General features: G+C 71.2%; 56 protein-coding genes, 1 pseudogene and 1 riboswitch (1 of these 58 running past the window's edge). Of the genes and pseudogenes, 22 read left to right on the top strand and 35 right to left on the bottom strand.

Annotation, left to right across the window (positions count from 1 at the left end):
• From ABZ823_RS25795 to ABZ823_RS25740, 12 genes are all read right to left on the bottom strand, one after another.
• Positions 1–487, bottom strand: the 5' end (the start) of a protein-coding gene (locus tag ABZ823_RS25795; RefSeq protein WP_361664930.1) for a tyrosine-type recombinase/integrase. The gene continues 647 nt to the left of window position 1, outside the view; 487 of the gene's 1,134 nt are visible here — the first part of the coding sequence; its start codon is at positions 485–487; its stop codon lies off the left edge, out of view.
• On the bottom strand, positions 487–699 hold the full coding sequence (locus ABZ823_RS25790; RefSeq protein WP_361664927.1) for a helix-turn-helix domain-containing protein: 213 nt from the start codon (positions 697–699) through the stop codon (positions 487–489). The genes ABZ823_RS25795 and ABZ823_RS25790 overlap by 1 nt, the downstream gene beginning before the upstream one ends.
• Entirely contained in the window at positions 696–2,075 is a 1,380-nt protein-coding gene (gene repSA / locus ABZ823_RS25785) for a replication initiator protein RepSA (protein ID WP_361664924.1), read from the bottom strand. The genes ABZ823_RS25790 and repSA overlap by 4 nt, the downstream gene beginning before the upstream one ends.
• Positions 2,068–2,253 carry a hypothetical protein gene (locus tag ABZ823_RS25780; RefSeq protein WP_361664921.1) on the bottom strand — a complete coding sequence of 62 codons (186 nt, stop codon included), beginning with the start codon at positions 2,251–2,253 and terminating at the stop codon, positions 2,068–2,070. The genes repSA and ABZ823_RS25780 overlap by 8 nt, the downstream gene beginning before the upstream one ends.
• An 89-nt stretch (positions 2,254–2,342) precedes the next feature.
• Positions 2,343–2,660, bottom strand: a complete 318-nt coding sequence (locus ABZ823_RS25775; RefSeq protein ID WP_361664919.1) for a SpdD-like protein — start codon at positions 2,658–2,660, stop codon at positions 2,343–2,345.
• 23 nt (positions 2,661–2,683) lie between these two features.
• On the bottom strand, positions 2,684–2,839 hold the full coding sequence (locus tag ABZ823_RS25770) for a hypothetical protein (RefSeq protein WP_361664916.1): 156 nt from the start codon (positions 2,837–2,839) through the stop codon (positions 2,684–2,686).
• Between the two features lie 12 nt (positions 2,840–2,851).
• Positions 2,852–3,043 (bottom strand): mobile element transfer protein, encoded by a 192-nt coding sequence (locus ABZ823_RS25765; RefSeq protein WP_355903453.1) that lies wholly within the window; start codon positions 3,041–3,043, stop codon positions 2,852–2,854.
• 5 nt (positions 3,044–3,048) lie between these two features.
• Positions 3,049–3,225, bottom strand: coding sequence for a hypothetical protein (locus ABZ823_RS25760; protein ID WP_361664913.1), 177 nt, complete (start codon positions 3,223–3,225; stop codon positions 3,049–3,051).
• Positions 3,226–3,243: 18 nt separating this feature from the next.
• Positions 3,244–3,927 (bottom strand): DUF2637 domain-containing protein, encoded by a 684-nt coding sequence (locus tag ABZ823_RS25755; protein WP_361664910.1) that lies wholly within the window; start codon positions 3,925–3,927, stop codon positions 3,244–3,246.
• Positions 3,927–4,133, bottom strand: coding sequence for a hypothetical protein (locus ABZ823_RS25750; RefSeq protein ID WP_311698314.1), 207 nt, complete (start codon positions 4,131–4,133; stop codon positions 3,927–3,929). The genes ABZ823_RS25755 and ABZ823_RS25750 overlap by 1 nt, the downstream gene beginning before the upstream one ends.
• Positions 4,134–4,216: 83 nt before the next feature.
• Positions 4,217–5,572 carry an FtsK/SpoIIIE domain-containing protein gene (locus ABZ823_RS25745; RefSeq protein WP_361664906.1) on the bottom strand — a complete coding sequence of 452 codons (1,356 nt, stop codon included), beginning with the start codon at positions 5,570–5,572 and terminating at the stop codon, positions 4,217–4,219.
• A 2-nt stretch (positions 5,573–5,574) separates the two neighbouring features.
• Positions 5,575–5,931 carry a hypothetical protein gene (locus ABZ823_RS25740; protein ID WP_361664904.1) on the bottom strand — a complete coding sequence of 119 codons (357 nt, stop codon included), beginning with the start codon at positions 5,929–5,931 and terminating at the stop codon, positions 5,575–5,577.
• Between the two features lie 150 nt (positions 5,932–6,081).
• Here ABZ823_RS25740 and ABZ823_RS25735 point away from each other — a divergent pair, with 150 nt between their 5' ends.
• The 4 genes from ABZ823_RS25735 (at position 6,082) to ABZ823_RS25720 (ending at position 8,627) form a co-directional block, all read left to right on the top strand.
• A complete protein-coding gene (locus ABZ823_RS25735; protein WP_361664901.1) occupies positions 6,082–6,450 on the top strand; it encodes a winged helix-turn-helix domain-containing protein in 369 nt (122 codons plus the stop codon).
• 233 nt (positions 6,451–6,683) lie between these two features.
• The gene (locus tag ABZ823_RS25730) at positions 6,684–7,898 is read left to right on the top strand and encodes a helix-turn-helix transcriptional regulator (protein ID WP_361664898.1); all 1,215 of its coding nucleotides are present in this window, start codon (positions 6,684–6,686) and stop codon (positions 7,896–7,898) included.
• Between the two features lie 19 nt (positions 7,899–7,917).
• On the top strand, positions 7,918–8,403 hold the full coding sequence (locus tag ABZ823_RS25725; RefSeq protein ID WP_361664895.1) for an NUDIX hydrolase: 486 nt from the start codon (positions 7,918–7,920) through the stop codon (positions 8,401–8,403).
• On the top strand, positions 8,400–8,627 hold the full coding sequence (locus ABZ823_RS25720) for an e9imm peptide (protein ID WP_361664892.1): 228 nt from the start codon (positions 8,400–8,402) through the stop codon (positions 8,625–8,627). Before ABZ823_RS25725 ends, ABZ823_RS25720 begins: the two co-directional genes overlap by 4 nt.
• A gap of 374 nt (positions 8,628–9,001) precedes the next feature.
• Here ABZ823_RS25720 and ABZ823_RS25715 read toward each other — a convergent pair whose 3' ends face one another.
• The gene (locus ABZ823_RS25715; RefSeq protein WP_361664889.1) at positions 9,002–10,270 is read right to left on the bottom strand and encodes a hypothetical protein; all 1,269 of its coding nucleotides are present in this window, start codon (positions 10,268–10,270) and stop codon (positions 9,002–9,004) included.
• A 611-nt stretch (positions 10,271–10,881) separates the two neighbouring features.
• Between ABZ823_RS25715 and ABZ823_RS25710 the strand changes: the two genes are divergently transcribed.
• Both ABZ823_RS25710 and ABZ823_RS25705 read left to right on the top strand, forming a co-directional pair.
• Positions 10,882–11,208: a hypothetical protein gene (locus ABZ823_RS25710; protein WP_361664886.1), complete on the top strand. Its 327-nt coding sequence runs from the start codon at positions 10,882–10,884 to the stop codon at positions 11,206–11,208.
• Positions 11,209–11,764: 556 nt separating this feature from the next.
• Positions 11,765–12,349: a hypothetical protein gene (locus ABZ823_RS25705; protein ID WP_361664883.1), complete on the top strand. Its 585-nt coding sequence runs from the start codon at positions 11,765–11,767 to the stop codon at positions 12,347–12,349.
• 390 nt (positions 12,350–12,739) lie between these two features.
• On the opposite strand, the gene ABZ823_RS25700 is transcribed toward ABZ823_RS25705, so the two are convergent.
• From ABZ823_RS25700 to ABZ823_RS25690, 3 genes are all read right to left on the bottom strand, one after another.
• Complete coding sequence (locus ABZ823_RS25700; RefSeq protein WP_361664880.1) at positions 12,740–13,036, bottom strand: GYD domain-containing protein; 297 nt, start codon at positions 13,034–13,036, stop codon at positions 12,740–12,742.
• Positions 13,037–13,326: 290 nt separating this feature from the next.
• Positions 13,327–13,629 (bottom strand): STAS domain-containing protein, encoded by a 303-nt coding sequence (locus ABZ823_RS25695; RefSeq protein WP_361664878.1) that lies wholly within the window; start codon positions 13,627–13,629, stop codon positions 13,327–13,329.
• 273 nt (positions 13,630–13,902) lie between these two features.
• Positions 13,903–14,235 carry a hypothetical protein gene (locus tag ABZ823_RS25690; RefSeq protein WP_361664875.1) on the bottom strand — a complete coding sequence of 111 codons (333 nt, stop codon included), beginning with the start codon at positions 14,233–14,235 and terminating at the stop codon, positions 13,903–13,905.
• Between the two features lie 155 nt (positions 14,236–14,390).
• Between ABZ823_RS25690 and ABZ823_RS25685 the strand changes: the two genes are divergently transcribed.
• The 3 genes from ABZ823_RS25685 to ABZ823_RS25675 all read left to right on the top strand — a co-directional run bounded on the left by ABZ823_RS25685 (position 14,391) and on the right by ABZ823_RS25675 (position 15,997).
• The gene (locus ABZ823_RS25685; protein ID WP_361664872.1) at positions 14,391–14,840 is read left to right on the top strand and encodes a MarR family transcriptional regulator; all 450 of its coding nucleotides are present in this window, start codon (positions 14,391–14,393) and stop codon (positions 14,838–14,840) included.
• A 257-nt stretch (positions 14,841–15,097) separates the two neighbouring features.
• Positions 15,098–15,685, top strand: a complete 588-nt coding sequence (locus ABZ823_RS25680; RefSeq protein WP_361664869.1) for a hydrolase — start codon at positions 15,098–15,100, stop codon at positions 15,683–15,685.
• Between the two features lie 63 nt (positions 15,686–15,748).
• Positions 15,749–15,997, top strand: a complete 249-nt coding sequence (locus ABZ823_RS25675) for a DUF2277 domain-containing protein (RefSeq protein WP_361664866.1) — start codon at positions 15,749–15,751, stop codon at positions 15,995–15,997.
• 31 nt (positions 15,998–16,028) lie between these two features.
• On the opposite strand, the gene ABZ823_RS25670 is transcribed toward ABZ823_RS25675, so the two are convergent.
• From ABZ823_RS25670 to ABZ823_RS25650, 5 genes are all read right to left on the bottom strand, one after another.
• The gene (locus ABZ823_RS25670; protein WP_361664864.1) at positions 16,029–16,628 is read right to left on the bottom strand and encodes a VTT domain-containing protein; all 600 of its coding nucleotides are present in this window, start codon (positions 16,626–16,628) and stop codon (positions 16,029–16,031) included.
• A 219-nt stretch (positions 16,629–16,847) separates the two neighbouring features.
• Positions 16,848–17,300 carry a DoxX family protein gene (locus ABZ823_RS25665; RefSeq protein WP_361664861.1) on the bottom strand — a complete coding sequence of 151 codons (453 nt, stop codon included), beginning with the start codon at positions 17,298–17,300 and terminating at the stop codon, positions 16,848–16,850.
• Between the two features lie 110 nt (positions 17,301–17,410).
• Positions 17,411–19,504 carry an FAD/NAD(P)-binding protein gene (locus ABZ823_RS25660; protein WP_361664859.1) on the bottom strand — a complete coding sequence of 698 codons (2,094 nt, stop codon included), beginning with the start codon at positions 19,502–19,504 and terminating at the stop codon, positions 17,411–17,413.
• Between the two features lie 155 nt (positions 19,505–19,659).
• Entirely contained in the window at positions 19,660–21,297 is a 1,638-nt protein-coding gene (locus ABZ823_RS25655; protein ID WP_361664856.1) for an alkaline phosphatase D family protein, read from the bottom strand.
• A 67-nt stretch (positions 21,298–21,364) separates the two neighbouring features.
• Positions 21,365–22,009, bottom strand: a complete 645-nt coding sequence (locus ABZ823_RS25650; protein WP_361664853.1) for an HNH endonuclease family protein — start codon at positions 22,007–22,009, stop codon at positions 21,365–21,367.
• A 398-nt stretch (positions 22,010–22,407) separates the two neighbouring features.
• Here ABZ823_RS25650 and ABZ823_RS25645 point away from each other — a divergent pair, with 398 nt between their 5' ends.
• Together ABZ823_RS25645 and ABZ823_RS25640 are read left to right on the top strand one after the other, a co-directional pair.
• The gene (locus ABZ823_RS25645) at positions 22,408–22,989 is read left to right on the top strand and encodes a TMEM165/GDT1 family protein (protein WP_361664850.1); all 582 of its coding nucleotides are present in this window, start codon (positions 22,408–22,410) and stop codon (positions 22,987–22,989) included.
• A 220-nt stretch (positions 22,990–23,209) separates the two neighbouring features.
• Positions 23,210–23,872: an HAD-IA family hydrolase gene (locus ABZ823_RS25640; RefSeq protein ID WP_361664846.1), complete on the top strand. Its 663-nt coding sequence runs from the start codon at positions 23,210–23,212 to the stop codon at positions 23,870–23,872.
• 24 nt (positions 23,873–23,896) lie between these two features.
• On the opposite strand, the gene ABZ823_RS25635 is transcribed toward ABZ823_RS25640, so the two are convergent.
• Positions 23,897–25,114 (bottom strand): peptidoglycan-binding protein, encoded by a 1,218-nt coding sequence (locus ABZ823_RS25635; RefSeq protein ID WP_361664844.1) that lies wholly within the window; start codon positions 25,112–25,114, stop codon positions 23,897–23,899.
• 185 nt (positions 25,115–25,299) lie between these two features.
• Here ABZ823_RS25635 and ABZ823_RS25630 point away from each other — a divergent pair, with 185 nt between their 5' ends.
• Positions 25,300–27,486 (top strand): MDR family MFS transporter, encoded by a 2,187-nt coding sequence (locus ABZ823_RS25630; protein ID WP_361664841.1) that lies wholly within the window; start codon positions 25,300–25,302, stop codon positions 27,484–27,486.
• Positions 27,487–27,499: 13 nt separating this feature from the next.
• Here the strand turns inward: ABZ823_RS25630 and ABZ823_RS25625 are convergent, their stop codons facing one another.
• Entirely contained in the window at positions 27,500–27,997 is a 498-nt protein-coding gene (locus tag ABZ823_RS25625) for a GNAT family N-acetyltransferase (protein ID WP_361664838.1), read from the bottom strand.
• A 196-nt stretch (positions 27,998–28,193) separates the two neighbouring features.
• Between ABZ823_RS25625 and ABZ823_RS25620 the strand changes: the two genes are divergently transcribed.
• Complete coding sequence (locus ABZ823_RS25620; protein WP_361664836.1) at positions 28,194–28,871, top strand: hypothetical protein; 678 nt, start codon at positions 28,194–28,196, stop codon at positions 28,869–28,871.
• 5 nt (positions 28,872–28,876) lie between these two features.
• Entirely contained in the window at positions 28,877–29,596 is a 720-nt protein-coding gene (locus tag ABZ823_RS25615; RefSeq protein ID WP_361664834.1) for a hypothetical protein, read from the top strand.
• 106 nt (positions 29,597–29,702) lie between these two features.
• On the opposite strand, the gene ABZ823_RS25610 is transcribed toward ABZ823_RS25615, so the two are convergent.
• The gene (locus ABZ823_RS25610) at positions 29,703–30,161 is read right to left on the bottom strand and encodes a DUF1992 domain-containing protein (RefSeq protein WP_361664832.1); all 459 of its coding nucleotides are present in this window, start codon (positions 30,159–30,161) and stop codon (positions 29,703–29,705) included.
• A 119-nt stretch (positions 30,162–30,280) separates the two neighbouring features.
• On the opposite strand from ABZ823_RS25610, the gene ABZ823_RS25605 reads away from it, so the two are divergent.
• On the top strand, positions 30,281–30,676 hold the full coding sequence (locus ABZ823_RS25605; RefSeq protein WP_361664829.1) for a hypothetical protein: 396 nt from the start codon (positions 30,281–30,283) through the stop codon (positions 30,674–30,676).
• A 6-nt stretch (positions 30,677–30,682) separates the two neighbouring features.
• On the opposite strand, the gene ABZ823_RS25600 is transcribed toward ABZ823_RS25605, so the two are convergent.
• Positions 30,683–31,357, bottom strand: a complete 675-nt coding sequence (locus ABZ823_RS25600; RefSeq protein ID WP_361664826.1) for an O-methyltransferase — start codon at positions 31,355–31,357, stop codon at positions 30,683–30,685.
• A 180-nt stretch (positions 31,358–31,537) separates the two neighbouring features.
• The gene (proP, locus tag ABZ823_RS25595; protein WP_361664823.1) at positions 31,538–32,914 is read right to left on the bottom strand and encodes a glycine betaine/L-proline transporter ProP; all 1,377 of its coding nucleotides are present in this window, start codon (positions 32,912–32,914) and stop codon (positions 31,538–31,540) included.
• A 435-nt stretch (positions 32,915–33,349) separates the two neighbouring features.
• On the opposite strand from proP, the gene ABZ823_RS25590 reads away from it, so the two are divergent.
• From ABZ823_RS25590 to ABZ823_RS25575, 4 genes are all read left to right on the top strand, one after another.
• Complete coding sequence (locus ABZ823_RS25590; RefSeq protein WP_361664820.1) at positions 33,350–35,443, top strand: bifunctional glycosyltransferase 87/phosphatase PAP2 family protein; 2,094 nt, start codon at positions 33,350–33,352, stop codon at positions 35,441–35,443.
• 495 nt (positions 35,444–35,938) lie between these two features.
• A complete protein-coding gene (locus ABZ823_RS25585; protein WP_361664817.1) occupies positions 35,939–37,402 on the top strand; it encodes a glycerophosphodiester phosphodiesterase family protein in 1,464 nt (487 codons plus the stop codon).
• 209 nt (positions 37,403–37,611) lie between these two features.
• Entirely contained in the window at positions 37,612–41,505 is a 3,894-nt protein-coding gene (locus tag ABZ823_RS25580; RefSeq protein ID WP_361664814.1) for a polymorphic toxin-type HINT domain-containing protein, read from the top strand.
• Positions 41,506–41,652: 147 nt separating this feature from the next.
• Positions 41,653–42,408 (top strand): barstar family protein, encoded by a 756-nt coding sequence (locus ABZ823_RS25575; RefSeq protein WP_361664811.1) that lies wholly within the window; start codon positions 41,653–41,655, stop codon positions 42,406–42,408.
• A 24-nt stretch (positions 42,409–42,432) separates the two neighbouring features.
• On the opposite strand, the gene ABZ823_RS25570 is transcribed toward ABZ823_RS25575, so the two are convergent.
• The 9 genes and pseudogenes from ABZ823_RS25570 to ABZ823_RS25530 form a co-directional block, all read right to left on the bottom strand.
• Positions 42,433–43,944, bottom strand: a complete 1,512-nt coding sequence (locus tag ABZ823_RS25570) for a hypothetical protein (protein ID WP_361664808.1) — start codon at positions 43,942–43,944, stop codon at positions 42,433–42,435.
• Positions 43,945–44,359: 415 nt separating this feature from the next.
• Positions 44,360–44,776 (bottom strand): transglycosylase SLT domain-containing protein, encoded by a 417-nt coding sequence (locus ABZ823_RS25565; RefSeq protein ID WP_361664805.1) that lies wholly within the window; start codon positions 44,774–44,776, stop codon positions 44,360–44,362.
• A gap of 420 nt (positions 44,777–45,196) precedes the next feature.
• Positions 45,197–45,715, bottom strand: coding sequence for a DoxX family membrane protein (locus ABZ823_RS25560; RefSeq protein WP_361664803.1), 519 nt, complete (start codon positions 45,713–45,715; stop codon positions 45,197–45,199).
• A 137-nt stretch (positions 45,716–45,852) separates the two neighbouring features.
• Positions 45,853–46,605: pseudogene (locus ABZ823_RS25555) on the bottom strand (ECF transporter S component); the annotation flags it as partial.
• Between the two features lie 146 nt (positions 46,606–46,751).
• On the bottom strand, positions 46,752–48,467 hold the full coding sequence (locus ABZ823_RS25550; protein ID WP_361664800.1) for an ATP-binding cassette domain-containing protein: 1,716 nt from the start codon (positions 48,465–48,467) through the stop codon (positions 46,752–46,754).
• On the bottom strand, positions 48,464–49,546 hold the full coding sequence (locus ABZ823_RS25545; RefSeq protein ID WP_361664797.1) for a CbiQ family ECF transporter T component: 1,083 nt from the start codon (positions 49,544–49,546) through the stop codon (positions 48,464–48,466). The genes ABZ823_RS25550 and ABZ823_RS25545 overlap by 4 nt, the downstream gene beginning before the upstream one ends.
• Positions 49,547–49,548: 2 nt before the next feature.
• Entirely contained in the window at positions 49,549–50,226 is a 678-nt protein-coding gene (locus ABZ823_RS25540) for an SCO2322 family protein (RefSeq protein WP_361664794.1), read from the bottom strand.
• Positions 50,223–51,449 (bottom strand): prenyltransferase/squalene oxidase repeat-containing protein, encoded by a 1,227-nt coding sequence (locus ABZ823_RS25535; protein ID WP_361664791.1) that lies wholly within the window; start codon positions 51,447–51,449, stop codon positions 50,223–50,225. Before ABZ823_RS25535 ends, ABZ823_RS25540 begins: the two co-directional genes overlap by 4 nt.
• A 139-nt stretch (positions 51,450–51,588) precedes the next feature.
• Positions 51,589–51,657, bottom strand: a riboswitch (cobalamin riboswitch).
• A gap of 349 nt (positions 51,658–52,006) precedes the next feature.
• Positions 52,007–52,636: a TetR family transcriptional regulator gene (locus tag ABZ823_RS25530; RefSeq protein WP_361664788.1), complete on the bottom strand. Its 630-nt coding sequence runs from the start codon at positions 52,634–52,636 to the stop codon at positions 52,007–52,009.
• A 215-nt stretch (positions 52,637–52,851) separates the two neighbouring features.
• Here ABZ823_RS25530 and ABZ823_RS25525 point away from each other — a divergent pair, with 215 nt between their 5' ends.
• From ABZ823_RS25525 to ABZ823_RS25515, 3 genes are read left to right on the top strand one after another with little or no spacing between them, the layout of a single operon-like run.
• Positions 52,852–54,282 carry a glycosyltransferase family 4 protein gene (locus tag ABZ823_RS25525; protein ID WP_361664785.1) on the top strand — a complete coding sequence of 477 codons (1,431 nt, stop codon included), beginning with the start codon at positions 52,852–52,854 and terminating at the stop codon, positions 54,280–54,282.
• Positions 54,276–55,016, top strand: a complete 741-nt coding sequence (locus ABZ823_RS25520; protein WP_361664782.1) for a class I SAM-dependent methyltransferase — start codon at positions 54,276–54,278, stop codon at positions 55,014–55,016. Before ABZ823_RS25525 ends, ABZ823_RS25520 begins: the two co-directional genes overlap by 7 nt.
• Positions 55,013–56,083: a prenyltransferase gene (locus ABZ823_RS25515; protein ID WP_361664779.1), complete on the top strand. Its 1,071-nt coding sequence runs from the start codon at positions 55,013–55,015 to the stop codon at positions 56,081–56,083. Before ABZ823_RS25520 ends, ABZ823_RS25515 begins: the two co-directional genes overlap by 4 nt.
• Positions 56,084–56,174 lie beyond the last annotated feature (91 nt).

Genomic DNA, 56,174 nt, shown 5'->3' with positions numbered 1-56,174 from the left:
CCTTGATCCGGCACGGGTTGCGCTGAATCAGTCCGTCGTCCACGGCCGTGTTCAGGATCGTACGGAGGATCGTGTAGGCCTTGGCGACTGTTGCCGGGCCGACCCCGGCATCCAGGAGGCCCGTACGCCAGCGCCGCACCTGGGGCGTGGTGATCGTATGGAGCGGCACCGCGTGGAACGTCGGCATGATGTGCAGGTTCAGGATGCCGACATTGCGTTCGCGGGTCGTGGCCGCATAGTCGCGATCTTTGAACCAGGCTTCCGCGTACGCCCCGAACATCACTTTGAGGTCAGGGTTCTGCCAGGCGCCATTCAGGATCTTGGCCTCTTGCCTAACGAGCCAGCGGTTGGCGTCGGTTTGCGTAGCGAAGGTGTCGTCAGCTGCGCGCATCAACCCGTCCGGACCCCGGTAGCGGGCCTGGAAGCGCCCCGAGGGCAGCTTGCGAACGGACCCGAAGCGGCGGCGGCGACCTTTGGCGTTCGGCATCAGGCCACCGCCTTGGCGTGCGTGGACCGGGTTGTGATCGGCTTGACGGTGTGGGCCTGGATGAAGGCGTCGACGGCGCTCTCGGGGATCCGTACATGCCGCCCCACCTTGACGAACGTGATGCGGCGCTCGGCGATCAACCGTCGGGGAAAGCGCGCGGTGGTGCCGAGCATCTCGGCGACCTGGTCGACGCTGAGATAGCGGTCTTTCACTCTGGGGCTCCTTCCTGGGCGAGCTGGTCGCGTAGGGCTTCGCGGGCGGTTTCGCGGTTGAGCTGGAGGTCGCGGGCGATGGTGGCGGCGAGGGCGGATTCGCCGGGGGTGTGGCCGTGTCCGGCGTACCGCCAGTCGGCCAGGACGAGGACCGTGTCCGGCTCGCGGTCGTGCAGGCCGAGAGCGGCGTGTTCCTGGGCGGCGCGGTAGTCGGCGCGGTCCTGGCGGAGGGCGCCGAGGGTGGTGGAGTAGCGGCGGGACTTGGAGGAGAAGTGGCCGCGGAATCCGAGCATGTGGGCCCAGGCCCATAGGCGGCGGTCCGGGTACAGGGGGTCGAGCGTCTTGCAGGCCTGGATGAGTCGGCGGGTGTGGTCGGGGACCTGGTGGCGGTCGAGTTCGGCCAGTTCGCCGATGCGGCGGTCGAGGGTGCCGGTGTTCTCGGCTGCTTTGGTGGCGTACTTGGCGACGTAGGAGGCCACGGCCTGTTCGGTGATCTCGGAGCCGTCGCCGAAGGCCTTCACGGGCCGGACGTCGAGCTGGGTGCCCCAGCGGAACGTGCGGGCCGGTTGATCCTGGGCGGCGGGGACGGAGACCGAGGTGTACGAGTGCGTGGTGGCGGCCCGGATCGCGTCGGTGAGGAGGTCGACCGTTGCCCAGGACGGCGGTGGGGTGTCCGGTCCTTCCGGGCCGTCCAGGCGGATCACGGCATGGAAGTGCACGGCACCGCGCTTTTGGAACTCGGCGACCTTGCCGTACGACAGCCGCGCGCACTCTTTCAGCTCCCGCTGGGAAAGGCCGGCGCGGGCGGCGATCTCGCGACGGAGCCGGTTGGTGAAGCGCTGCCAGAGCTGCCCTGCGTGGTTGTTGAACAGCACGGCGCCCGCGTAGTCGTACGTGGCCGGGTCCAGGGCGGTGCCGAGGGTGGGATCGTCGGCGCCGTGGCAGGTGCCGCAGCGGCAGACGCCGTGATCAGGGCGGTTGTGGACCGGGCCGAAGGACGGGGCGGTAAGGGTGGCGAAGACGCGGGGGTAGTCGCGGACGGTGGCGGGGATGTCCCGGCGGTCGTCGCCCGCGAGGCCCGCGCGGATCAAGTGGTAGGTGTCGCCCGCGTAGGTCCAGGCGCAGGCCGGGCAGCGGGAGGCGCGGCGGTTGCCGCACGCGACGCGGAGGCGTCCGCCGGGCTCGTTCTCGGTGGTGTAGTGGTGCAGAGTCTCGCCGGTGACCTTGTCTTTGTGGAGGGTCCAGCCGGTCAGGTGGATGGGGTCGGCGCAGCCGCCGGTGCGGCGGATTTGGTCTTCCCAGCGGGTGTAGTCGGGGGCCGAGGCCACCCTCAGCAGGTCGCTGAGGGTGGTCGGGTCGAGCAGCGTGTCAAGCACGGGCACCCTCCCGGGCGGCCGGGCGGTGAACGGTGCCGGTGCCGTGGCAGGCCGGGCAGTGTGCGGTGATGGTGCGCAGGTGGCCGCGGGCGTCGCGGCCGCCGAGGGTGATGGCGACGGAGGCGAAGCCGTCGCAGTTGCCGCAGGTGCGGGGCCGGGGTGGGGTGCGGTGGGTCATGCTGGACGTTCCTTCCGGTTCGCGTGATCGGACAGGGACGGCGCCCGGGCGGCGGATGCTTGGCGGTATCGAGGCCGCCCGGGGGCCGGTCAGCGTCGCTTGGCGTCGGCGTGGATCAGGGAGCGGATCACCAGAGCGCAGACGGCGACGGACACGCCGGTGATGGCGACCGCGAGGAGCATCGAGACGAGGACCGCGCCGACGACCAGGACCACGGCCGTGCCACCGCCAACCAGGGCGAGCGCGGTACCGGGCGTGAGCTGAACCGTGGGGCGGGTCGGCGCCGGGGCCGCGGGGGCGGACGGCGGGGTAGGGGCCGCGGGGATGACCGTGGTCGGCTCGACGACGGCGGGCGGCGTGCTGAGCGCGGTCGGGGTGGGCATGGTCGGGATCTTCGGGCGGAGCATGGTGGATCTCCTTTCGCTGCGGGCTACTTGACGGCTGCGTCGATGGCGGGAGCGAGGAGGCTGTCGGCGAGGAGGTATCCGCCCAGGAGTAGGACGGCGATGAGCCACCAGGGCGGGCGGATGAGCTTGATGCCGAGGTAGCCGACGACGAGCAGGGCGAACCAGAGAGGGACCTGCATGGCGGGGGTCTCCTAGCGGACGCGGCAGCGGTGGGTGCGGGCGGCGAGCTGGGCGGCGGAGGCGCTGGAGTAGTCGGCGGACCAGCCGCAGCGGTCTGCGGTGCACACGGCGGCGTGTTTGGTCTGGCCGTTGCGGTCGCGGTGGGTGCCGATCTGCACCGGGCCGATGCTCATCACGGAGTGGAAGTGGTCGCGGGCAGGCATGACGCTCAGTCCTCCTTGGTGAAGTCGTCGGTGTGGTCGGTGAGCCACCGGCGGATCTCGGCGGACTCGTCGGAGTCGGCAGCGAGGATCACGGGCTCAGCGGTGGCCATGGCTTCGGTGAGGCGTCCCTGCCGGGTCAGTTCGGCCGCCCGTTCAAGGGCGTGCCGGGTCGAGTCGCGCATGTCTGATCTCCGTCCTGGTCAGGCGAGGTGGGCGGCGATGGCGTCGGCGAGGTGGGGCGGGACGCCGAGGCGGGCGCGGAGCGTGTCGGTGTCGATCGGGGAGCCGGTGCGGGTGCGGTACTCGTCGGCGACCTTGCGGGCGTGGTCGATCAGCACCGCCGGAACCGCAGGCGCCGGGGCGGACACGGGCAGAGCCGGGGCGTCCTGGGTGGGTGTCGGAGCGGGGTCGTGCTGGGGCTCCGAAGACGGGGTGGTGGATTGTTCGGGTTCGGGTTCGGGTTCGGGGTCGGTCTCGGGTGCCGGGGTGGGGGCGGGTGCCGGCGGGACCGGCATCCGGTGTTCGGCTGAGTGGGCCAGGAGGGTTCCGCCGAGGAAGGCGAGGGCGGGCCATCCGGCGATGCCGAGGCGGAGCAGAGCGGGCGGATGGGCCAGGTTCAGGAATCCGGCGGTGGCGACGTTGGCGCCGAGTGAGGCGAACAGGGCGACGATGAACCAGCACCAGGCGAGCCGGGACGGCCCGTCGCTGCGGAGGCGTCGCCAGGCGGCGACCAGGAGCAGGTCGACACTGACCGGGTAGGCCCAGGCTTTCCACCCGTCCTGCCCGGCCGCGGAGGCGAGGTCGTGGAGGTGGGCGAAGGAGAGGGCTCCGGCGATGACGGCCTGGACCAGGACCGCGTCCACCCGCAGGCCGGGCCGGGCCATCAGGAGTCCTCACCGGGATAGGCGGGGCCGTCATTGGGGTCGTAGCCGGGCGGGAAGAGGCCCGGGGGCGGTTCGGGCAGTGAGACGGCCAGGGAGGGGCTGACGGCTTCGACGAAGTCGAGGTCTGCGCCGGTCATGTCGGCGTACAGGGCGAGTTGGCCCAGGAGGAGCACGGTGCGGGCGAAGTCCTCGCAGTTGGGGCACATGCCGGGGTCTCCCTTTCATCAGGCATGGCGGGGGTAGGGACCTGGCGCGAAGGCGGTCGCGCCGACCGGGGGTGTAGGGAAGGTCAGGCCGTGGCGGGGGCCGTCTTGGACAGCGAAACCACAGCCGCCGGAGCGCCGGTCAGAGCGGGCCGGAAGGGGGCCAGTTCAGGCAGGTCCGGAGTTTGGTCCGCGTGCCGGTTGCAGGTGTTGACGGCCTGGCGCAGCGAGGTGTGCGGGGCGCGGATGCGGTGCCAGCCGCCGGAGGAGTCCCCAGCGATGGCGACCCCGCGCATCTCGGCAGGGATCTGGATCGCGGCCAGGACGGCGTCCGGGGAGATGTCGCCGAAAGCCATGTTGGCGGAGGTTTCGTCGTTGACGCGGTGGGCGGTACGGCCGGTGAGCTGGGCGCGGAGCATGGTGATGCCCTTGCCGAGTTCGGAGCCGAAGCGCTGCCCGCAGATCTCCAGATAGATGCCGGCCGCGCGGCCGAGCTGGGCGAGCCGGACCAGGGCGGTGATGATCCGGTCGCGGCGCTTCTCTTCCTCCTTGGTGGCGAAGAGGGCGAGTTCGGCGACCTCGTCGACCAGGACCACGACCGGCACGGGGCGCAGGTGATCGGGCAGGTCCCAGATATCGGCGGCGATCTCGGCGTCGGGTACGTCCGAGGTGATGCGCTGTTCGGCGCGGATGAGCTGGTACACGCTCTCCATCCGGGCCACGAGCGCGTCGAGCAGTTCGGCGGCGGTGTCGGGATTGTCGGCGAGCGCGGAGAACCGGCGGGCCAGCGGGAACAGCTCCACCCCCTGTTTGCAGTCGATGCCCACCAAGGCGACGTCCATCGGAGCCAGCCCGGCCACCAGGTTGCGCTGGTAGACCGACTTCCCCGACTCGGTGGCGCCCAGGGTCAGCGCATGGGGTATCGCCCGGTAGTCGCGGTAGTGAACCGCGCCGTCCTCCCGCAGCGCGACGGGGACCCGCATCGGGCGCGGGTCGGTCTTGGCGGGCATCTGCACCCGCTTGAGAACGTCGTAGCTGGTCATCCGCACCTCGACCACACCCGAGCGCACCTCACGCGAGGTGACGCCGTACATCGCGAAGGAGTGGCGCAGCCGGTCGGAGGCGGCGGCGACGTCGAACGCGTCCTGCCCGGGCCGCAGCTTGAGCCGCAGGACCAGGCCGGTCCGGGTCGGACGCAGGCGCAGGATGCGCGGCGGGCGGGACTCCGGCGCGGGCCGGTTGGTGGCCCGGGCTAACGCCAGGCGCCAGCGCGGGGGCGGCATGGTCAGTCCGCAGGCGTCCATGACGGAGGCGTAGCGGACCAGGACCCGCAGCGTGGCGAGGGTGACCCCGAAGGTCAGCCAGTACCAGGCGGGGCGCCGCCACCGCAGGAGACCCGCAGCGGCGACGACCAGCACGAACGTGACCGTGAAGGCGGTCACGATCAGGCGGCCTTGGGCTTCGACGCAGCAGCGGCGAGCGAGGTGACGGCGACCGCGCGGAACGCGATCCCGTGCCGCTTCTGGCCGTTGAAGTCGTTCTCCCACGGCCGGGCGATCAGGCCCGTGAGCGCGACCGGCGTGCCCATGGCCAGCTCACCGGAGATGCCAGGCTCGGGGACGGTGATGGACAGGATCTCGACCTCGTCGTTTGCCGCGAACATCACGTCGACCGTCATCAGCTTCGCGCCGGTCTCGGTGTCGGTGGCGATCTCGCCCGTACGGCGGTCCTTGACCTTGGGCTGCGGGGTCTTGGCGACCATCACGGTCGCGGCGGAGGTGTCGACGGGAATCTGACGCATGAGCGCGCTCCTAGGTGTCGTCCAACTTGACGTACTTAGTACGTCGACCTGTCATGAGAGTGCACCTGAAGTACTTAGTACGTCAAGTGGGTTCTCGACTGTTGTCGGTCGGATGTGCTGCACTTAGTGCGACAAGCACTGAGAGGGGCTATGGCCGAGTTCACGGGACGCGCCAAGTACTTGGAGATCGCCGATGACTTCAAGCGGCGCATCCGCCAGGGAGAGCTGACCCCAGGCACCAAGCTGCCGTCCGAGACCGACCTCATGACCACTCATGAGGTCTCACGGACCGTCGCCCGGCAGGCGATCTCACGCCTCCGTGAGGACGGCTTCGTGATCTCTCACCAGGGCAAGGGCAGTTTCGTCACCCTTCCCGAGGAGCCGCGTCCGACGAAGCACAGCCCCGAGTTCGTGGAGATCGCCGCGTACCTGTCCGATGTCCGCCAAGAGGTGCGTCGGCTGGCCGAGCGGATGGATCAGCTTGAGCAGTTGGTCCGGGACCAGGCGCAAGGCGGTTGACCAACGCGTCAGCACGGTTTGCCAGCGCGGCCACCTCCTGGCCAAGTGCCTTGGCCTCACTGATCAGTTCCACCACTTCGGCCGGGGTCAGCGGCATTGTGGCTCCTTCGTCCTGCGTTCGACCTGTCATCCCCTCGGGTGTCATCAACGCTAGGAGCAGGCCGTTGGAGTACCCCGGAAAATCTCTCCGGGGTCCCATATAGAGACGGGGGGACGCTCTTGCCATGCGAGGAATGACGACGAACCTGACGATCGGCGAACGCATCGCCTGGTACCGCCGCAGGCGGGGCATGTCCCAAGAGGTCCTGGCCGGACTGGTTGGCCGAACGGTCGACTGGCTGAGCAAGGCTGAGAACAACCGCATCGAGCTGGACCGGCTCTCGGTCATCAAGTCCCTGGCCGACGCGCTCGACGTGACGCTGGGCGACCTGCTCGCCGAGCCGACGCTGCTGGACTGGACGGCGGACAGCGGGACCCGCACGGTGCCGGCACTTCGCTCGGCCCTGATGAACTACCGCCAACTCACACCCTTGTTGGGCGTCACAACCGAGGGTGAGCCGACACCGCTCAACGAACTCCGCAGCAGCGTCGCCGAGGTGTGGGACGCCTACCAGGACTCCCGCTACGCGTTCGCGACCCGCCGCCTGCCACTCCTGCTGGCCGACGCGCTCATCGCCGCCCAGGCCTACGAAGGCCGGGAACGGGAGCAGGCGCACGAGCTCATGGCGATGACCTACCAGGGCGCGGCCATGGTCCTCACCAAGCTCGGTGAGACCGACCTCGCATGGATCGCGGCCGACCGCGGACTGGCAGCGGCCCAGCAGTCCGGCAACACGGTGGTGACCGGGTCCCTGTTCCGGTCCGTGGCTCACTGCCTGCTGTCCAACGGCCGCTTCGACGCCGCCACGCAGCTCATCGGAGACGCAGGGGAGTACCTCCGCCCCGACCTGGACCACGCGAGCCCCGAGTTCCTGTCAATCTACGGAACCCTCTTTCTCACCGGCTCCATGGCAGCGGCCCGAGCGGAAGACCGCGCCACGACTCAGTCGTTCCTCGCCGAGGCCGACCGGGCAGCGCAGCGTCTCGGAAGCGACGCCAACCACGTGTGGACCGCCTTCGGCCCGACCAACGTCGCCATCCACCGAGTGGCTACGGCCGCAGAGCTGGGCGACATGCAGATCGCGGCGGACCTCGGGCCGCAGATCGACACCAGCGGCCTGCCCACCGAGCGCCGGACCCGGCACAACCTCGAAGTCGCCCGAGCGCTCAGCGCCCACAACCGCATGGACGACGCACTGGCCAAGGTCCTCGAAGCGGAGACCTGGGCGCCCGAGCAGGTGCGAAGCCACTACCTTGCGCGTGAGCTCGTCCTCACCTGGGTCCGGAACCAGCGAGGCCGGCCGAGCCGCAGCCTGGCGAACCTGGCCGAGAGGCTGCATGTCGTCTGAGCTGGGTACCCTCGGCTGCATGGCGCCGAATGCACATGAAGCGAAGATGGCGCATCCGCGCATGGCAGCGGGTGCGCTCTTCTTTGATGCCGCCGGGCGAGTCCTCATGGTCGAGCCCTCCTACAAGGACTACTGGGAGATCCCCGGCGGGTACGTCGAGACCGGCGAGTCCCCGTTGCATGCCGCCATCCGTGAGGTCCAGGAGGAGCTGGGGATCACACCGCCCATCGGGCGCCTGCTCGCGGTCGACTGGGCCCCGAACGAGGCCGAGGGCGACAAGGTGCTCTACCTGTTCGACGGCGGCCAGCTCAGCCAGGACGACCTGGCAGCGATCACCTTGCAGCCCGAGGAGCTGAAGAGCTTCGCGTTCGTCTCTTCGGAGGAGATCGTCGAGCGCACGATCCCACGACTGGCCCGACGCATCCTCGCAGCTGCCGAGGCCCGAAACGAAGCCGCACCGGTCTACCTCGAACACGGGCAGAAGCCCGGCAGCGAGGCGGCATGACGACACCGCGGAACATGAGCCGGGAGGAAGGCATCCTCCTCGTTCAGCGGCTCATGGATGCCGACTACGCCGACGAGGCAGAAGCCGCCCAGATCATCGCAGCACTCAAACGCGGACTCAGCTGCCCACACATCAGTGACTACGTCTTCTGGGACTTCGATCCGCAACTGACGGCCCAGAAGGTCGTGGACCGAGCACTGGCCTACGAGCCGTTCGCTCTGTGATCACTCGCTCTGTGATCAGAGCGCGGTAAGACTTTCCCTACTTCATCAAGGCCCGCGCACGGCGCGGGCGCGCGCCGCCTCTGCGGCGCGGCCTGCCTCCTGTCTGCGCCCCGGCTGGCCGCGCCCGGCGGCGCGCTCGGCGGCTGCGGGCATGAAGTGGGAGACACCCTCTTTGGCCGGGGCGGTCGGCTCCACGGCTTTAGGCAGCCACTTTGGGGCGAGCCTCTAAGATCATGGCCCCAACGTCGTGCTTTAACGGGCAGGTCCACAGACTGCCCGACTCGCCGGAAGCTTACGGGGCCATGATCACTCGCCCCAAAGCAGCTCCAGCCCAAAGCCGCTCCGCCGACCTTGTGAGCCCACTTGCCGCATCTTTACTTATCCTGATGAAACCTGACGATCGCCATACTCGAAACATCAGCCGCCCACGGCTCCGACCTAGCCGCCGCGGCTTTTCTTAGCTCTTCAGCACCCTCGAAGTCACCCAAAAGAAAAGCCTTCGAAAATGCGAATTCCGATTTAAGGGCACTAGTATCCCATGCTTCAAGGTCGGACCTGATCGCCTCGACCCCATACATATTCTTGCGCGCCAGCCACGCGTATAGGCGCATCTGAATCTTCACATCCAGGTCGTTCTTCACCCCTTTCATCTCATCTGCCATTTTTTCCACTGCAGCATTGTACCCACAACTCAAGAAATCATCCAGATAGAGGTAAAGAACTCCCGTGGCGAGGAAATTACTTTGCGGATACAGGTGCAACCAAGAGCGGAGGATTAGTAGATTACCGAGGGCGGCGATTTGGTTAATAGCCTGCCTCAAGTAGCCGTCGTCAATCACCAAAGGAGTTCCTACCGGCGGCGCATTTTTCACCTTGGCCGCATAGGTGGAATTGACGGATCCATGAGTATGAATCAATGCGTTCCTGCGCTGGAATACTTCAACCGTGTTTTCCCAGTTGATGCACAGTTTCTTCAAGTGGGCATCGACCTTTATGAAGATTTTTTCCCAGTCTTCGAGGCCACCGCGGAGGGCTGCATCCACTTTCTTCTCGATTGCTGCCTCAATGAGCGGCTCCAGGGACCCAGTCTTGACGATCTCCGCGAGAGAATATTCCCGCTCCCCGGACATGTAAAGTTCCGGCCTTCTCTTTAGGGTCGCCCTGTACGCCCTGCCGATTACCGCCTCGAATGCACTGATCAGCGTGACAAGAACTGACCGCCGAATCAGGTCATCTGGCATCGGACGAGCCCTCACCTGTCGAACCGCTAGGTGTATACGTGAGCCGACATCATGTCCACTCTCCGCAGCGTTCTTGATTATCTCTGCTAGGCTATCCCGCCTTTTCTCCTGCCACTCCGACAGGGCGACATTCCGTTCCCGCTCATCCGCAATGGCTTGAATTTGGGCGTAATTTCTACTGCCTAGCTCCAGCCAGGCACGAACAGCCTCACCGTCTCCTCCGGAACTAATGGCATCCATGATGGTTTTAGTTCGCCGGGCAGAGTCGATATGCTTAATCGCTGGGAGCGTAGACGCATTTAGAAGCTGATCCAGCGAGAGTATAGTCTCACAGAAGTCGAACTGAGCATCCATGAATACCTGCTCGGGTCGACATTCCTGTCCCTCTTGGATCTCGGACACTGTCCCCCCACTCAAATATTCGACTCGCGCTTGCGGCTCTCTACGCAGTCGTTCGGGAGGTCGACCATACCTACTTCACGGTGTCGACGGGGGTGGTTTCGCTGTATGCACCGAGGGCCCATGACGCCCAACGACTTCGTGCTCTCCAAACGGGAGAACGACTGCCAGCGGCGCGTTTGCCGGTCGCTGCTTAGGTGTGTCGGCCAAGCACACTTGGTGGGGCTGGACCGACCGATCAGAGGAGCCTTTCGAGACGTACCCACTCCCGGAACTGTTCGGCTGACAAGACGACTCCCCCAGGCGCGGGCGTCGGGCCGTCCCCGGGCCGTGCAAGGTCAGCCGACGCCGACCGACAATGACAGAAGCCCACGGCATCTGCACTGGTCAGAGCCGTGGGCTTCCTCAGCCTCGCTGGTCAGCGGAAGGGCCGATCAGTAGACCGGCTACCGAGGCCGGCCGGAGAGCAGCGCTCACCCGGCGCACCAGCTTGCTGCCGTGCGCCCCCACCGCGCCGCCCCCTCGGGGCTGGCGACACCGAATCATCGACGCCCATGAGGGGATTCGGGAAGTACTGGGGTTGGGTTGTCTTTGCGGTGCTGGTAGCGGGCTGGTTGACCTTCGATTTCGGACCGGTCGTGCTCGTGGTCCTGTCCGGGGTCAGCGCCTTCTACTTCTTCTTCAACGTGCCCGTCTGGTGCGGAGCCGCGGGACGTGGTGGCGCATGCCGCCACAACAGCCACGGCGTCCTCATGGGCTGCCATCTTCGCCAGCACAAGTGGCAGAAGCTCAAGATGATCTTCTGGACCGCCCGCTGGGCACGACTACGGCAAGAGCTGTTCCAGAACGCGACCACCACACTGGCGAGCCTCGGTGGCATCCTCGCGGTGACGTCAGGCGTGGCGTCCACCTTGCAGCCGCTGTTCGGCGGAGGTTGGTAGCGGGGCTCGCTGACATCCACGTCTGACATCAACGACGGTAGACAGCAGCGGTTGGGTGCGTTCCTCGACGGAACACGTCCACTTGGTCAGACGGCCATGGAGGCGCCTCGGACCGAACTTGTAAAGCTGCGGTCAGCGTGGGTGTTGTGCAGCAGGGAAGTACTGCAATCACCCACCACAACCGTCGGCCCCGCGTGACCGCGTGACGTGCCCAGCGAACCTCAGTGACCACCGCACGTAGTTCGCATCGACGACGGGGAACCGCGGGGAGCCACGGTGGCTCGCGGGCATCGCGCACCACAACGGCCCCTAACCGTTTCACCTGGTCAGGGACCGTTCATATGCGCGGTGAGTGTGGGATTTGAACCCACGGTGACTCGCGCCACGACGGTTTTCGAGACCGATTGGTGCCGCAGTCACAGCACACCTTGAACGAGGGGCGCGCCGCGCGGAGGTTGTCCGTGCATGGTATGGGCACAACTCCGCCACAAGGGCTCCACAAAGCGCCACGAGCGCGAGATGATTCACCGCTCACAGCAACATCCCTGGGGAGACAATGAGTTACGAGATCACGCCGCCCATGCCGGCATTCGAACCGCCACCGCCGCCGAAGAAGAGCCGCACCAACGCGATCATCATCGGCTCCGCCGTTGCTGCAATCACCGCCATCATCGGCGTGGGTGTCACTATCAACAGCAGCTCGGGCGGCGGCAGCCACAAGGCCGAACCGGCCGCCAGCGGCCCTGCGAGCCCGACATCCACCGCCAGCCCAGACATTGCTCAGCAGTTCGCGGACTGGAGAGACGGCGGCGGAATAAAAACCCTCAACACCCTCTCCAAAGACCTCAGCGCCGTTAGCAAAGCCTCCGATCCCGTCGACCTCGACGGCCTCCGCGACAGCTGTTCCACCCTCACCGCCGACGTAGAAGCCGCCCAAGACGGCGACCCGTTCCCCGACCCGGCTACGGACAAGCGCTGGAACTTCGCCCTGGAGCACCTTGCCAACTCGGCCACCGCCTGCACCACCGGCGCTGTCGGCAACGACCAAGCCTCCTTCGACCTCATGGCATCCGAAATGGACATCGGCATCAAACACCTGAACGCCGTCAACGAACGCCTCGATGAGGTGCTCGGTTCCTGACGAAACCCCGGCCGGGAGATCCGGTCGGGGGTTTTCTGTCGTGCCCGGCTACAACCGTGCCACAGCCGTGCCAGATAGAGCGGTCAACCACGGTCAACAGCGGCTCCTCTCAGCTGAGTCGTACGGGTGACCTGCGGACCCTTCAAAGCGGGAGTGGCCTGTGTGTCGCGGCCATCCCGCGCGCCGCCCTTACAAGGCGGATGTCGGCGGTTCGAAACCGTCCGCGCCCACCAGTCCCAGGACACGACGAGGCCCAGGTCAGCGGGTGGATACCCGGAGACCTGGGCCTTGATCGTGTTCGGCCGCTTCACTCCCTGATCCGGCCGTCGACGTGGTCGGCGGTCCCCCAGGTCAGAGCCACCAGACCTAACGTCGACTCTGGTCAGGGATTCAGCCGGCCGCCTTGGCGATGATGCGCTCCATCTCCTCTCGGCCGAAGGCCCGCAGAGTCGTGGAACGGACGCTGCCTACCCCACCGAGCTGTAGGAGTGCTGCCGTAGCGGTTTCGTCGTCCGGAGCCTCGACCGTGGCCACGAGGTCGTACGGACCGACGGTCCAGTAGATACTCAGGAGCTTCGCCCCGAGCTTCTGTACCGCTGAGCCGAAGGTCTCGGCGCGCTTAGCGGTGTCCTTGTAGTTTCGGATCCCTTGATCGGTCCAGCTCAGCAAGGCGACGTACGTCGGCATGTTCTTTCACCTTCCGCAGAGACCCATCGCGAGATCAAGCCTGGACATCCCGGCCAGATCCTGCACCAGGTGCGCACCCGAACGAGTTTTGTTCCGTGACAGCTCGCGACGCGTTCCCCCGGGGGTGGGTCCCCGTGGGGGGGGGAGCGGTGACCTCAGTGACGGCGGCACATGAGGACCGCCACCACTCGGGCCGACGCTTGGCTCCAGCCTAAGGAGAGTTCCAGCACGGGCCTGTCCCCGGCGCCGCCGGCGCCGGGTACAGGCCCGCTCGGTCTCGTCGGTGCCGCTCAGGCGTTGAGCAGTTCGTAAGTCTCCGTCAGATGCAGCAGCCGCGTGGGCTGCCGCTGAAGGCCGGTGACGACGAGACGGCCGCCGTCCTCGTGCAGGCGCCGGCGCAGAAGGAGCAAGAGGTGCAGGCCGCTGGAGTCCATGAAGGAGACTCCCGACATCTCCAGGTGCAGCGTCCTGCCGTCGAGCGGCACGGCGGCGGCCTGGGCGAGTTCGGGACATGTCTGACGGTCGATGTCCCCCGACACGGTGATCAGTGTGCGGTCGGGGTGCTTTTCGGTGGCCACGGTGAAGTCGTTCATGGTTCGCCCCTCAATCCCGGGGTCGAGCCCATCACGCCCCCTCGAAGAGGGCATCAAGCGCGCGACCTGGTGCCGCGCACAGTCGAGCGGGACTACCCGTACCGCGCCCCGGTCAGCGTGGTGACCTCCAAGGGCGGCGCGGGTGCTCCCTTCAGACCAGGCTGAGTGTCCCCCAGCGTGGCACAGGCAGGGCGGTCCCAACCAGCCCGGACACCCGGACATCGAGGCCGCCGATCCCGGTGTCCCGGGTCATCGGGGGCTGGGGGCGGCCGACTAGGGCTCGTCCCCCTGCGCGTGCTTCAGGCGCATCCGGGCGTCCACCTTGTTCTCGGTCGCCACCTCCGCCCAGAAGCGGTGGCAGGAGACGAAGACCGCGAGTTCCCTTTCCCGCCGGCGGAGCTTTTCCACCTCTGCCTGTTCGTCCGCGGTCCAGCCCGGGGAGGCGGGGCGTTCCACCTTGCGCCAGCCGTTGTCGTCGCTGAACGCGTCCAGCGGTTCCACCGACCAGGGGAGCCGCTTCATCAGGGCCAGGAGCTCTGCCCGGACCTGATGCAGTTCCTCCTGGCCGGCGAGAAGGTCGCTCGGGAAGTCATAGCTCGCAGCCACACCGCAATGCTACGCCTGTTCGATTTCTCGGTGCGAGCCGCTTCTCTCACTTCACTCGAACGGGTCTCCGTCACGGGCCCCTGGTTCCGCTTGGAGCAGGTAAAACTGCTCAGGTGAAACTGGACAGGCTTACCTGATGGATTTACGGTGGCGGCATGGACCAGAACCCCGAAGGTGTCTCCGCGTCCGCCGCTCGCGCGGCCCGGGATCTGCGGGTGCTGTTCAGCCGGCTGCGGCGTCGTATCCGCGAGGTCGCCGGGGACGACGAGCTGACGCCCTCCCAGGTGTCCGCGCTCACCCTGGTCGGCAAGGGCGGTGCCGCCACCGCCAGCACCCTGGCGTCCGCCGAGGGCGTACGCCCCCAGTCGATGGCCGCCACGCTCGCCGTCCTCGAACAGCACCGGCTGATCCTGCGCAGCCCCGACCCCCATGACGGCCGCCGCCAACTGGTCACCCTCACCGACGCCGGGCGCGAGCGCATCGAGGGCGACCGGCAGGCACGACAGGAGTGGCTGGCCCGCGCCCTCCAGGACCGCTACACGGAGGACGAGCGGCGGACCGTTCTCGAGGCGCTGTCCCTGCTGGAACGGCTCACGCGCCCGTGACGTCCGCACTCGACCGCGCGGCCGTCCGGCCCCGGCGCCCCGCCCGCCTTCGACCGCCCGCTGATCGCCCCGATGATCCCGGGTTCCGTACTGAACCCGGTCGACTCCTCGAAGACCGCCGTGGCGCTCGTCCCGATCGGCGCTGCCTGGCTCTGTTCGTGACGGCGGCATCCGTCCTGCTCGTGCTGGTCGGTCTCGCCGACCGTTCCCCGTCCACCCCGTCCGCCCTCGCCCCTCCCCCCGGAAAGGCCTGAGCCATGGCTCTCACCACCCTCGACCCGCGCACCGCCCTCGTCGTGGTCGACCTCCAGAACGGCATCGTGGGCCTGCCCACGCGGCCTCACAGCGGCCCCGAGGTGGTGGCCCGCACCGCCGAACTGGCCGACGCCTTCCGGGCCCGGAACCTCCCGGTCGTCCTGGTCCGCGTCACCTTCGCCCCCGACGGCTCCGACGCCGTGCCCGGCCGCACCGAGCAGCAGCGTGGCGCCCGCGCCTTCCCCGAGGGCTGGGACGTCGTCGTCGACGAACTGTTTGGTCACCCGGGAGACATCCATGTCACCAAGCGCAACTGGGGCGCCTTCCACGGCACCGACCTCGACGTCCAGCTGCGCCGGCGCGGCGTCACGCAGATCGTGCTGACCGGCATCGCCACCAGCATCGGCGTCGAGTCCACCGCGCGGGCCGCGTACGAGCACGGGTACCACGTCACGCTGGTCACCGACGCGATGGCCGACGCCGACCCCGAGGCGCACCGGGGCAGTGTCGAACGGATCTTCCCGCGCCTCGGCGAGACGGGTACGACGGCGGAGGTCCTGGAACTGCTGGACAAGACCCACGCGGTCTGACCCCCAGCGGGTGCGGCGGGCGAGGATGGGTGCGTACAAGGCGGAAAGCGCGACACTGGACGCATGTGCCGCAGCATCAAGACACTCCGCCCGCCCGCCATTCCCGAGGACGCCACGGACGAGGAGATCAGGGCCGCCGCGCTTCAGTTCGTGCGCAAGGTCTCCGGCTTCCGTGCCCCCGCCACCCACAACCGTGAGGTGTTCGACCGGGCCGTGGACGCGGTCGCGGCGGCCACCGCCGAACTGCTGGCCGGCCTGGAGGTGCGGGGCCGTGCCCGCGAGCCCGCGCCCGCGGCACCGGACGGCGTCTGAGGCGTCCCGCGCCGGGCGCCGCCCCGCGCCGCTACTCCCGCGCGGCCGGGCGGCGCATCAGGCAGGTCGCGGCCGCGCCCGCCGCGAACAGGGCCATCACCGAGACACCCGTCGCCAGCCAGTTCGCCCCCAGCCACTGTCCGCCGAAGTAGCCGAGCGCCACGCTGTACGCGGCCCAGACGATCCCCGCCAGCGCCGACCAGGGCAGAAACTCGCGAGCCCGGCGGCGGGCGGCGCCCGCGCCGAGGGAGACGACCGAGCGGCCCGCGGGCGCGAACCGGGCGAGGATCACCAGCGCGCCGCCGCCATGGGAGAGGGCGGCGCCCAGCCGTTTCTGAGCGCTCGACAGCCGGCGGGAGCGGGCGATCGCCCGGTCCAGGCGGGGGCCGCCGCGCCAGGCCAGGCGGTAGGCCACCAGGTCGCCCAGGACCGAGGCCGCCGCCGCGCACACCATGAGCCAGAAGACGTCCGGTACGCGTGCCACCGCCGAACTCGCGGCCGCCGCGGTCGCCGCCGTGATGACCAGCACGCCGCTCGGCAGCAGCGGCAGGAAGACGTCCAGCAGGACCGACGCGGCCACCGCCGGGTAGATCCAGGGGCTGCCGGCCAGCGACCCCACACTCTCCAACACCGGAACTCCCCGTCCCCAGAGGCAACTGCGTGCCGCGATGTCGCGGGGAGCGGCAGGAGCGGCCTTTCGACAGCCGCACAGCGTACGCGGCGGCTGTGACAGGAGGGGCGGCGGGGCCCGATGACGAGCACAGTGACCGCCGGGCGGGCTGACCGCCGGGCGCGGACAGCGCCCGCCGCCTTGGGTCCGGGAGCGGGCGCCGTCGTGGGACCGGGCGGATCAGGCCGCGACGGGCTCCGAGGTCCGCTCCTCGGCGGCCGTGGCCGAGCGGGGGGCGAGGAGACGGTCGAGGCCGAACGCGCCGGAGCCGGTGAACACCAGCAGCAGGAAGGACCAGCAGAAGAGCACGGACTGCTCGCCGCCGTTCTGGATCGGCCACAGCGCCGCCGGCTGGTGGATGTCGAAGTACGCGAACGCCATCGAGCCCGACGCGACGAAGGCGACAGCGCGGGTGCCGAGCCCGAGCAGCGCCAGGGCGCCGGCGACGAGCTGGATCACGGCGGCGTACCAGAACGGCCAGGCGCCGGTCGGCACGGTCCCGCCCTGGGGGCCCATCGCGCCGCCGAGGACGCCGAAGAGCGAGGCGGCGCCGTGGCAGGCGAAGAGCAGGCCGATGACTATCCGGAACAGGCCGATCGCGTAGGGTTGCGCTCTGTTGATACGTGTGGTCATGTGGGGGGCTCCTTCGGTCTGGTTTCGGTCCGCGGACGGACCGGTGTGGGAACGGAAACCGACTGAGCCGCCAGGTTAGGTAACCCTAACCAAAGCTTGCAACTTCAACATCAAGCCATGGTTCCGCTCCGTCGGCAGTCCAGCGGTGGTTCCGCTTCAACATCAAGCCATGGTTCCGCCTCGTCGGCACTCCAGCGGTGGTTCCGCTTCCCCCGTCCGGCGGCCTCGCTCGCCTGGCCGTGCGGCGTCGCTTTCCCCGCCGCGGCACGCAGGGCCGCACGCGCCACCGCGTCCGCGTCCGACAGCGTCACCGAGTCCACACCGGGCCGGGCCCCGGCCGCGGTCACCCAGTGCACGCCCTCGGTGGGCACTCCGAACGCGAACCGGCACGGGTGGGCGGTCCCCTGTCGGTCGATCAGACGGTAGGGACGCGGTGTTACGTCCAGCCCTCCGGTTTCGTAACCGTCCACGGTGTGCGGCCGGCATCCGCCCGTGTGGAACAAGTCGGCGAGGAGGGCGTCGGCGGTGCGGCGCAGATCCGGCTCCGGCAGCCGCGCCTCGATCAGTGTGCGCAGGCGCACGGTCGAACCCGGAACGTCGGGGGAGTGCGCGACCCACGCCCCGTCCTCCGCGCGCACCTCCAGGCGCGGGCCGAGCACCTCCAGGACCCCCGCCTCGATCAGAGCCGTCATCTCCTCGATGCGCCGTCTGGGCGGACCTATGGACAGGAAGGCGTTGAGCGGGGTGTACCAGCGGTCCAGATGGTCCCGGCGGGAGGTGCCGGACAGGCCGCCGTGGTCGACGATCAGCCGCAGCTCGTTGCGCAGGTCGCGCAGTACGTCCAGGGCGGCCTTGAGCGGGCCCGCGACATTGCCGAGGGCGGCCTGCGCGGCATCCTCGCGGAGATGGCCGAGGAGCCAGTCGCGCCAGTCCGCCGCCGAGTGGAAGACGCGGCCCGCATACGGACGCGCGATCCGGTCCCAGCGCCAGCGGTCCGCGGCCGGTACGCCGTACGTGTCGAGAAGGGCTCCTTCCCCGTCGCCGCGGTGGGGGACGGCGAGAAAGCGATCCCGGAACCCGCGCCGCCCGGTGCCGCGGCGGGCCAACAGCGCCTCGTAGTAGACCGTTTCCACCTCCTTCGCCACCAAGGGCCATATCTCGGCCAGGAAGTCCGGGGCCTCCCCGGAGTCCGCGCGCTTGCGGAAGGCGGCGATCACGTCATCGGTCAGCAGCAGGGGCACATGGCGGCCGTACGGGCCCTTCGCGTTGTCCCCGCGCGCCTGGTGCGGCACGCCGCGCCGAGAACCGGCGTACAGCCGCGGCTCGTTACCCGACGGCCGGTAGCGCAGGCCGTCGGGGGTGCGGTCGAAGCGGCCGCCGCGCCCCGCCGTCAGCAGAGCCAGGTGATCGAAGAAGTTGAGGCCCAGACCGCGCAGCAGCACCGGTTCCCCCGGCGCGAGCGGGGCGAGGTCGACATCCGCCGGATTGGCCGGGGCGATGTGACGCAGACCGTGACGGGCGGCGTGCGCGGTGTACCGGCGCTGGTCCGCGTCCGCGACCACCGGGAGATGGCCCTGGGCGAGGACCACCGCGGACAAGCCGGTCAGGGTGCGGCCGGTGGACAGAGTCAGCGCCTGGCTCCCGTCGGCGGCGTCCCGCAGGCGTATCGCACGGGCGGTGTGCACCTCGACCCGTATCGCCTCCGGTGCGCCGTCCACCACGCGGGCGAACACCCACTCCAGGTAACGGCCGTACTCCGCGCGGGTCGGGTAGTCGTCCGGGCCCGGCGTCCCGTCCCGCCGCGCCGCCAACCCGGGCCCCGCGAGCGTCTGTTCGCCGCCGCTGGGCCCCGGCTTCCCTGCCCCGCCCGCCCGGTGCTCCCGCGCCCACTCGTACAGGCTCGGCCCCGGCCGGATCGGACCCGCGCACTCCACGCTGTCGTCGGTGAACAGCGTCACCTGGCAGGCCACCGTGTTCATCAGCAGCTCCGGGGACTGCGCGGTGCGCCAGACGCGGCCCGGTCCCGGGAGCGCCGGGTCCACGACGTGGACGGTCAACCGCGTGCCGGGCGGGAGGAGTTCCGGTGCGGAGGCGCAGAGGCGCTCCAGGACGCTGGTGCCGCGCGGTCCCGCGCCGACGAGGGCGACGGAGACCGGCGCGGGTTCCACGGTCGTGGCGGACGGTTCCGCGGTCGCGGCAGACAAAAGGGTGACTCCCGGGCGTGTGGGGGGCGCAGGGCCGTGCACCGCACGCTGGAGGCGGACGGCCCGCCTCATCATGCCTTCCCCGGGCGCTTCGAGGAGGGGGTACCCCCGGGACCACGGGAGTCAACGCCCGCTTCCGGCGTCCCGAATGTCCCTCATGGGGAGGTCAGGGACGACTCCTCCACGGTCTCCAGCCGCGCCTTTCCCGTGCCGTCAGGCCATGCCCGGACCACCCGCAGCGACGCGGAACGCCCGCGCAGCGTCAGCGTCATCAGCTGGTTGCCGAACCAGGGGCCGCCCGTCCGGCGCCAGGCGAACCCGGTGGGCGCGCCGCGTCCGTGCCGGAGGAGAAGGCGGCCCAGGGCGCGCCCGAGGCCGCTCCAGCCGAAGTGGAAGCCGAGCCTCAGGGCCGGCGGTACGGAGTTGTGCACGGGCGAGCACGTCAGCTGGAGGACCCGGGCGTCGGGGCCGCCGTCCGGCCACGAGGGCTCCGCGACATACCCGTGGTGGACATCGCCGGACAGCACGTAGACACCGGCCGGCGCCCCCGGCCCCGTACCCGCCTCGGCGATGAGGTCCGCCAGCGCCGCGAACGACTCCGGGAACGCCGACCAGTGTTCCAGGTCGGCCTTCTGCCGCAGGCGTTCGGCGAAGCGGGCCCAGCGGGGGCCGCGTACGCCGCGGCACAGGAGGGCATCCCACGTCTCGGCGTCGTGCACCAGGTGGGGGAGCAGCCAGGGCAGCGAGGAGCCGATCAGGAGGTGCTCACAGACGCCCCGGGCGCCGCGCACCTGCTCCTCGAACCACTCCGCCTCCGCGGCGTCCAGCATCGCCCGGCCGTCCTCGTCGAGGACGCGCGCCGCCCGGGAGTCGAGCATCACGACCCGTACCCGGCCGAAGTCGCGGCGGTGGCTCCAGCGGACGGTGGAGGGGTGGGCGTCCGCCTGTGCGGCGTAAGCGCGCAGGACGTCCGTGCCGTCCGGGGTCTCGCGTACGGCCGCGTAGAGCGGATCCGCGGCCAGTTCCGCAGGGGACAGATTGCCGAGGTGCTGGTGCACCCAGTACGCCATCAGACCGCCGAGCAGCCGCTCGTGCCACCACGCGGTGGCCCGCATGCCGGCGCGCCAGGCGGCGCTGGTGTTCCAGTCGTCGATGAGGTCGTGGTCGTCGAAGATCATCAGACTGGGCACCGTGGACAGCAGCCAGCGGATCCCGGGGTCGAGCCAGGACTCGTGGTAGAGCCAGGTGTACTCCTCGTAGTCCGCGACCTGGCCGCCCGGGGGATCGCCGAGGCCGCGCCGGGCGGCGATCCGGTCGCGGATCGCGGTGGACGTCTCGTCCGCGTACACCTGGTCGCCCAGCAGCAGCAGTACGTCGGGGGGCTCGGCGTCCGGGGCGGCGGCGAGGCGGGCCGCAAGCGCGTCCAGCGCGTCCGGGCCGACGGGGTCCTCGCCGTCGGCGGGTGCGGCGGCCCGGCGGCAGGAGCCGAAGGTGATGCGGACGCTCTCCGGGTCGGGCGTGCGGATGACGGAGGGCGGGAACGGCGAGTCGGGCGGCGGCCACACGGGGACGCCGTCGAGCAGCACCTCGTACGCCTCCGCCGTGCCCGGGGTGAGCCCGCTCACCGGCACGATCGCGTAGTGGTGGCCGGCGATCTGGAAGGTGCGGGCGCTGCCGCGGGCGCCTGAAGCACAGCGCACCTCGGCGGTGCACGGGCGGCTCGCCTCGACCCAGACGGTCGCGGACGAGCCGTCCGCGTATCTCAGCAGTGGTCCCAGGCGCAGTCCCGCCACGGCGTTCTCCTCCTCCGTCGCCCCGTACGGTACGGAACGACGGAGGTCCGTGGGGAGGGGCCGGGGATCAGCAGCTCGCGAGGTAGCTCTGGAGGGCGCTCTTCTCGGCCGAGTCGACGGAGAGGTTGTAGTAGTACTTCACCTGGACCCAGGCGCGGACGTACGTGCAGCGGTACGCCGTCCGGGACGGCATCCAGGTGGCCGGGTCCTGGTCGCCCTTGGCCTGGTTGACGTTGTCGGTGACGGCGAGCAGCTGCGGACGCGTGATGTCGTTGGCGAAGGCCTGGCGCTGGGAGGTCGTCCACCTGCTCGCGCCGGAGTCCCAGGCCTCGGCGAGCGGAACCAGGTGGTCGATGTCCACGTCGGAGGCGGCGTACCAGGTCGCGCCGTCGTACGGGGAGTACCAGCTGCCGCTGGTGGCGGCGCAGGAGGAGTCGGTGACGACGTTCGAGCCGTCGCGCTTGAGGATGTATTCGCGGGTGTTGCAGGTGCCGCTGATGGTGTTCCAGGTCGGGAACAGGTCGCGGCTGTAGCCGGTGCGGTTCTCCGTGGCCACGGTGAGCGAGGCGAGGTAGCTGCGGGCAGTGGCGCCGCTGACGGGAGTGGGGAGCGCGGCGGAGGCGGCCGGACCGTTGAAGAGTCCGGCGAAGGCCATGAGTCCGGTAAGAGCCGCGAGTATGCTGAAGCGTCGACGCGCGTAGATCTTGGGCATGCGAACTCCCTTGTGGGGTGGGGGCGTTGGGGTGCGAGCCAGGGAATGCTCGCGAGTGGGTGTTGCCGGAAGGTATGCGTTCGATGAGAAGTTAGTGACGTGTGCATGTCACCACAAGGGGTGTGACGTCTCTTACGGCCCCGTCCACCGCGTCCGGCGGTCGCGTAGCATGGGCGGCGCAGAAGGGGAGTAGCTCTTCGCCGGACCGTCGACACACTGCTCAGCACGCCTGAGCCGGCGCCCGGAGGCGGATCCTCACCAGAGGATCGGCCAGCGAGACCTTCGGCAAGCAGTGCACGCCCGTGCCATCAGGCCCGGGCAATCTGTGTGCTGCCGTGCCGAGGTGTCGCAGCAGTCACAGCACTCTCGGTGGGGCAGCCCCGACCGATTGAGGAACCTTGATCAGCATTACCGTCCTGGCGCTCGTCTTCGGCGTCGTCTTCCTGGCCGAACTGCCGGACAAGACGGCCCTCGCCGGTCTCGTACTCGGCACCCGCTACCGCGCCTCGTACGTCTTCACCGGTGTCGCCGCCGCCTTCCTGCTGCATGTCCTGCTCGCCGTCGCGGCGGGCAGCCTGCTCACCCTGCTGCCGCAGCAGATCGTGCACGCCCTCACCGGTGTCCTCTTCCTCGGCGGTGCCGCCGTACTGCTGCTGAAGAAGGACGAAAGTGAGGAGGAGGTCCGCCGGCCCGGGAACCAGAGCTTCTGGAAGGTGTCCACGACGGGCTTCATGCTCATCCTCGTCGCCGAGTTCGGCGACCTCACCCAGATCATGACCGCGAACCTCGCGGCGCGTTACGACGACCCGCTGTCGGTGGGCCTGGGCGCGGTCCTCGCCCTCTGGGCGGTCGCCGGCCTCGGCATCGTCGGCGGCAGGGCGCTGATGAAGAGGGTGCCGCTGAAGCTGATCACGAAGATCGCGGCGCTGCTGATGCTGGGGCTCGGGGTCTGGGGCCTGTTCGAGGCCGTGGCGGGGTGACGGCCCGCGAAGGCGGTGTCCATGCGGTGAACGGCCGATGGCGGGGTATCGAAGGGTTCGGGGGGCCGGTGGCGCGACGCCGCCTCGTTTTGTACCGTGGAGAAACAAAGTGGCTCCCGCCCGCTTCCCCTGACCGGTGGGCGGGGCCGCCTTGTCCTACGGGCGTACCCCAGTCCCCGTCCCAGGGTGTACCCCGGCCCTGTTCTCGCGCCTTGGAGCCATGCCGATGACGGCCACCGTTCTCACCGCCCGCGCCCTGCTGCTGGACATGGACGGCACTCTCGTCAATTCCGATGCCGTGGTGGAGCGCTGCTGGCGGCGGTGGGCGGAGCGGCACCGGCTGGACGGCGACGAGGTCATGAAGGTCGTGCACGGCCGCCAGGGCCACGCCTCGATGGCGGTACTGCTGCCCGACCGGCCCATGGAGCAGAACCACGCCGACAACGCCCGCATGCTCGCCGAGGAGACCGCCGACATGGACGGCGTCGTCGAGGTCCCCGGCGCCGCCGCGTTCCTCGCCTCCCTCGCCGGGCTTCCGCACGCCCTCGTGACGTCGGCCGACGTGGCGCTGTCCACCGCGCGGATGGCCGCCGCGGGGCTGAGGCTGCCGGATCTGCGGATCACCGCCGAGAGCGTGAGCGCGAGCAAGCCGGACCCCGAGGGGTTCCTCAAGGGAGCCGCCGACCTGGGCGTCGACCCGGCCGACTGTGTGGTCTTCGAGGACTCCGGCGCGGGCATCGCCGCGGGGCGCGCCGCCGGGATGCGGGTGATCGGCGTCGGACCCCGGGCCGGGATGCACCGTCCGGACGTGCTGGTCCGGGACCTCACGCAGGTACGCGTGGAGGCCACGCCGGAGGGCACGATCCGGCTGCACATCGGCTGACCGGGTTCCTTTCCCCGGCCACCGTCAGGGCTCGCTCGTCTCCGACTCCAGCGCCGCCCTCGTCGCCGGCCCGTACACCCCCCGATCGTCCTGGCTGATGCCGCGGGCGAGCTGGTAGGTGGTGACCGAGCTCTCCACCTGGCCGTCGTACACGCCGTCGGCGGGGCCTATGTAGAGGTTCAGCCGGCGCAGCCGCAGTTGCAGCTCCTTCACCTCGGGGCCCTCGTCGCCCCGGCGCAGCACCTGGGCCTGGTGACCCTGCCCGTCGCCGTCCGGGCCCGGTGACGCGGAGGTGGTCGCCCGCGCGGTCGTCGTCCGGCTCGGGGTGGGGGAGGCGGACGGGGACGCCGACGCGCTCGACGGGGACGCGGAGGGCGAGGGGCTGGTGCTCGGCGACGGAGCCGTACTCGTCGCGGGCGCCGGTGCGGACGCCGTGGACCCCGGTGCCGGGGTCCCGCGCGACGGGCCCTCCGGGACGCTCGCGCGGATGCCGTCGGGCAGGGCCGCGTCCCGCTGCGGCCGGTCGTACGAGAACAGCCCGCCGGCGAGACCCGCCGCCGCCGCGACCGCCACGACCGCACCACCGGCGGCCAGGAGCACGGTGCGCCGCCGACGCCGGGGCGGCTCGCCGTCCGGGGCTTCGGGGCTCAGGGGCGCCGCGGATACGGGGCCGAGGCGCATGGTCGGGTTCTGGACAGCACCGAGCGGCATGGTCTCGTCCGGTCCGCGGGCCCCGCTCGCCGGCAGTCGTGTCGTCTGGTCGGCCTCGCCTGCCTCGTCTGCGGGGCCACTGGGCTGCCCGGTCCCGGCCGGTGCGAGGGGTACGGCCCTCGCGTCGGCCGCCGTGGGCCGTTCGGTGGGTTCCGGTGCCGCGTCGGCCGCCGTGGGCCGTTCGGTGGGTTCCGGTGCCGCGCCGGAGCCCCCGCCCCCCTCCGGTACCCCCGGACGGCGCAACGTCCCGTCCGGTGTGATCGCTCCCGTGTCCTTATGCGCCGCGGCCCCCGCCGGCTTCCCGGAAGACTCCTCGGGTGCGGCCGGAGCCTTGGCCGTCGGCGGTGTGCCCCCCAGCTCCACATACGGCCGGATCCGCAGCGGATCGAAGTCCTCCGCCGCTGCCGCCTCCGCCGTACGCGCGTCTCTGAGTGCGTCGGAGGCCCGCTGGTTGCACGCGCACGACGGCGTACCGTCCGGGCGTCGCGACGTCCCGCACTCCGGGCAGGCTCGTCCGTTCGATCCGCTCACGCGTGGGTCCCCTCCCGACGAACTCCAGAGATTATGCAGATCTCCCTCACAGAATCTCCCGGCAGCCCCCAGAACCTCCGCCTCCCATTGGTACACAACAGGCAATAGTGGGGCATACCTCCCACGATGGAGTGCACGATGAACGAGAGCCCCAGAGGCCGATCACCGTCCACGGGAGGCCTTTCATGACCAGCGACGCGCAGGGCAGGACGGGAGATGCCGCGGAGGTGACGGACGAGACGGAAGAGACGGACGCGAGAGGCGAGGCGAAACCGAGGGACGCGGCCGACGGGTCTGAGACGGAAGGGCCCGGCGGCTCCGGCGGCCCGTTCGGCGTCCGCGGCGTCGCGCCCTCGGACGAGAGCGTGCACGGCAGCGTCCTGGTCTCCATCGGCGCGCTGCTGCTGGGCATGCTGCTGGCCGCCCTGGACCAGACGATCGTGTCGACCGCGCTGCCCACCATCGTCAGCGACCTCGGCGGTCTTGAGCATCTGTCGTGGGTGGTCACGGCCTATCTGCTGGCCTCGACAGCGGGGACTCCGCTGTGGGGCAAGCTCGGCGACCAGTACGGCCGCAAGAAGCTGTTCCAGGGCGCGATCGTGATCTTCCTGGTCGGCTCCGCGCTGTGCGGCATGGCGCGGAACATGCCCGAGCTGATCGCCTTCCGGGCGGTCCAGGGACTGGGCGGCGGCGGGCTCATGGTGCTGTCCATGGCGATCGTCGGCGATATCGTCCCGCCCCGGGAGCGGGGCCGCTACCAGGGGCTCTTCGGCGCCGTCTTCGGCACGACCAGCGTGCTCGGGCCACTCCTCGGCGGGCTGTTCACTCAGCACCTGAGCTGGCGCTGGGTGTTCTACGTCAATCTGCCCCTCGGGATCCTCGCCCTCGCCGTGAGCGCGGCCGTCCTGCGCATCCCGAGGAAGCCGGAGCGGCACGTCATCGACTACCTCGGCACCTTCCTCATCGCCACCGTCGCCACCTGTCTGGTCCTGGTCGCCTCGCTCGGCGGCACCACGTGGGCCTGGGACTCACCGCAGATCACCGGCCTGGCGGTCCTCGGTGCCGTCCTGCTCCTCGCCTTCCCGTTCGTCGAACGCCGGGCCGCCGAACCCGTCCTGCCGCTGAACCTGTTCCGCGCCCGCACCTTCACGCTCTCCGCCGTCATCAGCTTCATCGTCGGCTTCGCGATGTTCGGCGCGATGACGTACCTGCCGACCTTCCTCCAGGTCGTCCACGGCATCAGCCCCACCGTGTCCGGAGTGCGCATGCTGCCGATGGTGGCCGGGATGCTGCTGACGTCCACCGGCTCCGGCCAGATCGTCAGCCGCACCGGCCGCTGGAAGGTGTTCCCGGTCGCGGGCACCGGTGTCACCGTGATCGGCCTGCTTCTGCTGCACCGGCTCGACGAACACAGCAGCACCGCGGAGATGAGCGTCTACTTCTTCGTCTTCGGCCTGGGCCTCGGCCTGGTGATGCAGGTCCTGGTAACGATTGTGCAGAACGCCGTCAGCTACAAGGACCTGGGCGTCGCCACCTCCGGTGCCACCTTCTTCCGCTCCATCGGCGCCTCCTTCGGGGTGGCCGTCTTCGGCGCGATCTTCGCGAGCCGGCTCGGCGGCGAGCTCTCGGCGGCGCTCGCCGGGCGCCCCCTCCCTCCGGGCGTCTCGCCCGACACCCTGAAGGCCGATCCTCGCGGTATCGCGGCCCTCCCGGCCGCCGCGCGGCCCGCCGTCCTGCACGCGTTCTCCATCTCCATCACCGACGTCTTCCTGTACGCCGCCCCGGTCGTCCTCCTCGGCTTCGTGCTGGCGTGGTACCTGCGCGAGGACAAACTGCGCGGCTCGGTGACGGCACCGGAGGTCACGGAGACGCTGGCGAGCAATCCGGTGGAGCGTTCGTCGTCCGACGAGGTGCGCCGGGCGCTGTCCGTCATCGGTTCGCGGGAGGGGCGGCGCGAGATCTACGAGAAGATCACCCAACGGGCGGGGTACGACCTGCTGCCCAGCGCGAGCTGGCTGCTGCTGCGGATCCAGAAGCACGGCTGGGCCGAACCGGCCATCCTCGCCGAGCGCAGTACGGTCCCGTTGAACGTCATCCTCCAGGCCGCGCGGCAGGTGGAGGAGCGGGGCCTCGTGGCGCGCGAAGGGCTCGACCTGACCCTCACCGAGCGGGGCCGTGAGGTGGCCGAGCACCTGCGTCAGGCCCGCGAGGAGTCCCTGGCCGAACTTCTCGGCGATTGGTGGGGGCCTGGCCGCCCGACCGACCTGCGCAAGCTGGTCCAGGAGCTGAACGCCGAGATGTGCGGCTGCGACGCGGAACGTCCGCACGACCGGACGGGCAGGCGGACGAGGACGCCCGGACGGCCCCTGTAGACGCCGGGCCCGCTCAGACCGGGGCCAACCGCTTGCTGAACCAGTGCTCCGCGTACGGATCGTCGTTGTGCGGCTCGGTCTCGGCGTATCCCGGACGGGCGTACAGGGCACGGGCCTCCACCAGGTCGTGGCGGGTGTCCAGGACCATCCGCCGGGCGCCGAGCGCCCGGGCGTGTTCCTCCGCGGCGGTGACGAGGAGCCGGGCCCCGCCCCTGCCGCGCAGTTCCCTGCGCAGGAAGACCCGCTTGAGCTCGGCCGTGGCCGGGTCCGTCAGCCGTACGCCCGCCGTTCCGGCGGGCTCCTCCCCGTACCGCGCCACCAGCAGCACGCCGCCGGGCGGCGCCAGCCGGGCGCCGGTGCCGGCGGCGATCTCGCGCTCCAGTTCCTCCGGGTCGGTCGAGCGCCCCTCGTGGAGCCGGTACCAGCGGTCGCTGACCTCCGTGTAGTACGCGCGCCACAACGCGGCGGCGACGGGCGAGTCCGGGGGCTCGGGAGCGATGGTCCAGGTCATGCCGGACATTGTCCGGACCGCCGGGTAGGAGTGCGCAACCGAATTGACGGCCGGTGGTGACCGGGCCGCGACGGGCTCGCGCCGTGACCGACGCCCGATGAGCGCGGCCTCCGGTTGCGGGTGCCCGTTTGGCGGCCGTCCTCCGGGCAACCCGGGCGGAAGACGGCCCGCCGGGCCGAGGAATCGGAAGGCATCCATGTCCACTGGCCTGATCATCGCTTTGATTGTGATCGTGATCGTCGCGGCCGCCGTCGCGGGTGCGGCCGCCGTCTCCCCGCGCGCCCGTCGCGCGCTGGGCGGGCGGGGGCTGAAGAGCCGCTTCGGACCCGAGTACGAGCGGACGGTGACCCGGCATGACGGTGACACCAAGGCCGCCGAACGGGAACTCACCGCGCGCCTGGAGAAGTACGGTTCGCTGCGGAAGCAGCCGCTGGAACCGGCCGAGCGCGAGCGGTACTCGGCGCGCTGGACGGCCGCCCAGGAACGTTTCGTCGACTCCCCGAGGGATGCGGTGGCCGAGGCTGACCGGCTGCTCGCCGAGCTGGCGGGCGCCCTGGGCTTTCCCGACGGCGGGCGCTACGAGGAACAGCTGGACGCGCTGTCCGTGCACCACGCCCACCATGTCCACGGCTACCGCCGACTGCACCGGGTGGCGCAGTCCCCGGCCGGCGGTGCCGCCGACGGCCGCGCGGGCACGGAGGAGATGCGGGCGGCCCTGTTGGAGGCCCGCGCGCTCTTCGAGGACCTGGTCGAACCCGCGCGCCGCGAGGCGGCCGACGCCGCGGCGGACACGCACCGGGGGGCCGGCGGGCGCACCGAGGGACAGTCCCGTCTTCCGTGGGGCTTCCACAGGCAGCATGCGAAGGGGAGTTGAGGATGATGGCTGACCGGATAACGGGCGGAGGCGACGAGCGCCGGGCGGAAGGCGAGATGCCTCCCGAGGGCGCCGGGCGACGGGGCACCGCGGATGTGCGGTCCGAGGGGGTCGCGCGCCGCAGGGACGTACGGCCGGAAGGTACCGATCCGCTGGAGGCCGCGGATGTGCGGCCCGCGGGTCTCGGGTACCGGGAGGAGGCCGACATGCGGTCCGAGGAGACGGCCCGGGAGGCCGCCGGCATGCGCCCCGAAGGGACCGGATACCGGGAGGGCACCGAAGGGACCGGATACCGGGAGGGCACCGAAGGGACCGGATACCGGGAGGGCACCGAAGGGACCGGATACCGGGAGGGCACCGAAGGGACCGGGTATCGCGAGGCCGCCGGTGCGGGCACCCCGGGGGCGTCCGGGGAGTTCCGGGCGGAGGGCGCTTCGGGGTCGGCCCGGCTGCTGCCCCGGGAGGAGTGCGACAGGTTCGCGCAGCGCTTGCAGCACGCCATCGGCGAGTTCGTCGACGAGCCGAGGGACGCCGTCGAGGAGGCCGACCGCGTGGCGCAGGAGGTCGTCGCACGGCTGTCGGAGGCCGTGGCCTCACGGCGGCGGACCCTGAAGGCCTCGTGGCAGGAAACCGGCGACGACGCCCATGCCGGCGCCGACACCGAACAGCTGCGGCTCGCCCTGCGCGACTACCGCGTGACCGTCGAGCGGCTGCTGAGTCTGTGAGCCTTCGGCCGTAGGCCGTAGGAGACCGTCCGCTGGAGCGGGGTCGGCGCCGGACCGTGTGCCCGGGGCCGGCCCCGCCGACGTGCGCCCTCCGCCCGGCCGTCACTCAGTCCGCGCCGCCGCCCGGCCCGCCGCCCGGATGCCCACTCGTGCCCGGACGCCCGCCCGCCCGGCGCTCGCGCCACTGCCGTACGACCTCCTCGACGTCGTACGGCTTGAGGCCCAGCGGCGGGCCCGGTGGCGGCTTGAACATCATGTCGCGGATCTTCACATTGAGGTCCTCGACCAGTCGTCGTACCACCCGCTCGGACGGTGCCGCCGCGGCCGCGATCAGGGTGTCCTCGGCCTCCTTGCGCAGGGCCAGCGTCGGCGGCAGGACCGTGATGCCCTCGCGTGCCATCTTGCGCTTGATCCACCACAGTTCGTCGTACACCGTCTCGGTGACCGAGGCCGAGGGCTCTCCCGCGCCGGGGAGGTTCGCGAACTCTCCGCGCTCCTGTGCGTCACGGATCTGTTTGTCGACGAAAGACTCGAAGCTGACGCCGGGTGGCTTGCGCTCGGTCATGGGCCCATTGTGCCGGACGTCACCCGACGCGGCGATCGGGCGAATTATCATTCCGCCGCGGAACGCCAACGCGGCGCGCCCGCAGGACACTTGAACGGCCGCACTCAGGAGGAGCGCACGTGCTCGAACTCACCATGGCCTCGGTCTCCGGGGCGGACGCCGGGGCGACGGCCGGCATGCTGATGGCCGACGCGCCCAGCGCCCCGGGAACCGTGCTGCGGGTGGGCCGGGACGCGTCCGTGTGCCGGCTGGTGACCCCGGACGACTGGCTGTTCGTCTCGCGGGTCCACCTGGAGTTCCTGTGCGGTCCGGAGGGCGGGTGGCAGGTGAGCTGGCTGCGCGGCTCCCTGGCCGAGCCGTCCTGCGAGGTGGAGCTGACCCTGGCGGGACAGCCGGCCCAGGCCCTGCCCTACGGCGGCACGGTCAGGCTCCCGCACGGCGGCTTCGGCGAGCTGGTCATCCAGGACCGCACCACTCCGCGCAGCGTGAACGTGGGCTTCCACCACGGGGCGTAGAAGCCGTCAGTCCAGCACGCGCGCCAGCGCGAACCCGTCGTGTCCCTTGACGCCCACCGTCTGCACCGCCGTCCCGGTCAACTTGGGGTGGGTGGCCATCAGCTCGAGCGCGGCCCGGGTGCCCCGAACGCCGGGGTCGTCGCTGTCCGCGTCGATGACCCGGCCGCCGCGCACCACGTTGTCGAGGAGGATCAGGCTTCCGGGGCGGGTCAGCTTGAGGGCCCACTCGACGTAGTGCGCGTTGTTGGCCTTGTCCGCGTCGATGAAGACCAGGTCGAACGGGTCGGGGCGCTCCTCGGCCAGCTTCGGCAGCGACTCCAGCGCGGGGCCGACGCGGACCTCGGTACTCTTGTCCAGGCCCGCCCGGGCCAGGTTGCGGCGGGCGACATCCGCGTGCTTCGCGTCGTACTCCAGTGTGATCAGCCGGCCGTCCGCGGGCAGTGCCCGGCCCAGCCAGATCGTGCTGTAGCCGCCGAGGGTGCCGATCTCCAGGACACGGCGCGCGCCCTGGAGCCGGGCGAGGAGCTGGAGCAGCTTGCCCTGGTTCGGCGCGACGTTGATGGGCGGGAGTCCGGCCGCTTCGCTCTCCCGCAGGGCCGCGGTGAGCACCTCGTCGGCGGGGGCGAGAAGGCCGGTGAAGTACGCGTCGACGTCGTCCCAGAGCTCGTGCGCTGTGGTCATGCACCGTCCCTTTCCGGGATCTGGTTAGGCGGTCTAACTAGCCACGCTAACGAAGATAGCCGGGTCGGGGTCTGCTGTCAGCGCGTTTTCGGCCGCGGGCGCAGATGTCAGCCGATCGGGGGAGAGCGGCGTCCGGGGCGGTGCCCGCCGCCGGGACCGCCCCGGACGCCGGGCTGCGCGTCAGTGGTCCGCGCGCTCCACCGAGGGCGCCGAACCCGGCAGCGGGCGGCCCGCCGACTCCGCCATGAACCACACCGAGGCACCACCGATCACGGCCGCCGCCATCATGTAGTACGCGGGCATCATCATGTTCCCGGTCGCGCCGATCAGCGCCGTCACCACCAGCGGGGTCGTGCCGCCGAACAGCGACACGGAGACGTTGAAACCGATCGAGAGCGAGCCGTAGCGGACCCGGGTCGGGAAGAGGGCGGGGAGCGCCGCCGGCATCGCCGCCGTGAAGCAGACCAGCAGCAGCCCCAGCGCGCCCATGCCGAGCGCGACCGCGAGCAGGCTGCCCTGGCGGATCAGCAGGACCGCCGGGATCGACAGGAACAGGAAGCCCGCACAGCCCGCGGCGATCACCGGACGCCGGCCGACCCGGTCCGTCAGGGCGCCCGCGAACGGCTGCACCACCATCATCAGCGCCATCACGCCGAGCACGACCAGCAGCCCGTGGGTCTCGTCGTACTTGAGCTCGCTGGTGAGGTAGCTCGGCATGTACGACAGCAGCATGTAGTCGGTGACGTTGAAGACGAGCACCAGGCCCATGCACAGCAGCAGCGCCTTCCACTGGCCGGTGACCATCTCGCGCAGCGGCACCTTGGGGCGGTCCGCCTCGGCCTTCTCCACCTCCGCCGCGAACGCCGGGGTCTCCTCCAGGCGCATCCGCAGGTACAGGCCGATGATGCCCATCGGACCGGCGATCAGGAACGGGATGCGCCAGCCCCAGGCCACCAGGTCCTCGGAGGACAGCAGTGCCGTCATCAGGGTCACCAGGCCCGCGCCGCCGATGTAGCCGGCCAGCGTGCCGAACTCCAGCCAGCTGCCGAGGAAGCCGCGCTTCTTGTCCGGCGCGTACTCCGCGATGAACGTGGACGCGCCCGCGTACTCACCGCCGGTGGAGAAGCCCTGGACCAGGCGGGCCGCCAGCAGCAGGATCGGCGCGCCGACGCCGATCACCGCATAGGACGGGATCAGGCCGATCGCGAACGTGCCCACCGCCATCATGATCATGGTGAGGGCGAGCACCTTCTGCCGCCCGATCCGGTCGCCGAGCGGGCCGAACACCATGCCGCCGAGCGGGCGGACCAGGAAGGCCGCGGCGAAGGCGCCGAAGGTCGACAGCAGCTGCGCCGTGGGGTTGCCGGACGGAAAGAAGACCTTGCCCAGCGTCACCGCGATGTAGCTGTAGACGCCGAAGTCGAACCACTCCATCGCGTTGCCGAGCGCGGCGGCCTTCACGGCACGCCTGACCAGCGCGGGGTCGGTGACGGTGGGCCCGGCCTGAGGCGGGTACGCGGGTGCGACGGATGCTGTGGGTGGTGCGACGGTCGGCAAGATTCCGCTCGCCTGCCTTTCAACGGGGACAAAGGGCAGGGCCCGCCGACGGGCGGCGGGCCGGGTGGCCCCCACGTGGAGCGGGCCAAAACCGACCATAGAGGCATGTGTCGTTTGCGCGTTCGGTGACGAAGTGGCCGCGCCGCGTGCATAAACGTGGCATATGCAGGTAAGACGTCGTGCGGGCGGGCGACCGGCCGCCGTCGCGTTTGTGATCCATCTCGCGCACCTGGGAGGGAACCGGAGCGGTCCGCCCACTATCGTCGTCGGGCAAAAGCCGGGCGGACCTCAGGTGAAGAGAGGGTTGCCTGCGTCTCACCGCGGGGGTGCTGCGAACCTCATAGGGTTCGGACAGGCGCCTACTCACGGGACGAACGAGACTCGCGGGACGCCACGAGACGAACCGGATGAACGGGGCGGGAGGGCCGACGGGGCGTGGCGAACGTGGAGCACAGCGGGCAGGTGGCCGGTGCCTTCGGGGCGGGGACCCCCCAGGAGGCGAAGGCACGGCTGAGAGCGGCCCGTGTGGGCCTGTGGCTGATCGCCGCGGTCCTTGCGGTACGGCAGGTCGCCGTCGTCGTCGGCACCCCCCGGGGCGAGCGGCTGACGGACCTGGAGACATGGGTCGGCCCCAACGGGGTCCTCCATGTCAACGGGTCCCTGTACGACTCGACGCGGTTCACCGGCACACCGTTCGGCGGACTCGCCCTCAAGCCCCTCACCCGGGCGGCCCAGCAGGCTCTCGGCTGGAGCTGGACCTTCGGCACGCTGCTCCTGGTGGTCGCGCTCGGACTGATCGCCGCCCGCGCCCTGCCCCAGCCGGTGACCCGGCGCAGCTCGCTGCTCGCCGCGCCCGTCGCGATCAGCCTGCTGATGCTGTCGCTGCCGGTGCGCAACACCCTCTACCTCGGCCAGACCAGCATCATCCCGGTGCTGCTGGTCCTGCTCGGTTGCTTCGTCGTGCGCGGCGAGCGGGCCGGGGGACTGCTGATCGGCCTCGGGGCGGCGCTCCAGCCGACCGTCCTGCTGTTCGCGCCCCTGCTGTGGTTCACCGGCCGCCGTCGCGCCGCCGCCTCCACCGCGGCCACCTTCGCCGTGTGCACCGTGCTCGCCTGGGCCGCGATGCCGCACGACTCGTACACCTACTGGGTGCACCACCTGGCCGGCACCGGTCTCGGCGGCAAGGCCGACGACCACACCAACCAGTCCCTGCACGGCGCCCTGCTCAGGCTGGGCCTGTCCGGGCCGCTGGAGATCGGCCTGTTCTTCGTCCTGGGCGCCTCCGCCGCCGCCCTCGGGCTGCGCCGCGCGATCCGCTACGCGCGGGACGGTCAGCTGCTGCTCGCGGTCGCGGTCACCGGGTGCGTCGCCGTCGCCGTCTCGCCCACCAGCTGGCAGCACCAGCTGTTGTGGGTGCTGCTCGCGGTGGTCGGCCGGGTCGGTACGAGGGCCTCGGACCGGTATGTCTGGCCGGTCGCCGTGGTCCTGGTGATGACGCTGCCCGCGAGGATGATGCTGCCGAACGTGACGGTGGTCGAGCCGATCCGCGACAATCTGGTGCTGCTGGCCGCCCTTGCCGCCGCCACCTTCGTACCGTTCCTGTCGCGCACCTCCCCGTACTACCGGGCCCCCGTGCCCACGCGGTACGCGCCGCCCGTGCCCGTCAGGTTGCGGCACGTCCCGCTCCTGCCGTTCCTGCGCCGGGTCCTCACCCGCCCGAACCTGCTGCTGGAGGTGCTGCTGATCCGGGTCACCTACGCCGCCTACTCCCAGGTCCGGCTCGCGGCGACCGGGGACGACAGCACGGCGGGCCGGGCCACCGCCGAGCACCATGGCGACCAGATCCTCGGACTCGAGCGGCTCCTCCACCTGGACATCGAGCACGGGGTCAACCACGCCGTCGTCAGGATCGGCTGGCTGCGCGGCTTCTTCGATTTCTATTACGAGTCCTTCCACTTCGTGGTGCCGCTGACCGTGCTCGCCGTGCTCTACTGGCGCAGCCCGGTCGACTACCGGTGGGGGCGCTCGGCACTCGGCTTCAGCACCCTGGTCGCGCTGGCCGGGTTCTGGCTCTACCCGCTGGCCCCGCCGCGCCTGATGCCGCACCTCGGCATCGTCGACACCGTGCACGGCGTCCAGGACTTCTCCAAGCCGGACTACGGCGCGCTGACCGCGGTCACCAACCAGTACGCGGCGATGCCCTCGCTGCACTTCGGCTGGTCCCTGTGGTGCGGGCTCACCATCGCGGTCCTCGCGCCCAAGTGGTGGATGAAGGTCCTCGGACTGCTGCATCCCCTCTTCACGGTCTCGGCGATCGTGGCGACCGGGAACCACTGGGTGCTGGACGCGGCCGGCGGCGCGGCGGTAGTGGGTACGGGCTTCGGGCTGACCTATCTCCTTTCGGGCCCGCGGGCGGTGACGAGGACGCATGGCGGGGCTCATCTCCCGGGGGGTCGTGTCCCTGCCGACGGCACGCGCGAGAAGATCGCTTCCGTGAAGGGCGTGGCCGCGCCGGGCGCAGGTCAGTGATCAAGACCGGCCATCCGAGGTTGAAGTCGGCTGTGAAATCGGTGAACACCAGGTAAAGTTCGGTCGCGTTCGTGGCGTCAGGTTGCCTGACCGGACGCGCACGACCCGGACGTGCCGACAGCTCTCATGGCGCGCACCCGCACCCGGCATGCAGGGAGGACGGTGTGCGGCACACCCGGACACCGACTGTTCATCCATGGGGGACATGCAGATGGGGCGGCGTGGCATGCCCGGACAGGCGGCGACCGAGGCCGTGGCACCACCGACAGGGGTGACGGCCGGGAGCGGCGGACGACTGGCGGCCGTCCGAGTCCCGGACCGGGCTGCCCGAACCGACGGGAATCCCAGGAACGGCCCGTCCGCTGCGAACTGACGATCACTCAACTCGCTTTTCCCGCAGAGGCTCCGCGTCCACGTCGTGTCGCGCCGGGCCCCGATTCGCACGAGCACCGCGCGTGGTCCCGGCGTGCTCGACTTCTCACTCGAGGACAACAGATGAAACTGCGTGGCGGATTCGTGCTGCCGCTCGTCGTGGTGACGGCTTCGGCCGCGACCCTGGGCGCCACCGCACTCAACAGCCGGACGGCAACGGCCCGTCCCCCGGCTCCTCTCAAGCCGGTCCTCGTCCCCCGGGCTGCGTTCCCCCTCGACGATCGCGCCGGTTCCGCGCGGGTGAGCGGAGGCCCGGGACAGGAGCTCTCGGCCGGGGTGGGCGGCGGTGCCCGGCTCGGTGTCGCGGGGAAGGTCCGCACCGGACTGAAGCTGAACGGCACAACCGCTTACGCGGCCACGGCCGGACCGCTCCTGGACACCACCAAGTCCTTCTCCGTGTCGGCGTGGGTGAAGCTGGACGACAAGAAGGCCAACTACACGTTCCTGTCGCAGGCGGGAACCCGGGCCAGCGGCTTCCAGCTGTACTACTCGAAGTACTACGACACATGGGTGTTCAACCGGCACGTCAAGGACGCCGACAACACGGGCATCGTACGGTCGGTCGCCGCGGACAAGGCCCGGACCGGGGTGTGGACGCAGCTGACCGGGGTGTACGACGCGTCCGCGAGGAAGATCCAGCTGTTCGTGAACGGAAAGCCGCAGACGGCGGCCGCGTTCACCACTCCCTGGCGTGCGAAGGGCGGCCTCCAGATCGGACGGCTGCGCTACCGGGGAACCTTCCAGGAGTACGCCGCCGCAACTGTCGACGACCTCAGCGTCCTCGAGCAGAGCCCCTTTGCCGACTGCTCCGGTACCCGCGACATCGGGCACCGCGGCGCTCCCCGGCTCGCCCCGGAGAACACGGTCGCCTCCTTCGAGGCGGCGGCCGCCCATGGTGCCGACTACGTCGAGACGGACGTGCAGTTCACCAAGGACGGCCAGCCGGTCATCATGCACGACGCCACCGTGGACCGGACCACCGACGGCACCGGACGTGTCGACCAGCTCACCGCCGAGGAGATCTCCAGGCTCACGGTGAAGGGCGGCGGGCGCGTCCCGACCCTGCAACAGGCGCTGTCCGCCGTCGAACCCCGTCCCGTCCGCCTCCTGTTGGAGATCAAGGGCCCGCAGCCCCGCGCGTCGGTCGACTACGCCCTGCGGCTGGTCTCCGAGGCCGGGATGAGGGACCGTACGGTGCTCCAGTCCTTCGACGAGGACATCGTGCGGGACGCGGCGGCCTCCCCGTACCGGACCAAGGTCGCGCTGCTGCGGGACAACCTCGACGCGGATCCCGTGGCGACGGCCCGCCGGCTCTCCCTCTCCGCGTACGCGGTCAACTTCACCAGCCTCTCGGCCCACCCCGAGGCGGTGCGTCTGCTCCGGGCGGCCGGTGTCCAGACCTTCGTCTGGACGGTCGACGGCGACACCAAGTGGAAAACCGCTACGTCATGGGCCGTCGACGGGGTCATCACCAACACGGCCGACCAGTTCTTCCAGTGGCGGAAGCAGAACTGCGCCCCCAAGTGACCCGCAGAGGACGGCGTGGTTGAAGGGCCGGGGCCCGGCTGCTCGGCGGGGCCCACGGTGGCCCGGCGTGGAGGTCCTCCGTGCCGGGTCTTCCTCTGCGAGGACCGCCCCCATGCGTCCCGCATGTCCGAGGTCCCCGACAACTGACGGTTCTCCCTGATCACTTCCGTGCGAACCGTGCAGCCCACAGGTATGGAGAAGGAGAGACATTGGCAACCGGAATCCCGGTGGTGCCAGGTCGGCGTGGCGTCGTGGCCACGCTGATCGCCCTGGCACTGCTGCTGGGAATGGACATAGGGCCGGCAGTGGCTGACGACCTGCCGGACTACAACAGAGCGGATGTCCTGGAGGCCTGGAGATACGGCGGCCCGGGCGTGCAGAGAGCGGCCGCGGCCGCCCTCGCCGGGTCGGACGAGGATGTCCAGAGATTCATGGGCCAGGACCTCCCGGGCATCTGGGAGGAGGATCTGCGGGTTCAGGTCGCCCAGGTCATGGCCATCGGCGGCCCTGGTGTGCGAGCGGCGGCCGACACCGCGCTGAGTGGTGGAGCGGATCAGCTCAAGGACTTCCTCAACAACGGCTTCCAGGCACCCTACGACGAGGATCTGCGGGTTCAGGTCGCGCAGATCATGGCCAACGGCGGGCCGGGGGTGAAGGCCGCGGCGGGCAAGGCGCTCGACGGAACGGCCGACGACTGGCGTACGTTCATCGAGGAGGGCCAGTTCCGTCCGCGTGAGGACGACAACCGGATCCAGGTGCTGCGCCTGATGTCGGCGGGCGGCCCGAACGTCAAGCAGGCGGCGCAGCAGGCGATGGACGGCACGCCCGAGGACATTCAGGCGTTCCTGGACGACGGATGGCAGGTCGCTTCCGCCCGGGACCAGGAGACATTGACGGTCGCTCAGCTGGCTGATCTGGCCGACCATGCCCAGAAGCAGGCCAAGGAGCTGACCGACACGGCCAAGGAGGAGGCGGCCAAGGCGGCGGCGGCCACCCAGCGGGCCATGGAGGCGGCACAGGTCGCGGCGCGGGAGGCACAGGAGGCGAAGTCCTCCGCGGGCAGGGCGGCCGCGGCCGCCTCGCGTGCGGCGGCGGCCGCGGACCGGGCGGCTCAGTCGGCGCGTACGGCGGTATCGGCCGCCGCGGCGGCGAACGCGACCGCGCGGGTGGCCGCCAGTGCCGCCGCGCAGGCGGCGTATGCCGCGGGCCGCGCGGGCAGCGCCGCGTCCTCGGCGAGGTCGGCCGCCGCGGCGGCGGCCGGTGACGCCACCCGGGCCAAGCAGGCCAGGGAGGCGGCGGAGAACGCGCGCAAGGCCGCGGCCGGGGCCCGGAAGGCAGCGGACGCCGCCGACCAGGCGGGCATCGCCGCCGACAACGCGGCGAAGGCTGCCGGAGCCGCGGCCAGTGCCGGGGCGAACGCCGCCGCGGCTGCGGCCGCCGCGGCCGATGCGGGCCGCTGGGCCGGTGAGGCCGGTTCCAAGAGCGCCGAGGCGCAGCAGGCGGCGGCCCGGGCCCAGCGGCTTGCCGACCAGGCCACGCGGGCGGCCAACGCCGCGCAGGCCAACGCCAACCAGGCCGCGACGGCGGCACGGCAGTCGCGCAACGCGGCCAATGCGGCCGCCACGCACGCCGAGGCCGCGGCGACGGCGGCGGACAAAGCCGCCGATGAGGCGGGCAAGGCGGTGGACGCGGCCAAGGAGGCCACGGAGGCGGCGAACGAGGCGACCCGGGCCGCCGACGACGCACAGACCGCTGCGGACCAGGCGGCGACCGTCGCCGACCTGGCCCGCAAGGCGGATGCCGAGCGTCTGGCCGAGCAGCAGGACGAGGACGTGCTCGCCGCCGAGGAGGCGAACAGGGAGCACGAGACCCAGGTGGCCCAGGCCGACTGGGAGGCCGGCCGGATCCAGAAGCTGGACGCCGACACCCAGCAGCTGGTGCAGGACGCCGCGGCCTCGACCGACCCGCAGGTCACGGCTGCGAAGGGGCGGCAGGCGGCCGTCAGTCTGCTGTCCAGCGGCGGTTCCTGGGTTCAGGACGCGGCGGAGACGGCCGTCACCGGCACCGATGCGGACGTGGCCGAGTTCGTGCGCACGGGCCTGAACATCGCCCTGGAGCAGGACGACCGGGCGAGCGTGGCGCACATCGCCGAGACCAGTGACAAGCCGGCGCAGCGGCAGGCGGCGCTGGACGTGCTGGACAAGCCGGTCGACCAGGTGCGGGAGTTCCTGCGCACCCGTGCCTATCCGGGCAAGGAGGACGACGACCGGGTCGCCGTCGGGCAGATCATGGCCCAGGGCGGGCCCGGGGTGAAGGCCGCGGGCAGCAAGGCGCTGGACGGCACCGACGCCGACTTGCAGGAGTTCCTGGACACCGGTCAGTACAAGGCACGGGAGGACGACGACCGGGTCGCCGTCTCCCAGGCCCTGGCCGAGGGCGGTCCCGAGGTCAAGGCCGCGGCGCAGGCCGCGCTCAGCGGTCCGCCCGCCGGACTGCGGTCGTTCCTCCAGGTCGGCCTCTACCGGGCGAAGCAGCGTGACGCCAACGCGGCGGCGCACCTCGCCGAGATCAACACCCTGCTGCTGGCCGCCTACAAGTCGGCGGCGCTCGCCCACAAGGACGCCGCCGACGCGCAGAAGGTGGCCGCCGACGCACGCAGGGACGCCACCAAGGCCACCGAGTGGGCGGACAAGGCGAACCAGTCCGCCAAGCAGGCGTCCGACTACTCCACTCAGGCCAACAAGTCGGCGAACGACGCGGCCGCGTCCGCCGACCGCGCCGCCGAGTCCGCCAAGACCGCCAGGAACGCGGCCGCCTCGGCCCAGAAGGACGCCCAGTCGGCCGCCCGTTCCGCGGAACAGGCTCAGCACTCCGCGAGTCTCGCCAATGGCTACGCCTATCAGGCCGACATCTCCGCCTACCAGGCCGGGGTGTCCGCCGAGGCCGCGGGCAAGGACGCCGTGGCGGCTGCCAAGGCCCGGTCGGAGGCGATGAAGATCGCGGCCGACAAGCTGGTGGCGGAGCTGAAGGCGCAGGTGCAGCAGGAGGCGCAGAATCCCAGCAAGCCGCTCTCGGACGCAGAGATGAGGACCGTTCTCGAGAAGCGCTTGTTCGAGTTCCGCAGGGAACACGCCTTCAACGGGGACATCAAGGCGGGCGACACCGTCCTGGTGTGCGCCGGTGACGGGGCCGGCGGCATGAGCTGCATCACCAGCACGTACCTCGACCGATTGATCGCCTGGTACCTGGGCGTCGACGAGATCAAGAAGTGTCTGGACAAGTTCGACACCTCGTGCATGAAGGACCTGGCCCTGAGCGCGCTCAAGATGAAGCTGCTCAGGAAGACGCCGTGTGCGAAGAACAGCTTCACGCCGGGCACCCGGGTCCTGATGGCCGACCGCCGGACCAAGTCCATCGAGGAGGTCCGTGTGGGCGACCGCGTCCTGGCCACCGACCCCGGGTCCGGGCGCACCCGAGCGGAGCCCGTCCAGGCGACCATCACGGGTCAGGGCACCAAACAGCTCGTCGACATCACGGTGTCGGCACCGGGGACAAGAGCCGGCGGATCGGTCACCGCCACGACGGCACACCCGTTCTGGGTCGGAGGCACCACCAAGGCCTGGGTCGACGCCGGCGACCTTCGGCCCGGCATGCAGCTGAGGACGGCGACGGGCGCCTCCGCCCGGGTCGCGGCGGCGACGTACTGGGCCGCGGCGGATCAGCGTGTCCACAACCTGACGGTCGCCGAACTGCACACGTACTACGTGCTGGCGGGCACCACCCCGGTTCTGGTCCACAACAACCGTTGTCCCAACGGCCGCCTGTCGGACAAGCTCCCGAAGGGCATGACCAACGAGATCGCGGACGCCTACGACTCCTACAAGCGGGGCGAGTTGGTCTCGCACGACGTCTACCAGGGGCGTGAATGGCCGAAGTGGGCGGGTGCCAAGGAGTATGCGGTTCCCGGCGGGTCGAACGAGGAGAGAATCCTGGTCAAGACGCTTCCCAACGGTGTCGAGATGATCGGGTGGACCTCGACCCACTACAAGAAGATCCAGCGTTTCACGGCCCCGCATTTCCCTGACTGGGGCTGGACCAAGTAAGGCGGGGAAGGAATGAATGCCCGTCGAGTCGCAGCCGCCTAAAATACGGTCGGCCTCACCGGCCCCGGCCGTGCGGCTGCGGCTCGACGGGCGCAGACATGTCCCGCCCGTGCCCGGGCGGACCCGGCACACGATCGGTTGGATGGAATGACCCCCCCACACCCGGAAGGCGTGCTGTTCCGGCTCGTCGACAAAGAGTCGCGGAATGTCCTGGTCGCGGCGGAAGACGTCCGTGGATTCTTCGTGGACCCCGACGAGGAGCCGCCGGAGACGGTCACGTTCGTGAGAGCGCACCGGATCGATCCGAGGGCCAGGAAGACGGAAAGCACGGAGTTCGAGGTCGTCGGCCAGGATGGGAAGCGGATCGGAGCGTACTACGTGGGGCGGGTGACCGCCGCTTTCCGGCAGGCGCCCGATGCCGTCGGCACCCTCCCGGACGTGGACTACTCCCTGTTCGGCCATGTCTGCGAGTACCCCGAAGCGGGGGAGATGTGGCGGAGGTGGGCCCAGGGCGGCCCGGTCGAGGCCGGTGAGTGGAGGCGGTACCCGGCGGGGGCCCAGGAAAGCTGGCTGCATGTCGTGCAGACCGCGTGGTTCTCCTCCGGCCGCAGGGCGACCCGGTACGGACCGACCGAGACGGCGGTGATCGAGGGCGCCGACATCGGCACCAAGGCCTCCCTGTACTGCGCCGTGGGGGAAGCGGTCAACGGCCCGGGCGGTTACTTCGGATCCAACCTCGACGCGCTGCACGACTGCCTCCGGACCATGCGCCGGGACAGCGACCGCCCTCTGCGTGTGCTGTGGCGCCGATTCCCGGTCTCCCGCGAGGCATTGGGGAACGACTACACGGACGCGGTGCTCTCCGTGTTCCAGGAGTCCGACGTCGAGGTCGAACGCCGCTGAGCCCCGCGGTCGCGCACTGGACACTCAGCAGTGACCCCGCTCCGAGGCCGAGCCGTATTCCGAGCTGATGCGGTAGGTGCCCGGGGCGGGGGCCGTCAGGCGGGTGAATTCGCCGGCCGGGGTGAGGCAGGCGCCGGTGTCGGTGTGCAGCCAGGGGGAGTAGGCGATCCGTACGGTGACCGGGCCGGGGCGCGGTACGTGTACGTCCACCGTGACGCTGGTGGTGTGCAGGACCGTTGAGGGGGCGGTGGCCAGCGGGACGGCGTCGCGGACGCGATAGACCCTCCAGTGGGCGTCCTGCCACACCGGCTCCAGCCAGTCGGGGCGGTGTTCGCGTACGAGCCGGGCCTCGTCCTCGGCGTATCCGTCGGGCCTGCCCAGCGGCAGGACGACGAAGCCGACCGCCCAGCGGTCCAGCCACCGGCGGTAGGTGGCGGCCGAGAAGGTGCCGTCGTAGAAGAGACGGCCGCGCTCCATGTCGAGCTGGCGGTTCCAGCCGCGCGCCAGGTTCAGGTGCGGGGCCAGGGCGGTGGCCTCGCGGTGGTTGCGGGCCGGGACGGCCTCGACCCTGGTCCGGTCCGCGCCCAGCCGCTCCAGGGCCCGCACCACCCCGTCGGTGTCCGCTGCCCAGGCCGGCACGGTTGTGGAGACCCTCAGGTCGTCGGCGGTCTTGCGGCCCACCCAGGTGACGGAGAAGACCAGCGCGGCGACGAGCAGAACCCGCCGCAGCCCCCGCAGCCGGGGCTCGGCCAGCAGCGTCGCGAGCAGCACGGCCGGCGCGAACAGTTCCGCGAGCCGCTCGGCGTTCGTCCCGACCGGGGAGGGGATCAGATACGCGAGCACGGGCCCGGCCGAGTACACGGCACCGCTCCAGCGTGCGACCCGCCAGTCCCGGGGGGCCAGGACCGTCACGGCCAGCCCCAGCAGCGTCGGCTGCCAGATGCGGTCCGCCGGCATCAGCTGCTCCCCGGTGAAGGGGAACAGCAGGGTGGTCGTGGCGACCACCGCGCACGGCGGCGCCAGCAGCGCCAGGGCGCGCCTCCAGTCCCGTACGCACAGGAAGCCGGCCCCCAGCACCGCCAGGAACAGACCGGCCACCGGGCTCGCCATGGTCGCGAGCGCCGCGCACACCGCCGCGGAGGCCGGCCGTCGCTCCCCGGCCAGCAGGACACAGCCCGCCAGCCCGAAGGCGACGCCCAGCGCGAACGTGGTGCGGCCCGAGGCCACGTCGCACCACAGTGCCAGCGAGGCGAGCAGCGCCGGACCGAGCGGCCGCCGCACTCCGGTGCGCACGATCAGCACCGCGGCCAGCCAGGAGGAGGCCACCCCGGAGACCACGGTCACGGTGCGCACACCGAGGGCTGCCATCAGATACGGGGAGATCAGGCTGTAGTTGGCGGTGTGCATCCCGCCGTACCAGAAGAGGCCGTACGCCGACCCGCCGTGCTGGGCCGCGAACCGGGCCCATGCCTGCTGGGCCGCGAGGTCGCCGCCTCCGGTGGCGAGGAACAGCCACCACACCGCGTACAGCGGCACGGTGGGGAGTGTGGCGAGGAGAGGGATCCGGTGACGGGCGCCGAAGCCCCGGAGGGGTCGGTTACGGGGAGCGGCCGTGTCCTCGGGCCGGACCGGTGCGAGTGCGGCAGGGATCACGGGCGCGTGCTTCCGTTCGACGTTGTCGGCGCTTTCGGCGAGTGCGGGACGACTCTGCCCCTGCGAAGACGTCGAAGGGAAGAAGGACGTTCACCCGTACGGGGCTCGTGTGCCCTGCGGGGCGTGAGGGAGGCAGGGGCGGGGCGTGGGGAGAGTGCCCCTGCCTCCGGAGGCCGCGGGGCTTCGCAAGCCTCGGGCGGCAGGGCCGTGTGGTTCGAGTGCCGGAAGTGAGCGAACGCGCCAAAGGCGGTGACCCCGGATGGGGGTCACCGCCTTCGCAGTCAGGCGTTCGGCTCTATCAGTACCAGTGGTGGGTGGACCAGAAGTTCCACGCGGCGGCGGGGCTGCCGTAGCGGGAGTTCATGTAGTCCAGGCCCCACTTGATCTGGGTGGCCGGGTTCGTCTTCCAGTCGGCACCGGCCGACGCCATCTTCGAGGCCGGCAGCGCCTGGACCAGGCCGTAGGCGCCGGAGGAGGCGTTGGTGGCGTGGACGTTCCAGCCGCTCTCGTGGGTGACGATCTTGTTGAACGCTTCGAACTGCGTAGCGTCCGGGATCATCTGGCGCGCGATCGCCTTGGCGTTGGTGGCCGAAGTGGGGGTGGCGGCCTGGGCGGGCGCCGAGGTCATCGCCAGGCCTGCCGCGGCGGCGGCGAGGGCGGTGGCGGCGACGGCCTTCTTCGGGTTGGCGATGCGGCGGATGAAGGAGACGGACACAGAGAAACCTTTTCGTCGGGGACATGGGCGTCACAGGCATGCCGGAACCACGCGGAGGCGAAGGGGGCATACGCCGGCGCCGCGACCCGGGTGGGTTCGTGGCGCCCTGCGACGTCATCCAGAGAAGCAGGCGGAGAAGCCGTCCGCAATGCCCCCTTTTACTAGTTGTGGTCGCATTTGCGAGAAAGGATCGTCATGTGACGTGGCTCTCAATCCGCAGGTCGCGCGGGCAATTGAGGGGTGCATGCCAGTCAAATCCACCTACGGCCCCGCCTCGTAGGTGACGGTGGTCACGTGGGGCTCGTCACGGTTTACGTAGCGGAACGCCCATGGCGGTTATACGGGGAGGAATTGAGTGGTGTGACCTGGGCCGCACGCATGGAGGGCGAAGTGTGACCGGCGCCGCACGCGCGCGGCCGCTCACAGGCTCAGCGTGATCCCGGCGCCCAGACCGCCGAGGCCCAGGGCGACGGCGGCCGAGGCCCAGCCGCCCCGGCCCCAGGGGAAGAAGCGGTCGACGGCGAGCCGGCCCGGACCGATGGCGGCGACGGCGAGGGCCACGACGGCGATGCAGAGGTTGTACTCCACGCCGCCTTCCGTCTCCCACAGGCCGTGGGCGGCGGTGACGGTCACCATGGCGTTGATCATCACGCCGATCAGGGCGGCGGCCGCGAGCGGGGTGAGCAGCCCGAGCGCCAGACCGAGGCCGCCGAGGAACTCGGAGAGGCCGCCGATCACGGCGAAGACCTTGCCCGGATGGAAGCCGAGGGCGGCGAACACCTTGCCGGTGGCCGTCAGGCCCTCGCCGCCGAGGATTCCGAAGAGTTTCCGGGCGCCGTGCGAGGCCATCAGCAGTCCGAAGGTCAGCCTGAGGAGCAGGAGTCCCCAGTCGCCGGCCCACGACCGCGGTCCCGTCGTGTGCCGCGCTGCCGGTTCCATGGGAGCCGACGGCCGGTCCGCATCGTTCTTTGCCATCTGACTGCTCCGGTGGGGACGCCGTGACGGGCGCTGACTCCAGCCTTTCGCAACCCCTCCGGTCCCGCACATCGGGCCCCGGCGCGCGAGGGCTGGTGCGGGTCGAAGGCCACCGGGCTCTCGAAGGCCGCGCGGCGGGTCGCCCGGCGCAGTGCCTTCAGGACGGCGGGGCCGAGGAAGCAGGTCAGGGCGGCCGTGAGGACCGCTCGGCCCAGGTCCCAGCCCAGCGAGGTGGCCAGACAGTACGCGAGGAAGCGGGCGAGGTTGGCGGCGAGACGGGCGTGCGGGTCGTACGCGATGTTCGACGCCGGCGTCCCCATGAAGGGCCAGCCCGCGAGGTTCATCACCGTGCCGTACGCGAACGCGGCCAGGAATCCGTACCCCGCGAGCAGCGCCACCTCGCCCCGCCCCCGCAGCCGGTCCGGGCCCGGCAGCAGCCCCGCGCCCAGCGTGAACCACCCCATGGCCAGCATCTGGAACGGCAGCCAGGGGCCGACCCCGCCCGTCAGCAGCGCGGACGCGAACATCGTCACGTTGCCGAGCACGAACCCGAAGCCCGGCCCGAGCACCCGCCCGCTCAGCACCATCAGGAAGAACATCGGCTCCAGGCCCGCGGTACCCGCGCCGATCGGCCGCAGGGCGGCGCCGGTCGCGGCGAGCACCCCGAGCATGGCCACGGCCTTCGGCCCGAGTCCCGACTCGGAGACCGCCGCCGCCACGACGGCGACGAGCAGGACGAGCAGCCCGGCGAAGAGCCAGGGGGCGTCCTGGGCGTGTGCGCCGAGCCCCGAGTCGGGGTCGGCGAACAGGGGCCAGGTGAACCCCGCGGCGCCGACCGCGCTCACGAGAAGCAGGGCGGCGACGGAACGGGGGCCGAGGCGGACGGGACGGGCCTGTGGGGCCGCGACGGCTCGCGGCCCGCGGGCCGTGACGGCACTCGGCCCGCGGGCCGTGACGGCACTCGGTTCGGAGGACGTGACCGGATCCGGTGAACGGCGGTTCATGACGACAGCGCCTCTCGGACCTGGGCGACCGTGAGCCACCGCTGCGGGGCGAGGACCTTCGCCACCTGCGGCGCGTACGACGGGGAGGCGACGACCACCTCGGCGGTGGGACCGTCGGCGACCACCTCGCCGTCCGCGAGGATCACCACGCGGTGCGCGAGGTCGGCGGCCAGTTCCACGTCGTGCGTGGCCAGTACGAGGGCGTGGCCCTCGGCGGCGAGCCCGCGCAGCACGGCCACCAGACGGGCCTTCGCCGCGTAGTCCAGACCGCGCGTCGGCTCGTCCAGGAGCAGCAGCGGAGGGCGCGCCGTGAGCACGACGGCGAGAGCGAGCGCCAGCCGCTGCCCCTCCGACAGGTCCCTCGGGTGGGTGCCGTCCGCGACGCCCGGCAGCAGTTCGGACACCAGGGCCCGGCAGCTGCCCGGGGCGGCACCCGCGTCCCGGTCGGCCGCCGCGCACTCGGCGGCCACCGTGTCCGCGTACAGCAGGTCCCGTGGCTCCTGCGGGACGAGGCCCACACGGCGCACCAGCTCGCGCGGCGCGGTGCGGTGCGGCACCGCACCGCCGACCCGGACGCGGCCACGGGCCGGTTCGACGAGCCCGACGAGCGCGGCGAGCAGCGTGGACTTCCCGGCGCCGTTGCGGCCCATGAGGGCGACGGTCTCGCCCGGGCCGATGGTGAGGTCGACGTGGCTCAGGGCCTCGACGCGACCACGGCGGACGTCCAGGGACTCGACGACCGCGGCGGGCGGGGGCGCCGTGGAGGCGTCCGACTCCTCGATGACGGGCGCAGGGGGGCGGCGGCGCAGGAAACGGCGCGGGGCGGGGACGGCGGGAGCCCGGTTCACGGCCGTGGTCCCGGGTGTGCGCACGGTCTCGCGCGCTGCGGGCACGGTACCCGCGAGCCGTTCGCGCAGGGCGCCCGCCCGGCGGCGGGCGTCGCGGACGGTCAGCGGCAGCGGGGACCAGCCCGCCAGCCGTCCGAGGTCCACCACCGGCGGACACACGGGGGAGACCGCCATCACCTCCGCCGGGGTGCCGAGGACGGGGCGGGCGCCGGGCGCCGGGAGGAGCACGACCCGGTCGGCGTAGTGCACGACCCGCTCCAGCCGGTGCTCGGCCAGCAGGACCGTCGTGCCGAGGTCGTGGACGAGTCGTTGCAGGACGGCGAGGACCTCCTCGGCCGCCGCCGGGTCCAGCGCGGACGTCGGCTCGTCCAGGACGAGGACCCGCGGGTGCGGGGTGAGCACCGAGCCGATGGCCACACGCTGCTGCTGACCGCCGGAGAGGGTGGCGATCGGCCGGTCCCTGAGACCCGCCAGCCCCAGCAGGTCCAGGGTCTCCTCGACCCGCCGCCGCATCACATCCGGGGCGAGCCCCAACGACTCCATTCCGTAGGCGAGTTCGTCCTCGACGGTGTCCGTCACGAAGTGGGACAGCGGGTCCTGCCCCACGGTGCCCACCACATCGGCGAGTTCGCGCGGCTTGTGCGTACGGGTGTCGCGTCCGGCCACCGTGACGCGGCCGCGCAGGGTGCCGCCCGTGAAGTGCGGGACCAGCCCGCTCACCGCGCCGAGCACCGTGGACTTGCCGACTCCGGATGGGCCGACGAGCAGCGCCAGTTCGCCCTCAGGGACCTCGAAGTCCACCTCCCGCACGGTGGGTCCGGCCGCCCCGTCGTATGTCACGGAGACCTTCTCGAAGCGGATCACGCGGCCTCCTCGGGGGCGGGAGTGACGAACGCGGGCAGCAGACCGAGCAGCACCGCCGCCGCCGGGAGCAGCGGCAGCGTCGGGGCGGTCAGGGGGACGACACCGGGGTGCAGTGCCGCGGGATCGGCGGCGACGGCCGGCAGCGCCGCCGCCGCGAAGCCGGAGACGGCGACCAGCCACGCCCGCACGTCCCACACATCCGGGCGGTAGCGGGTGCGGGGCGAACGGCGGCCGCCGAGCCGCAGCCCGGCGAGGGCGGCGGCGAGACCGGCGAGCAGGACGGGCAGCCCGTAGACGGTGCCTTCCGCGGTCAGCAGTCCGTACGTGCCCGCGCAGACGCCGAGCAGCCCGCCCAGCGTGAGGACGGTGGTGGTACGCCGGACGGCCGGCGGGACGGTGGCGGTGCGGCCGAAGCCGCGCGCGTCCATCGCGGCGGCGAGCGCCACCGAGCGTTCCAACGCGCCCTCCAGGACCGGCAGTCCGACCTGGAGCAGACCGCGCGCCCCCCGGTCGGGCCGGCCGCGCAGCCGGCGCGCGGCGCGCAGCCGCCGCACGTCGGCGACGAGATGGGGGGCGAAGGTGAGCGCGACGACGACCGCCACGCCCGCCTCGTACAGCGCGCCCGGGAGGGCCTTGAGCAGCCGGGCCGGGTTCGCCAGGGCGTTGGCGGCGCCCACGCAGATCAGCAGCGTGGCCAGTCGCAGACCGTCGTACAGGGCGAAGACGAGACTCTCGGCGGTGACCCGGCCGCCGAGGCGGATTCCCTGCGCCCAGTGCGGGAGCGGGACCTCGGGGAGGGTGAACAGGGTGTGGGTGCCCGGAATGGGCGAGCCGAGGACCACGGTGAACAGCAGACGGATCACGAGGACGGCGAGGCCGAGCCGGGCGAAGGCGGAGTAGGAGCGGGACCAGGGGGCGGTGGTGCGGCGGGCGGCGACGACGTAGGCGGACACGGCGAGGAGGAGGGCCAGCAGCAGCGGGTTGGTGGTGCGGGTGGCGGTGGTGGCGAGACCGAGGGCCCACAGCCACCAGGCGCCCGGGTGCACGGCCGTCCTGCCGCGGCCGGGACGCGATGCCACCGTCAGCCCCTGCGGCGGCGCGCCTGCCACAGCGCCGCGCCGCCCAGCGCGACCACGGCGGCGACGCCCGCGAGAAGGCCCACGGCCGGGCCGTGGTCCGCCGCCTCCTTCGTCGGTGCCTGCTGCTCGCGAGCCGTGCTCTTCGCCGGGGCCCGTTCCTTCGCCGTCTCCTTCCCCGTCGTCACCTGCTCGCCGCAGCCCTTGCCCGGATAGTCCGCGATCGCGCACAACAGGGCGTTGGTGTCATAGCGCAGGGGTCCCGCGACCGCGGCGAGCGCGTCCGCCGTCGTCGCGTCCCCGGGCACGCGGGCGCAGGCCGTGCGCGGGGCGGGCGGGGTCTCGCCGGAGGGTGCGTCCGCGGCCGTACCGAAGTCGACGACCAAAGCCACGCGCTTCTCGCCGCCCCGGGCGGGCGTGCCGGCGCAGACCGTCGCGAAGTCCGCGGTGCCGCGCGGCTTCGTCGCGTCCCCGGAGTCCTCGCTCACCGCGAACCGGAAGCCCTGGACGTCCCCGTCGGAAGGGCGGGAGGTCGACGGCCCCTCGGTGGCGTACGTCCATGTGCCGCCGTGGCGCTCCCAGAAGGACCAGTAGCGGTAGCCGACGGCCCGGGCGGGACCGGCGGCCACCGACAGCAGGAGCAGCGCGGCCAGGAGCGGGACGAGAGCGCGGGCGCGGGTCACGGCCGGCGTCCCTTGCCTCGGCCGCTGAGCAGGAAGCCGACGCCGATACCGGCGACGAGACAGACGCCGACGGTCCACCACACGCCGAACCCGGAACCCGAGTCGGCCTTCTTGCCGGGCTTGCCGCTGTCATCGGCCTTCTCGGCCGCCTGCGGCGCCGGGCCCGTCGCGTTGAGCGCGGTGACCAGGTCGGAGCCGCCGAAGTGGCGCGGGTCGGTGCCCATCGCGTGCGCGGCGAGGATCAGCTGGGCGTACGCGGCCGGGCCGCTCTGCCGCGCCCACGGCCCGTGGTGCGCCTGAAGCCAGCGCAGGGCGCCGGTCGCCCGGTCGCCCTGGCCGGCGGTCGCGAGCGCGGTGACCGCGTCCGCCGTGTTGCCGTAGTCGGGCTGGTCCTTGGCGCCCGGCAGGGCCGAGACGAGGTACTGGTCCTTGGCCAGGGCCTTGCCGAGGTAGGCGGCGCCGTTGCGTGCGGCCTGCCCGGGGTCGGTGGCGTCCTTGCACGTCGGGGCGGAGCCGTCGGGTCGTCCGGGGGCCCCTGCCAGCCCCTTGCCCAGCGCGCCGACCACGGCCGCCGCCGTCGCGTCCGCGTTGGCCGTGAGCCCGCCCTTCTTGTCGGGCTGGTAGGCGAACGCTCCCGCCCCGTCACCCTCGCAGGGAAGCGCGAGCTTCAGCAGCGCGTCGTACGGGGACCTGCCGTCCTTGTGGACGTCCCCCGGCCGGTCGCCCGCCGCGGTGAGCGCCCCGATCACCACGGACGTCGAGTTGGCGTCGCTCGGGGCACCGGCGGTGTAGCCCCAGCCACCGTCCTTGTTCTGCACGGACTTCAGCCAGGCCACCGCCTTGCCGGTCTCGCCACCGTGGCCGCCGAGCGCGGCCAGGGCCTGGACGGCCGCCGCGGTGTTGTTCGTGTCGACGGGCGTCTTGGCGTCGCACTTCGCCGCCGGCCGCGCGCGGTACGGGGCGAAGGCTCCGCTGTCGCACTGCTGGCCCGTCAGCCAGTCCACGGCCTCGGCGGCGGGCTTCACCCCGGCCGTGTGCTGGGCGAGCAGGGCGAGCGACTGACGCCACACGCCGTCGTACGTGGGGTCCGCGGTGCCGTAGAGGCCGGACGGCAGCGAGGGCGAGGCGGACGGGGAGGGGGTGGCGGCGAGGGCCGCCGTGACAGGCGCCCCGCCGAGGACGGTTATGGCGGCCAGTACCGCTGCGCTGCGGCGAACGATCATGATCGGCGGGTGCCTCTCCCTTGGTGTCCGGGAGCAGGGCGGCACGGGGCACCCCCCGGGCGGCTCGGCTCCGCAGACCTCGACGGTGCCGTACACCGGCGGGCCGCCGGTGCGCGTGAGCCGGTCACGTCCCGTACGCGGCGTTCCGGCTCGCCGCCCGGGGGCGGCTCACGGTTGCGGGTCAGCGCCGGATTTGCACCGGCTTCCCCCCGTACGGGTATGAGAACGACTCGGCTACTGTACCCGCCGGTATCGGCGGACCTGGGAGGCCCCTGTGGACGTCCCCCGGCCGGGAAGCCGGGGCCTCCCGCGGGATCTCGTGACGGAGGGCTAAATGCCCGAAATGGGCAAAAAAATCAACGTTTGGGGTCTTCCATCCGGAGTGCCGGAGGTTACACTGATAAGTGCCTACGGGATGAGCGAAGACGCTCAACCGGAGTAGCCGACTTAGGCGTGAAGTCGAAAAGGCTTCCGCTCAGGCCGACATCGACGGTCGAGCAGAACGTTGGAAGATCGAGAGATCGGAAAACGGTTGGAACTTGTCTCGTAGGTCTTTTTCATGCCTCCAGGTCGATCAGCCGGCACACCGTCTCGATGTCGATCTTCACCTGGGCGATGGAGGCGCGGCCGGAGAGCCAGGTGACCAGCGCCGCGTGCCAGGTGTGCTCGATCACGCGGACCGCGGCCAGCTGGTCCGGCGTCGGGTTCGCCAGTCCCATCGCGTCCAGGATGATCGCCGTCGTCTGACGGGACACCTGGTCCACCTCCGGCGAGACGCTTCGGTCCGCGAAGGTCAGAGCGCGGACCATGGCGTCGGCGAGATGGGGCTCGCGCTGGAGCGCCCGGAAGGCTCGCATCAGCGTCTCCGCCACCCGCTCGGCCGCAGTCTCTCCGGCCGGCGGCTTCTTCCTGAGTGTGCGGTGCAGATGCTCCAGCTGGTCCTGCATGGTGGCGACCAGCAGATGCACCTTCGAGGGGAAGTAGCGGTAGAGCGTGCCGAGCGCCACCTGCGAGGACTCGGCGACCTCCCGCATCTGCACCGCGTCGAAACCGCCCCGGCCGGCCAGCTGCGCGCTCGCGTGCAGGATCCGGCGGCGGCGCGCTTCCTGCCGCTCGGTGAGCGGAGGCGAGGCCGGCTGCGCCGCCGGTCGCGCGGTACTGGATGGCACCTTGGCTTCCGCAGGCATGGGTCCCGTTCCGTGTTCCGTGACAGTCGGTGAGGGCGAGTGATCAGACAGCATGGCAGGGGCCCGAGCCGTGGCGCGAATCACCTGCTCCACTGCTCACGCTGCCCTTACCTGCCGGTAGATTCAGAGCCTCTTCAACGATCAAGTCTGTAACTTGTTCTAGATTACCGTCCCGTCGTAGTCTCGCGGGAAACGGCAGGGAGAAGGGGCCGAGAGTGACCGCTGAGGCCAGGGAGGCCGGTCCCGGGGAGGGCTCGGCCGCGGACGGGGAACGCCCGCTGCGCGTCGCGCTCCTGACGTACAAGGGGAACCCGTTCTGCGGCGGCCAGGGCGTGTACGTACGGCACCTCTCGCGCGAGCTGGCCCGGCTCGGCCACCGGGTCGAGGTCATCGGCGCGCAGCCGTACCCCGTCCTCGACGAGGGCGAGGACCTCGCGGGGCTCTCCCTCACCGAACTGCCGAGCCTCGACCTGTACCGCCAGCCCGATCCCTTCCGCACCCCGCGGCGCGAGGAGTTCCGGGACTGGGTCGACGCCCTCGAGGTCGCCACCATGTGGACCGGCGGCTTCCCCGAGCCGCTGACGTTCTCACTGCGCGCCCGCCGCCATCTGCGCGCCCGGCGCGGTGACTTCGACGTCGTCCACGACAACCAGACGCTCGGCTACGGCCTGTTGGGCGACGTGGGCGCCCCGCTGGTCACCACCATCCACCACCCCATCACCGTGGACCGGCGGCTGGAGCTGGACGCGGCCGAGGGCTGGCAGCGGCGGGCGTCCGTCCGGCGCTGGTACGCGTTCACCCGCATGCAGAAGCGGGTCGCGCGCCGGCTGCCGTCGGTGCTCACCGTCTCCGGCACCTCCCGCCAGGAGATCGTGGACCACCTGGGTGTCTCCCGGGACCGTATCCACGTCGTGCACATCGGCGCCGACACCGACCTTTTCTCGCCGGATCCCTCGGTGCCGCAGGTGGCGGGCCGGATCGTGACGACGTCCAGCGCCGACGTGCCGCTGAAGGGACTCGTCTTCCTGATCGAGGCGCTCGCCAAGGTGCGGACCGAGCACCCCGGCGCGCACCTCGTCGTCGTCGGCAAGCGCGCACAGGACGGGCCGGTCGCACACGCGATCGAGCGGTACGGGCTCGAAGGCGCCGTCGAGTTCGTCAAGGGCATCTCGGACGCGGAGCTGGTCGACCTGGTGCGCTCGGCCGAGGTCGCGTGCGTGCCCTCGCTGTACGAGGGCTTCTCGCTGCCGGCGGCCGAGGCGATGGCGACGGGCACGCCGCTGGTCGCCACGACCGGTGGCGCGATACCGGAGGTCGCCGGACCCGACGGCGAGACATGCCTGGCGGTGCCGCCCGGTGACGCCGGGGCGCTGGCCGCCGGTCTGAGCCGGCTGCTCGGGGACCCGCAGCTCAGGGTGCGGCTCGGCGCGGCGGGCCGTGAGCGGGTGCTGCGCCACTTCACCTGGGCCAAGGCGGCTCAGGGCACGGTGGCGCGGTACCGCGAGGCGATGGCCGACCGTGCCGTACCCGTGGAGGCCAGCGCCGGCCGTTCCGCCGTCGCGCACGCCGCCCGTCCCCTGGGCTCCCCAGGTGCCGCGACTGTGACCGACGTCGATTCCAACCGCGAAAGCAGGGCCACGTGCTGACCGTCGACTTCTCCCGGTTCCCGCTCGCCCCGGGCGACCGTGTCCTGGACCTCGGCTGCGGTGCCGGGCGGCACGCCTTCGAGTGCTACCGGCGCGGCGCCCAGGTCGTGGCCCTGGACCGCAACGGTGAGGAGATCCGGGAGGTCGCCACGTGGTTCGCGGCGATGAAGGAGGCCGGTGAGGCCCCCGCGGGCGCCACCGCGACCGCCATGGAAGGGGACGCCCTGGCGCTCCCGTTCCCCGACGCGTCCTTCGACGTCGTGATCATCTCCGAGGTCATGGAGCACATCCCGGACGACAAGGGTGTCCTCGCCGAGATGGTCCGGGTGCTCAAGCCGGGCGGCCGTATCGCGATCACCGTGCCGCGCTACGGCCCGGAGAAGGTCTGCTGGGCCCTGTCCGACGCCTACCACGAGGTCGAGGGCGGCCACATCCGCATCTACAAGGCCGACGAACTCCTGGCGAAGATGCGGGAGGCGGGCCTGAAGCCGTACGGCACGCACCACGCGCACGCCCTGCACTCGCCCTACTGGTGGCTGAAGTGCGCGTTCGGCGTCGACAACGACAAGGCGCTGCCGGTACGCGCGTACCACAAGCTCCTCGTCTGGGACATCATGAAGAAGCCGCTCGCCACCCGGGTCGCCGAGCAGGCACTTAACCCGCTGCTCGGCAAGAGCTTCGTGGCGTACGCGACCAAGCCGCACCTGCCGCTGTCCGAGGCGGCCGCCCAGTGACGACCCCCCGGACGGAACACCTGGTCCTGCCCGGGGTTCTCACCGCCGAGCAGGCCGCCGCGACCGTCGGCGGAATCCTCGCCGTGCAGCGGGAGGACGGAGCCATACCGTGGTTCCGCGGCCACCACCTCGACCCGTGGGACCACGTCGAGGCGGCCATGGCGCTCGACGCGGCCGGGGAGCACACGGCGGCCGAGCAGGCGTACGACTGGCTGGCCCGGCACCAGAACGAGGACGGCTCCTGGTACGCGGCGTACGCCGACGGCGACCCGGAGCACGCCACCGACCGCGGCCGCGAGACCAACTTCGTCGCGTACGTGGCCGTCGGCGTGTGGCACCACTACCTGGCCACCGGCGACGACGTGTTCCTGGACCGGATGTGGCCGACGGTGTACGCGGCAGTGGAGTTCGTGCTCCGGTTGCAGCAGCCCGGGGGGCAGATCGGCTGGAAGCGGGAGGACGACGGCACGGACGTCGCCGGCGCCCTGCTGACCGGGTGCTCGTCCATCCACCACGCGCTGCGCTGCGCCCTCGCGATCGCCGAGCAGCGCGAGGAGCCTCAGCCGGACTGGGAGCTGGCGGTGGGCGCGCTGCGGCACGCGATACGCCGGCACCCCGAGCGGTTCCTGGACAAGGGCCGCTACTCCATGGACTGGTACTACCCCGTCCTCGGCGGGGCCGTGACGGGCGCGGAGGCGAAGGAACGCATCGAGGCGGACTGGGAGCGCTTCGTGGTGCCCGGCCTCGGGGTGCGGTGCGTGGTCCCCAACCCCTGGGTCACCGGCGGCGAGTCGGCAGAACTCGCCCTCGCGCTGTGGGCTATGGGCGAGTCCGACCGCGCGCTGGAGATCCTCCAGTCGATCCAGCACCTGAGGGACCCGCAGACGGGCCTGTACTGGACGGGTTACGTCTTCGAGGACCGGACGATCTGGCCGCGGGAGCTGACCTCCTGGACGGCGGGTTCGCTGCTGCTGGCCGTGGCGGCGCTCGGCGGCGACGAGCCGACCTGCGCCGTCTTCGGCGGCGAACGCCTGCCCCGGGGCCTGGACCCGGACTGCTGCATCTAGTAGGACTCCGTTAGGTTGCTCTGGTTCTTGTGTCTGGGCTGGTGGTAGACGTTCGGGGCAGGGGGCGGTGGCAGGTGGTGCAGGTGCCGGT

The sequence above is a fragment of the Streptomyces sp. NPDC047079 genome (genome assembly GCF_040643755.1).
Taxonomy (GTDB): domain Bacteria; phylum Actinomycetota; class Actinomycetes; order Streptomycetales; family Streptomycetaceae; genus Streptomyces.
This window is presented reverse-complemented; position numbering and strand designations above follow the sequence as displayed.

Bases quoted from the DNA above. Each gene is read 5' to 3' on its own strand.
- ABZ823_RS25780 (WP_361664921.1), bottom strand. From the start codon at position 2,253: ATGACCCACCGCACCCCACCCCGGCCCCGCACCTGCGGCAACTGCGAC.
- ABZ823_RS25775 (WP_361664919.1), bottom strand. From the start codon at position 2,660: ATGCTCCGCCCGAAGATCCCGACCATGCCCACCCCGACCGCGCTCAGC.
- ABZ823_RS25770 (WP_361664916.1), bottom strand. From the start codon at position 2,839: ATGCAGGTCCCTCTCTGGTTCGCCCTGCTCGTCGTCGGCTACCTCGGC.
- ABZ823_RS25765 (WP_355903453.1), bottom strand. From the start codon at position 3,043: ATGCCTGCCCGCGACCACTTCCACTCCGTGATGAGCATCGGCCCGGTG.
- ABZ823_RS25760 (WP_361664913.1), bottom strand. From the start codon at position 3,225: ATGCGCGACTCGACCCGGCACGCCCTTGAACGGGCGGCCGAACTGACC.
- ABZ823_RS25755 (WP_361664910.1), bottom strand. From the start codon at position 3,927: ATGGCCCGGCCCGGCCTGCGGGTGGACGCGGTCCTGGTCCAGGCCGTC.
- ABZ823_RS25750 (WP_311698314.1), bottom strand. From the start codon at position 4,133: ATGTGCCCCAACTGCGAGGACTTCGCCCGCACCGTGCTCCTCCTGGGC.
- ABZ823_RS25740 (WP_361664904.1), bottom strand. From the start codon at position 5,931: ATGCGTCAGATTCCCGTCGACACCTCCGCCGCGACCGTGATGGTCGCC.
- ABZ823_RS25735 (WP_361664901.1), top strand. From the start codon at position 6,082: ATGGCCGAGTTCACGGGACGCGCCAAGTACTTGGAGATCGCCGATGAC.
- ABZ823_RS25730 (WP_361664898.1), top strand. From the start codon at position 6,684: ATGACGACGAACCTGACGATCGGCGAACGCATCGCCTGGTACCGCCGC.
- ABZ823_RS25725 (WP_361664895.1), top strand. From the start codon at position 7,918: ATGGCGCCGAATGCACATGAAGCGAAGATGGCGCATCCGCGCATGGCA.
- ABZ823_RS25720 (WP_361664892.1), top strand. From the start codon at position 8,400: ATGACGACACCGCGGAACATGAGCCGGGAGGAAGGCATCCTCCTCGTT.
- ABZ823_RS25705 (WP_361664883.1), top strand. From the start codon at position 11,765: ATGAGTTACGAGATCACGCCGCCCATGCCGGCATTCGAACCGCCACCG.
- ABZ823_RS25700 (WP_361664880.1), bottom strand. From the start codon at position 13,036: ATGCCGACGTACGTCGCCTTGCTGAGCTGGACCGATCAAGGGATCCGA.
- ABZ823_RS25695 (WP_361664878.1), bottom strand. From the start codon at position 13,629: ATGAACGACTTCACCGTGGCCACCGAAAAGCACCCCGACCGCACACTG.
- ABZ823_RS25685 (WP_361664872.1), top strand. From the start codon at position 14,391: ATGGACCAGAACCCCGAAGGTGTCTCCGCGTCCGCCGCTCGCGCGGCC.
- ABZ823_RS25680 (WP_361664869.1), top strand. From the start codon at position 15,098: ATGGCTCTCACCACCCTCGACCCGCGCACCGCCCTCGTCGTGGTCGAC.
- ABZ823_RS25675 (WP_361664866.1), top strand. From the start codon at position 15,749: ATGTGCCGCAGCATCAAGACACTCCGCCCGCCCGCCATTCCCGAGGAC.
- ABZ823_RS25665 (WP_361664861.1), bottom strand. From the start codon at position 17,300: ATGACCACACGTATCAACAGAGCGCAACCCTACGCGATCGGCCTGTTC.
- ABZ823_RS25650 (WP_361664853.1), bottom strand. From the start codon at position 22,009: ATGCCCAAGATCTACGCGCGTCGACGCTTCAGCATACTCGCGGCTCTT.
- ABZ823_RS25640 (WP_361664846.1), top strand. From the start codon at position 23,210: ATGCCGATGACGGCCACCGTTCTCACCGCCCGCGCCCTGCTGCTGGAC.
- ABZ823_RS25630 (WP_361664841.1), top strand. From the start codon at position 25,300: ATGACCAGCGACGCGCAGGGCAGGACGGGAGATGCCGCGGAGGTGACG.
- ABZ823_RS25625 (WP_361664838.1), bottom strand. From the start codon at position 27,997: ATGACCTGGACCATCGCTCCCGAGCCCCCGGACTCGCCCGTCGCCGCC.
- ABZ823_RS25620 (WP_361664836.1), top strand. From the start codon at position 28,194: ATGTCCACTGGCCTGATCATCGCTTTGATTGTGATCGTGATCGTCGCG.
- ABZ823_RS25615 (WP_361664834.1), top strand. From the start codon at position 28,877: ATGGCTGACCGGATAACGGGCGGAGGCGACGAGCGCCGGGCGGAAGGC.
- ABZ823_RS25610 (WP_361664832.1), bottom strand. From the start codon at position 30,161: ATGACCGAGCGCAAGCCACCCGGCGTCAGCTTCGAGTCTTTCGTCGAC.
- ABZ823_RS25600 (WP_361664826.1), bottom strand. From the start codon at position 31,357: ATGACCACAGCGCACGAGCTCTGGGACGACGTCGACGCGTACTTCACC.
- ABZ823_RS25585 (WP_361664817.1), top strand. From the start codon at position 35,939: ATGAAACTGCGTGGCGGATTCGTGCTGCCGCTCGTCGTGGTGACGGCT.
- ABZ823_RS25575 (WP_361664811.1), top strand. From the start codon at position 41,653: ATGACCCCCCCACACCCGGAAGGCGTGCTGTTCCGGCTCGTCGACAAA.
- ABZ823_RS25560 (WP_361664803.1), bottom strand. From the start codon at position 45,715: ATGGAACCGGCAGCGCGGCACACGACGGGACCGCGGTCGTGGGCCGGC.
- ABZ823_RS25535 (WP_361664791.1), bottom strand. From the start codon at position 51,449: ATGATCGTTCGCCGCAGCGCAGCGGTACTGGCCGCCATAACCGTCCTC.
- ABZ823_RS25530 (WP_361664788.1), bottom strand. From the start codon at position 52,636: ATGCCTGCGGAAGCCAAGGTGCCATCCAGTACCGCGCGACCGGCGGCG.